Raw genomic sequence first — 57270 nt, 5'->3', positions numbered from 1 at the left:
GGAGGAGGATCCCGCGCTCAACTGTGATGGGGAAGTGGGCAAGTGAGGGAAAGTCAGAGAAGGGAGAACCGAATGGACCGGTGCGATCGTCCGTCCACGCATGAATGACAACACGGTAGTAGGACGACGAGGTCTGCTGAGGACGGCTGTCGCGGGGGCAGCCCTCCTCCCGATGGCCGGCGTCGGCGTCGGCGCGGGCTCCGCAGTGGCGGCCGCGGCCGAGACGGACGAGCCGGCACCGGCCGGTGGCGGTGGCGAGACCGTCTACCGGTGGCTCGGCAACAGCGGATGGCGGATCGAGGGCAACGGGAAGACCGTCCTGTTCGACCCGTACATCACCCGGTACCCGACGAAGGGCTTCGACCCGAAGACGGAACTGTCCGTCGCCCCCGACCTGATCGACCAGCACATCGGCACACCGGACCTGGTACTGGTCAGCCACTCCCACTGGGACCACTTCAACGACGTCCCGTACATCGCCAAGCAGCACGGCGTGCGCGTGGTCGGAACGGCCACCACCTGCTTCCTGCTCCGCGCGATGGGGGTGAAACCGGAGCAGCTGATCGTGGTGAAGGGCGGCGAGCACCTCGACTTCGGCAAGTTCACCGTCCAGGTGGTGTCCAGCCTGCACAGCCGCAACGCCAAGCACCAGTACTGGGTGCCCGGCACCCTCACCGGCCCGACCGACACCGTCCCGGAGACGATCGGCGACCTCCCGGAGGGCGACACCCCCGCCTTCCAGATCCGTCTCGGTGACGGCCCGTCAACCCTGCTGACCGGCGCCGCCGACTTCTCGGAACAGCACTACGCCGGACTGAAGCCGGACATCGCCATGCTGTCCGTGGAGAGTACCGCCCACAGCGTCCACCGCTACGTCCCGCGGCTCCTCAAGACCCTCGACTATCCCCGCACAGTGATCCCCGTCCACTGGGACGACTTCGAAACCCCGCTCACCGGCCCGGCCGTCCACGACACCACGATGGACCTGGACGGCTTCATCGACCAGACCCGCACACTCTCCCCGCAGACCCGCCTGATCCGCCCCGAACACCTGACCCCAATCCGCCTGCGCGCCTGACCCGCCCCACCCCCGCCGTGCCCGCCGGAGCCCCGGCCGGCACGGCGGGCCCCCTCGCCAACTATGGTGTGCGGACGCCACAGTGGCACCGCGGCGCCACACACCACCAGGGGGACCCATGACCGAGGTCGCGCACCACACCCGGGCCACCATCCCGGCCACCATCACCACCGAGCGGCTGATCCTGCGCCCGTTCACCGCCGCCGACGCCGACGACCGCTACGCCTACCAGCGCCTGCCCGAGGTCGTCCGCTACCTCTACCGCCCGGCGCACACCCGCGAGGGCAACGAGACGTCCATCGCCACCCGCGGCGTCCACGCCGGCTGGAGCGCCGACGGCGACGGCCTCCTGTGGGCCGTCTGCCGGGCCGACCAGCCGGGCATCCTCGGCGAGGTCGTCGTCACCCTCACCAACGCCCGTGCCCGTCAGGCCGAGATCGGCTGGGTCTTCAACCCGCAGTACGCGGGCCAGGGCTACGCCACCGAAGCAGCCCGCGCTCTCGCCTCAACGGCCTTCGAAACCCTGGGAGTTCACCGCCTCTTCGCCCGGCTCGACGCCCTGAACACCCCCTCCGTCCGGGTCTGTGAACGCCTCGGCATGCGCCGTGAGGCCCACCTGGTCGAGGCCGACCTCGACGGCGACCGCTGGGGCAGCGAATACGTCTACGCCGTCCTCGCCCGCGAGTGGAGCGCCTGACCCGCCACCCCTGACCGCCCGGCCGCCCCTCCGGCCGCCACCGCGTGAGGCGGTCGGGCGACCGATTCATGACGGATTCGCCTAGCCCCGCCGCTGCGTAACGTCGCCGGTGTCAGCCCGACCCCCGACTCCATGGGAGCGCCACGATGCCCGCCTACGCCCTGGCCCAGGTCCACTCCGTCGAGGTCTGCCCCGACACCGTCGCCTACCTGCGGCGCATCGACGCCACCCTCGACGCGTTCGGCGGACGCTTCCTCGTCCACCGCGGCAAGTTCGAGACGATGGAGGGCAGTTGGGGCCGACAGGGCCTGATCATGATCGAGTTCCCCGACTACCGGCAGGCCCACGCCTGGTACCACTCACCCGCCTACCAGGACATCCTGCACCTGCGCACCCGCCACATGACAGCCGACGTGATCATCGCCGAGGGCGTCCCCACCGACTACCGGGCCGAGCACCGCTTCGACGAACACTGAGCCACGGCGCCCTGACGGAGTGGCAGGTGTGGCTGTACCGGGGTGAGGTGGGGGACTACCTGCTCAAGGGTCATCTGACCGGCCCTGTCGGGCATCCGAGGAGTCAGGAGGAGTACCTGAAGCTGCGTGGCCTGGGCCGGGCCGAACTCGCCGTGAAGGGTACTGCCCAGTGAGTCCGGCCGACCCGAACCAGCCGAACGAGGCCGCCCGGTTGGCCCAGGAGTTGGTCGACCAGGGCTACACCAAGCGCCAGGTCGCCAAGATGCTGAACCGGGACGCCTCACTGGTGTCCCAGTTCTTCACCAAGGGCAAGGGCGCGAGCATGGTCGGCGCGCTGCGCCAGCTGGTCCGCGCGGTGCACGGCGGTGAACGCGACCCCGACACACTGGCCGGGATCGCGGAGGCGAACACGAGCCGCCGCCGCACCAGGACCGGGCAGAAAGCCCGGGTGCGTGGTAGGGACACCGTGGGCACTCCTGGCGGGTCGATGTCAGGGCGCGCCGGACGCCAGGCCATCCGTTCGGGCGCATCCCACCTCGCGCCTGTGGTGCACGCCACCGGCCGGGCCGGCGGCCGCCTGGCCTTCACCGTGAGGATGAAGGCCGACCAGTACGTGTACTCGGCCGGGTCGGCGCAGGACTCCGGCGGTGTGCGGCGTGGGTTCTTCCCGCGTACGGACGGCACCAAGGAACGCACCTACGGCTCCGCGAGCACCGGGGGCTTCGATGCCGCCGAGTGGTCCCAGCGGGTCGCCGACCACCACGGTGACGTCACCGAGGCGATGCGGGCCTGGCTGGTGGAGACCGGCCGCGCCGTCGAGGACGCAGACATCCGGTATCTGGAGGTCCGTGGCTGGATCTCCGGGTAGCCGGCGGGCAGCGTCCCGCTGAGCGGTGGATCGGCCTCGCCGCCGCCGCCAAGCAGTCGGAAGCAACGGCCATCACCGAGAGCACCAGCCGCAAGCAATGCGAAACGCTGCTCGGCCACATTGACGACCTCACACAGGGCATCGAGGAACTGGCACCTCTCCTGACCCACCACCACGTGGCGAAGTACTTGGCGGACCTCGCCGCAGGCACTTCGGGCGACAACCAGTACCGCATGCACCTGGAAGCCTACGTACTGGCGGCCCGGCTGGAGGAGGTGGCGAAGGCGGCCAACACCCGCCTGGAACGCATGTCCTCCGGCCGCTACGTGCTGTCCCACACCGACGCGCGCACCAGCGGCCGCGGCCGCTCCGGCCTCGGCCTGGAGATCCTCGACCAGTGGACCGGCCAGACCCGCGACACCACCACCCTCTCCGGCGGCGAATCCTTCTTCGCCTCCCTGGCCCTGGCCCTCGGCCTCGCCGACGTGGTCGCCCAGGAAGCCGGCGGCAGCCAGCTCGACACCCTGTTCATCGACGAGGGCTTCGGCAGCCTCGACGACGAGACACTGGAGGAGGTCCTCGAAGTACTCGACGAACTGCGCTCCCACAGCCGCACGGTCGGGGTCGTCAGCCACGTCGCCGACCTGCGACGGCGCATCCCCACCCAGATGCAGGTCCGCAAATGCCAAGACGGCTCGACCGTGAAGGCCATGGCCACCGCCCCGGCCTACTGACGTTTACAAGCCGAACCCCGACACGATCCCCCGCCATCAGGACCACCAAGACCCCTCAAGCTCCTTGGCGGGGCGCGGCAGGAGCCTGTCTCACCGAGCGAGAAAGGCCTCGCCTCAATCTGTAGTGAAACCAGCCCACCACCCTGAGTAGTAGCGGAAAGAGAGACAACGCTGTGGAGACCACTACCGTGGCCAGCGTCGAAACTCCCGTCCCGGCGCAGCCGTCCGGCACCACCGCCGTGGCGAATCCGTTGCCGTTGCACTGGTTCCAGAAGGACGCGGTGGCGGCGGCGGTGCGCGAGGTGAAGGACGGCGGCCGCGCCACCGTCGTGGCCGCGACCGGCTCCGGCAAGACCCTCATCGCCGCCGGCTGCGCACGGCGCCTGGCCGCCCGGGGCCGGGTGCTGGTGCTGGAGCCGACGATCGAGCTGCTGGAGCAGACCGCTGGCGCCTGGTCGCTGCGGGGCGGCCGCCGCGGGCTGGCGGTAGCGGCGTGTTCGCGGGAAGAGGCACTGGAGAGCGCGGAGGCCGGCGGCCGCGTCCACGCCCAGGTCACCACACAAGCGCCGCGGATCGCCGACCTGGTCAACGGCGCCCCCGACAACCAGCCGGTGACCGTGTACGCCACCTACGCGAGCCTGGAGCGGATCGTCCAGGCCCACCGCGACTTCGGCCTCCCGACCTGGGACCTGGTCGTCATCGACGAAGCCCACCGCACCGCCGGCCCGGAAGGCAAGGCGTGGGCGGCGATCCACGCCGACGCCCAGGTCCCCGCCCGCAGGCGCCTGTACTTCACCGCCACCCCGCGGATCGCCGACGACCGGCGCGCGAAGGACGTGCCTGGCCGACCTCACCGACACCGACGGCGCCGAGAAGCTGCCCGCGCTCTGCTCCATGGACGACGAGACGATCTACGGCAAGACCTGCTTCACCTGGACCCTCGGACAGGGCATCGAGCACGGCTACCTCGCCGACTACCGCGTGCTCGTACCGGTGGTGACGGACGAGGACCTGCGCGAACTCCTCAACCTCCCCGCCGTCGCCGACCTGCGCTCCCAGCGCACCAACGAGGAACTGCTGCGCCTGGCCCTGCAGATCGCGGTGCTGCGCGCGGTCGCCGACCTCGGGCTGCGCCGCGTGATCACCTTCCACTCCCGGGTCACGGCGGCGCGCGAGTTCGCCGGCAGCCTGCTGGACGCCTCCCAGCTGCTGGAGGACGCGGAGCGCCCGGAGCGGATCTGGGCGAAGGCGGTCGCCGGCACCGACCACCTCAAGGACCGCCGCGCCGCGTTCACCGAGTTCAAGGCACACCGGTGAGGACGGCGAGGAGTGCGGCATCCTCTGCAACAGCCGTCTCCTGACGGAAGGCATCGACGTCGCCGCCGTGGACGCCATCTGCTTCGCCGACCCGAAGTCGTCGGTCATCGACATCGTCCAGGCCGTCGGCCGGGCGCTGCGCCAGTCCTACCGGCAGGGCAAGGTGTCCTGGGTCATCATCCCGGTCTACCTGCCCACCCCCGAGGTCGGCGACGACACGGCGGCCGCGGACCCGGCCGAGGTCCACGACGCCGGGGAGGCCGTGAAGGCCGAGGCCGACGCCGAGATCGAAGCCAGCTCGTTCCGCACCATCTGGCGGGTGCTGCGGGCGCTGGCGGCCCACGACGCCCGGGTGGTCGGCCGGATCACCGAACTGCGCGCCGGCCGCTCGCAGGGCACCGCACACACCACCGCGGCCAAGCCCGCCGAGGGCGAGGCGGCCGAGGACGGGGAAGGCGAGCAGCAGCCGGCCCCGGTGGAGTCGCCGATCGAGTGGCTCAAGATCAACGCCCGCCATCACGCCGCCCGGATCCTGCAGACCGTCAAGCTGCGGGCGTTCAACCCGCGCGCGGTCGAGTGGCAGCGCATGCACGCCGTCGCGGCGGTCTTCCACCTCCAGCACGGCCACCTCGACCCCACCGACAAGACCAAGCACGCCGAGCTGATCTCCTGGCTCACCCGCCAGCGCCACCTGGGCGGCCAGCACCTGCTCGACGCCGCCCGCGTCAGCGAGCTGGACGCGCTCGGCATGATCTGGTCGAAGAACGCCAACGCCTGGGAACGCGGGGCCGCCTACGCCGCCGCGTTCCACCACCAGCACGGCCACCTGGCGATCCCGGCGACCGCGAAGCTGGACGACTACGCGGTGGGGGCAGCCGGCGCCAGGGCTGCCCCTTCCCCGCCTCACCCGCCGACTACAGCTCCGCCTACCCGCAGGGCCTTCGGTCCTCCTCGGCGAGGGGGTGCCAGATCGGGGAGACGGGCCCGTCTGGAGGAGGTCTTCGAGGCGGGCGGCGCCTGGCCGGGACGGCGGCGAGCATCTTGGCGAGGACGGGCTGCTCCTCGGCAGCCAGGCGCAGGTCCGCCACCGCAGCCGCACTCGTCATCTGGCTTCGCTCACGATCGCCAGGACACTGCCTAGTGCCTCGACCTCCCATTGGACGGGCCGGGCGGGGTCGAGGTGGTACTGGCGGGCCAGCGCGGGTCGCCGGCCTTTCCCTCGACCGGATGTTCTTCCTTTCGGCACCCTGCGGGGAAAGGCAGTTCAGCCGGCGCGCGGAGTCCACTCCGGTGGCGTCCACAACCGGGCCTTGGTGCTGCCGACCTGGATCAGCGTTCCGGTGTGTCGATCCTGACGGGCCGGGCGGAAGCCGTCGATCGCGAACACCTGCTGTCCGCTGGTGATGTCGACGGCCTGCAGACCGGTCTCGTCGGCGATCAGCAGGTGCTCTCCGTCGGTGAAGAAGAAGCCGAATTCGCCGACCGGCCAGGTGAACGTCGCGGCCGCCGTCGTGGACACGAGTCCCGTCAGGACTCGGCGACAGCGCGCCGTGGAAGTAATCGTGGGCGTACTCCGCATCGTCCTCATCCCTGTCCGGGCTGTCCCGTGCCGTAAGCACCTTGCCGGACGCGAGATCGGTGATATCCAACCGGTTCCAGTCGGGAACTGCCACGTCCACCGTGATCGCCGCCATACTGATCCCCCCGGTGCGCCCGTGTGACCCCCCGCGGCACCGTGAACAGCAGTGATACGGCACCGTATTGGCAAAGTCGGTGAGCGCCGCGAGGCCGGTCACGGCGGTGAGGTCGGCACGGATCTGGTCCATGCCGGGCTCATTCTCGCGCAGGTCCGCCCCGGTGCCGTCCAGCGAGAAGCCTGCTTCCGGTCGTCATGACCGGACCGACCTCACCGAGCACGGCCCCCGACAGACCCAGAAGCTCCGAACCGCTCGGCGAATATCCGGCCGGGCACGGCAAAGGCCCGGTTTCCACCCGCAGTGGAACCGGGCTCCCGCGCTTCCCCGCCGAGGCTGTGTGCCCAATCAGCGGAACGACTTCAACAAGACCGGCACTCCATCAACCCCGGAGAGACTCCCACCAGTCACTGCTGGGTGACCGCCCCAGCCGTTTCGTCTCTGGGTTCGCAGATGGTTTCGTCTCTGGTTTCGAACGATCTCGGCCGCTACCCCCGCCCGATTCCCTTACGGCCGTCGCGCCATCGGACCCGGGGACCGCACCACTGCGAGCGCCCAGCGCCTCTGCCCCACAACGCGGGAAGGCCGCCACCCGCAGGTGACGGCCTCCCAGTGCTTTCTCAGGGCCCAAGAAGCCCACCGCCAGGCAACTTGGCCACCCGGACCGGGGACGGCCCGCTACGCCCACTCCACACCGTGCTCGGCGAGCTGCGCGAGCCGGCCGGGCGTCAGCTTCGCCCGCCGAGCCTGCTGATTGTCGAGCCAGATGCCCAGTGGGAAGTGCGACACCACCACCTGCTCCTCACCCCGGGGCCGGCCTCCACGGTCTCCAGCGGTCCCTTGTGCAGGCGGGGCACCCGGGAATGCCGTTCCCGCTCGACAAAGGTCGCCAGCGCCGCCAGACCCTGGACGAACCGGTCTGCCCACGACACCTTCGACTTGGCCACAGTGGCGGCCTTCGCGGCCACCAGCCCGGCGTCGGCCTCGATCCCGATCGCGATGAGGAAGTCCCGCCGGTCCGCGTCCAGGCCCGGCCGGCCGACGCGCTGCGCCCACACCCACCGGCCGAGCTGCTCGCCCTCGTACACCTGTGTCCAGCGGCAGCACGGTCCAGTCGACCAGGCCGTCGGACTCGAGCCCCTGTCGCGCCCCGTGGCACTGCGAGGGTCTCGCGGGTGCGCAGAGTGGTGCGTACGACGACCGGCCGCGCCGACGTCGAGCAGCGCTTGGCGCAGCAGGCGTATGGGCGATGCCGGCTCCTCGCCGGCTCGCGTGGGGTGTTGCGACATACGAGGCTTCTCATCACAACCTCGCTGCCTCGAAGTGATCGGATCGGGGTATCTGCTGTGGTTTGTCATGATTTACCGTCAAGTGTCATGTCGCACTTCTGCGTTGTCGCGTGAGAGTGCGGCGCTTCGTTGTGAGGAGAGGTGAACCCGCGGATGAGTGCTCGTACGCGTGGACAGGGCGATCTGCCGTGGTACCGGATCAGCCGTCAGCGGCCCGCGGCCGTGTTCAACAGGGCCATGGCCGGTGGGACGATCCCGGCTGGTGCCGGCGGCGCGTCCGACCTGGTCGGCTCGGGTGGACGGCGTGGAGAGCGCGGTGTGGGGGTGGTGTCGGTGGGGGGCGCGCTGCTGTCCGGTATGGCACTGCTGGCGGCCGCGGCTCCACCGGTGGCCGCCGCGCCGGTGGAGGCCGTGCCGGTGCGGGCACAGGAGGCTGATCCGTCGCAGACCTTCACCTTCACCGGCGCTTCGCAGACCCTGACGGTTCCGGCGGCGGCGGTGGTGACGATCACCGCGGACGGCGCCGGCGGCGCCGACAACACCGGCACCCCCTGTTCCGTCACGGGGACCGGTGGGACGGGGGCACGGGTGGCGACCACCCTGCCGCAAACCACCGCCCCGACGACCTTCACCGTCAACGTCGGCGGTACCGGCGGCAAGGGCTGCAACGGCACCGGGACGGGGGGTGCCGGCGGGTTCAACGGCGGCGCCCCGGGAGGGAGTTTCCCGCTCACCGGTTTCCGGTTCGAAGGTCCGGGTGGGGGCGGGGCCTCCAGCGTCAGTGCGGGCGGCTCCCTGCTGGTGGTCGCCGGGGGCGGCGGTGCCTCCGGCGGCACCGGAGCGGGCTCCACGGGAGGCAACGGAGGCAACGGCGGGACGACGCCGGATGCCACCGGCGGTACCGCGGGAAGTGCCACCGGCCCCGGGGCTTCGCCCGGGCAGGGCGGGGGCGGCGGCAGCACCAGCACCAGCACCGGGGGCGCCGGCGGGGCCGCCGGCACCGCTCCACCCTGTGCCGCTACGCCGGGCGGGCCGGGAGGCGGGTTCCTGGGTACCACGGTCGGCACCGGCGGCACCGGCGGCACCATCGACGGCGGCTGCGCCGCCGCTGTCATCGGTACTGGCGGCGGCGGCGGGGGCGGGTACTTCGCCGGCGGGGGCGGCGGCAGCGGCGCCGTCAACAACACGGGAACCTCGGCGGGTGGGGGCGGTGGTGGTGGAGGCAGCAGCTTCGCCACCCCCACGGGTACCGGCACGAGCTACACGCCGTCGACGATCGGGACGGCGAACCACAACGGCCAGGTGACCATCTCCTACGTAGTCCCGTCCTTGACCATCACCAAGACCCACACCGGGCACTTCACCCAGGGACGGGACGGGACCTACACCATCACCGTCGGCAACGCCGCCGGGGCCGCCCCGACCGACGGCACCACGGTCACCATGCACGACACCCTCCCCGCAGGACTCAAGGCCGACAGCATCAGCGGTACGGGCTGGACCTGTGACCAGGGCACGCTCACCTGCACCCGCAGTGACGCCCTTCCCGCCGGGACCAGCTACCCGCCCATCACGCTGCAGGTCGATGTCTCCTGCAGTGCCGACGACGAGGTCACCAACGTCGCGGTTGTCACCGGGGGCGGCGACACCACCCCCCACACCGCCACCGACCCCACCAGGATCAAGCACCACAAGCACGACGCACACGACAAGCACGACATGCGCTGCGACCGCAACGAGCACTGGTAGACCAACCAACCCCGGGTCCGCCTCCACCGGCCCACGACCACCGCGCCGCCGTCCGGGCCACCGCGCCGCCGTCCGGGCCACCGCGACGACCGGGCGACCGCGACGACCCGTCCACCCGTCGGACCATCGCCAACACGATCGTCGGCCGCCGGTAGCTACCTCTCGAAGCACAACCTGGCCAACGGGCCCGCCACTACCTGGCTCACGGCGGAACACCGAGAGCGCCGGCCACCCAAGGTGGTCGGCGCCTTCGGCATGTCGTGTGGTGGGCCAGAGCTGCTTCGGAGCGGCCTCGGCGGTGGCGTCCAGGGTGAAGGCGTCGACCTCGACGGGCACGCCGCCGGCCGGGCTGCGGTCTGCTCGTCGCCGGTGCCGGGGCGGTGGCGCTCGATGAACGCGCGCAGGCGGTGTCGGGTGTCGCCTCGGCCCGCGGTGTACGCGAGGTGGGCGGCGGGCCGGTACACCTCGGCGCCGTCGGCGGGCAGGCCGCCGACCACCACCTGCCCAACCGTCCGGCGAAGGCCTCGCCGGACGGGGACAAGGGGCCCTGCGCCGCCTCCGTGGGCACCTCCGCCGACACCTCCACGCCCCCGTCGGTGGCCTGGCCCGTTTCCGCAGGCCGGCGGCCCCGCGTCAAGGGGCCCGGGGCGTGGCGACAACCCTCTTCGCTGTCCTTCGTCTTGGGCAGTGGAGGTGGCCGGTCGGTTCGGTTCGGGGTTCGCGCCTGCGGCGGGCCGGTGTTCTTTAGCGCGCCCGGTGAAGCCGTCCGCGCCGACCGGGGCCGGCCCGACCGACCGCTCCCGGTGCCGCGCCGACTCCACGTAGGCACCACCGCAGGTGAAACACCGTAGGCACCACCGCGGGTGCGCCCGCAGCCCGCCCCGCGGGGCGAGTAGTCGGTGCGAGGGAAGGTAGCCCACTGGCTGGTTGTCCCAGACTTCGCCCATCCGCCTTGTCACACAGGTAGCGGGCCGGGCGCGCGGTGGCCGGCCTTCACGGCACCTTCCATGCCCCGGCGGCCTGTCCCGGCAGCCAGGTCACCCGGCCCTGCCGCCAGGTCACCCGGCCCTGCCGCCAGGAGCACACCCAGCGCCTGGAATCAGGCGGCCCTGGCGCGGCTGGAGGCGGTCCGCGTGGCAAACGCGCAGCTGCGCCTGTGTTGGTCGTGTCGGGGTTCGATCGGCGGGAAGGCCGGTTCGGAGTTGGAGCTGACCGAGGAGGCCGGCCCGGACCGGTTGGAGTGCCCGTGGTGCGTCAGCGACCGGGAGACGGGCGAACTGGGCCCGCTGGCGCTGCCCGCTCCGGCCCCGCTGCCCAGGCAGCGGGGCCGTCCTGACTCCCCGCCTCGGCATCGCGATCACAGCGCTGAACCTGCGTCCTCCTTCGCGAAAAGTTCTGCCGCCCGCCCAGCTGATGATCTATTTTCCGTTCAGAGCTCGATCCGGTACCAGTGGGAGTTCTCCTCAGGGCTGTTGTCGTGGGCCCACGGCCCTGGTCCGGGTAGGTGGGTCAGTTCGGCTAGGCCGTGTCCTGCCGATCCTAGGGCGATCCCGTTCACCTCGTGTCCCTGGGACTCGAAGAACCGTCGGAACACGCCGCGCGGGTCGTTGGCGAGGTCATGGAGTGTCGCGTCGTCGGGTTCGAGGCGCACCTCGTAGATCGATGTGGCCGCCACCCGCACGCGTTCGACGCTGCCCCGCATCACGGCTTCGTTGGACATGGAAACTCCTCCTCACGTCCTCACGTCCTCAGGTCCTCACGGAAGGAGCCGGGTCCATGTCGAGGCGTACTTCCCGCTCAGGATGTGGACGAACTCCGGCCGGTACGGCTGACCCTCCACCGGAGCCGGCGCCGTGAGCCGGTTGACCGTGTACCCCTGGGCCTCTAGGAACTTTCTGACGGCCCCGCTGGGATCCTTCTCCAGCTGCCGCCGCACCAGGTCGTCCTCGACATCGATGGTGACGCGGACGACTTCGAACTCGCTGTCCTCGATCTTCCTCATGGTTCCCCGTGGTTCCACTGCGTCTGACATGGTGCTACCACCTCGCTCCCCCTCGGCATACGGTCCCGTGTCCCAGTCTGCGCTGACCCCCCGCACCCGCAACCGGCTGGAGTGCCCCGAGTGCGTACAGGCCCGCGCCGCAAAGGACTTGGGCCCGCTGGTGCTGCCTGTCCCGACCAAGCGCGAGCTGGTGGCTGCTCCGGTCTCCGCGCCGGCTGATCCGTGGTGGGAGAACCGAGTGCTGCACGCCAGGCTCTACCCGGCGAGAGGCCGCAGGGTGTGACCTGTTGGTTGCGGTGGGTGTGAAATGGCCCCACGCGCCATGTTGTCTGGACCTTTGGTTGTGCCTGTTGGGGGGTGTGGCGGGGTCGATGTTGGTGTGGGGTTTGGTGACTGTGTGTGGTGGTTGTGCCTCGTTGCCGTGCTTGTTGTTCGGGGCCGGGGCTGTTGCGCCTCGCCTTCCCGCTTGCCGCGCCGTCGGCCCGCCGGTCTGCGGCGCCGTTCTGGCGGCCGGGCGCGGGCCGTCGTCCCGGGCCCGACCCTGCCCGAGGCTCGCCCTGTCCGGGGCGGTGGCTAGTGACAGCCGGCGACGAACGAGTTGATGTGCCAGTACCATGACGAGGAGATTGACGGCGCAACCTACGTTCAGGCGATGATGGAGTTGACCGCCTCCGCGCAGGAGTGATGCCTGGTCCGCAACTGATCCTCTCGGCATACGTGCGCGGCTGACCCGTCTCACCGAAGGTGGACCGATGCGCGGTAGCGCTGGTCACGCCCGATCTATCGAGTACTCGGCCAAAGGCCTTGGTGTCAGCGCGAGGCTACGGTCGTCTCATCGGCAGGCGCCTCTCCGGTGCCGGGGGTCGGCGCACCATCGACGGTGAGCTCCGACTTCGGCTCCACTTTCGAACTGGTCGGGCGCCTGCTGCCCCCCTTCGATGAGACGGACCAGCATCTGTCCATCTTCAGTGAGACACGGCCCAACTCCGGTGAGACAGGTCATCGGCGGCCTGGTGGCGGGTGGGGGTGCGACGCGGTGTTGTGCTGGGGTGCAACACGGGGCCGTGTTGCGGGTCTGACCAGGTGTTAAGTGGCCTGGGGCGGGGGCGGGCGGGCGTGTTGCACCCCGTGTTGAACCGGCCGTCGTCCGGTTCGCCGGACTCGGCTGCTCCCCGCTGCCCCGCCCGCGCCGCCTGGTGCCGCGCTCCGCTGCCGGGCCCTGGCCGCCGAGCTGGTCGGCCGTCAGGCCGTCCCGCTGCACCGGTGTGCCTGTGTGCCGCTGTCGTGGGTTGCCGGGTGGCGTCGTCGTCCTGTCGCGCCTGCGCCGGCCTCGCTGTGTGCCGTTCTGGCCGGGTGCGCTCGCTTCTGTTGGTTTCGGCCGGGTGGGGATGCCTGGTGGGTCAGCGGCCGGCGAGGTGGCGGGCGGTGAGTTTGACGTCCTGGAGTTGGGCGGTGGTCAGGCGTCGGGCTTCCCAGATGACCGTGGCCAGGTCTGTGGCAAGGGAGTTGGGCGGTGGCAGGTCGTCGGGTAACTGGATGCCGCCGAGTGCTGCGAGGTCGGGGGCGGGGATGCCGAGCAGGCCGGCGAAGCCGGCTGTCAGCTCGGGGGTTGTTTCGACGGTCCCGCGGCCGATCCCGCCGATGGTGGACGCGGAGAGGTAGACCCGTCCGTCGGTGACCGCGTACAGGGCCATGGCCGTGGAGAGCCAGCTGAGGTTCCGGTTGTGTGCCAGGCCCAGGAGCACCGCGCCGAACCCCGGTTCGTACCGGTGGTACGGCCGGGAGACCCCGCCACGCCCCTCGCGCCGCACCAGGGGCTGCGCCCGGATCGCGTCCAGCAGCGGTCGCCGTTTCTCTGCGGGCATGACCATCGTGTTGTAGATGACGGCGTTGATCGACCAGTGCGGGTTGCGGGTGATCGGCGTCAGGTCGTCGGGCACCGGCTGTCCAGCGAAAAGGAACAGGTCAGCGGCGTGCAGACCAAGTACCGGTCCAAGGCCCCTGAGTAGCCGTCCGGTCGGCGGCTGCCCGTCGAGCACGTCTTGCAGCTCCGCCGGGTCGGCGCCGACCGCCGCCGTGAGCGTGGCGGAGTCGAGCGCCCGATGGCCCACAAGGTGCGCCAGCAGCGCGCCGAACCGCAGGAGGCCTGTCATCCCGTCAGCTTATCGACGGCCGAGGGCCCTTGGGTGTCGGCCGTCATGAGACACCGTAGCGACTCACCGCGCCCGACGGTGTCGTGCCGCTGCGCCTTGGCCGGCGTCCTGGTCGGCCGCCAGGCCGTCCTGCTGCGCCCGTCTCGGCCGTCCGGCCGCTGTGCCCGTGTCCGCCCTGGTCCGGTGTTCGGTTGGGTGTCGCCGTCCCGGCTGGTGCTGCATCAGGAGACCATCTACGGCGCCACCGGGCCCGCTGCCCGGTACGTTGCTGCGGTCCTTGGTGATCCGCGTGCCCGTGTCGAGGCGGACTGGGAGCACAGGGCGGGGCGCAGGCCGCTGTGCGCGGAACTTCTGGACTGGCTCGGCTGGTTCGCCGATACCGCGTCCTACCCGCCCGAGGACGGCCCTGGTGCGGCCGAGGACATCGTGGCGAGCCAGGCCGTGCGGCCCGCGGTCTACGCCGACGTTGCCGCGTTCTTCGACGACCCGGACCTGCGTGTGCGGGAGGCCGCCTTTGCGGCCGCCGGCCTTTTGTTGGCCGCGCCGGAGCTCGCGCACCACATCCCGCAGGTCGCACCGGCCGTGCGCCGGGTCCTGGCGGCCAGCGCCGACTCCCGCCACCGGTGGATCGCCCGGCACTGCCTGCAGACATGGGGTGAGGACGTCGGCGAACTGCTCGCCGAGGAGGAAGCGCATCGCCGCGCCGAACGAGAGGCAGCAGCCGTGCTGGAGGACCCCTGGGCGGACCCGCAAGCCTCGGCGGACGTCCACCGGTGGCTGGCCGAACGCCCCGAGGACACCGCGGACCGGGCCTGGCTCGCGCGCCAGTGGGTGGATGGATCGGAACCCGCCCAGGGGCCCGGGCTCGCCGGCCTGCAGGATCCGCAGCAGCCGAAGGCGGAGCAGCCCGCCTTCGGCGTGCGGCAGGAGCCGGCGGCGAATGGTTGGGCCGTCGCGAAGGACGAGGACCGCGCCCGATGGGTGTTCACCCCGTTCGTCGGCCTCGGGCCGCTGCACTTCGGCATGAGCCCGCAGGAGGGGGCAGCGGCTCTCGGCGTAGGGGCGACGACCAGCTGGTGGCAGCATCCGGATTGTGGTGAGCCCCGCCATGAGGAGGATCACTTCCCCGCCCTCGGCGTCTCGGTGTACTACGCGGGCAGCAGTGCGCGTCTGGCCTGCGTCGCCGGCGACGCGAGGCGCGGCCCACAAGTCACGCTGGAGGGCGCCCCGCTGGTCGGGCGGGTGCCCTCCGAACTGGAGCAGTGGCTCCTCGACCGCGGCGCACGGGAGGGCGGCGTGCTCTACCCGCATGCGGCCGATCCGGGCTCGCAGAAGCTGGGGCTCGTGCTGGGCGCGCGCAGCGGGTCGGCGACGCCGTCCTGACCCGGCCCTTGTTCATGCGGCACGACTGGGTGATCGCCACCTGGGATCACGTTCCGGGGACGGAGTGGTCCACGTTCTGAGGCTCCTGACTCGGACCGGCCCCCTTCGGTCCATCGGGCAGGGTCGGGCTCGCAGTCGTCGACATGGGGTTCAGAGGCTGTGGTGGGTGGCGTGCCCGGGCAGGGGACCGCGCACGGCGCAGAACTCGCAATCACAGCTGGTCATGGAGTTGGCCTGGCAGTGGGCGGTGGGCCAGTACGGCGATGCGCAGGGGCCGGGGTCGACCGGCGTTTCGCCGGAGAGGGTGCGCCGGCACCAGCCGCACCGGATGGCGGTTGGTATGCCGGCCTGGCGCAGGTGCTGCGCCGCGCGAGCGGCGGTGTCGAACGGGATGTCCGACCTGACGGTGGCGGGCGCGCTGTCCAACAGCTGCCGGCTACGCCACAGGCTCAGCCCGGTGACCGTCCGGACGGCTTTGAGCGCCGTCGGGTCGTGAGGGGAGTCGCCGGTCAGCAGGATTGTGAAATCCGGGTCCTCCACGGATCCCCCTTGTCGGTCGGTGTCGTGCCAGTACCAGTCAATCGCCCTTGCAGACCGCCAGGCCATGGGTTTTCGTTCGTCCGGTTCCGCCGGTGCGGCCTCCCCGGCCGGGGCCCCGTGCGCGGGTGAGTGTCTTCAACGTCAGGTCTGTTGCGGGCCAGGACCGAGGAGGGGGCGGAGGTGCTGGGTGAGGAACCCGATACATTGCTGACGAACCTCGCCAGCAGCTACCACGGCTTGGAGCAGCTCGCCCAGGCCATCTACGACGGCCGCAACGGCTTCCCGGTGCGGCGCCTCGAGCCCGGTGACTTGGCAACTGATCTCAGGACGCCGCCCACCGAGAACGAGACGATGACCTCGCCAGAGCTGAGACCATCGCGCTCGCCAAGGAGGAGGTGAAGGACGGCTCTGCCGCGTCCAAGCTCGACGTTGCTGGAGAGCACCTGCGCCACGACGTGCTGCAGGTGACCGAGCGGATTGCGGAGATGGCGCTTATCAAGGAGAAGGACGCGAGCGCCACCGTGATTGAGCAGCGCGGCTGGCGCGACCCCGAGGGCACCACCATCGGCGAGCTGGAGAACACCGTGAAGACCCTCAGCAAGTGGGCAATGCGGCACGAGATTCTTAAAACTTTCCAGGTGAGTTTCGCCAGATCTTTCGATGGCTCGGCCCCGTCCCGGACAGCCGTCACGCAGGCCCTCGCCTCCTGCAGGCTCGGGCGTGCATCGGAGGCGGCGCGCCCTGGCGGAGCGGACGGCTACCAGTTGCCCCAGGTGCCGGTGGACCAGCGGGCGGTGCCGTCGCTGCCGTAGAGCACGAAGTTGCCGTCGTCCTGCACCTTCGCCCAGTCGCCGGGCCGGCCCTTGGTCGAGAGCGACCAGGTGACTCCGGCGCCCTGGGCGTTGAGCCACAGGGCGCCGAAGGTCGGCGCGCCCGTCACGTTCGCGAAGCTGTTCGGGTGGCCGTAGGTGCCGGTGGACCACAGCGCCGCGCCGTCGCGCTTGCGGTAGAGGACCAGGTTTCCGTCGGGCTGCATGAGCAGCCAGACCGAGTTCGACTCGATCCAGCGGCCGTGCGGCATGGTGGGGAGGTTCGGGCCGAGCGTGTCGTTGGTGGCGCCGACGGCCGGGGTGACGCCGGTGTCGGTCTGCCAGTACAGCTGCTGGCCGCTGACGGCGAACCAGCCGTTCAGCAGCGAGGCCACCGTGCCCGGGTGGCCGTAGCTCCCGGTGCTCCACAGCGCGCCGCCGGAGTCCGGGCCGCCGCCCTGGCGGTAGACGACGAAGTTGCCGTCGGGCTGCATGTAGGCGTACGCGCCCTGGTTGCCGTAGGTGCCGCTGGACCACAGCACCGGGCCGCGGTGGCCGGTGTCGCCCACCAGGTAGAGCACCAGGTTGCCGTCGTACTGCATCACCAGCTCGGTCTCGCCGCTGACCATGCTCTGTCCTGACAGGAGCTTCTCGCCGCTGCGCAGGCTGGTGGCCTCGTTGGCCGGCGGCTTCGCCGCGGCAGTGCCGGCCGGAGCCGCGACGGCGATGACCGCGGCGCCGAGCAGGGCCGCGGCGGCGCGCTTGAAGACGTTCTTCCGCATCGAGCGGGAAACCCCCTTGTTCCAGGGCCCACGAATGGCGTGGGCCCTGGATTCATACACCCTCAGATGGGCGTTTGGGCAAGCGGGTTACCGAGGGGCGGGGTCCGGGGACGCGCGGATCAGTCCTCGTAGTAGTTGTTGACGACCACGTCCGGGGTGTCGTCGTCGCTGTGCCTGCTCGGCGAGGCGGCCGCCGGCGGCGGCGACCAGTTGCATGCCCTCGAGGACCGGTCCCAGCCGGCTGTCATCGTCCTGCCTCTCCGACGACAGCGGAAGGACACACAAGAGCGCTTGACGAGCGGGCCCCGTTGACCCAAGCCGCCCCAGACGCTTCTGCCACTGTTGGGCGCGGTGAGTGTTCCGACTCGGCCTCGATGAGTGCTCGGCCAGCCCGTCGATCGCGGCCTGCCAGTCGGTCAGCTGCTTGAGCAGGCCGCGCACCAGGTCGTCGGCGGTGCGGGCCGGATCGGCGCCGAAGACGCGGGCCTCGGCGGCGGTCTCGGCGAGGGCGTCCTCGTCCAGGTCCTCGAATTCCTCCCGCCACGGGGCTCGGCGGTTTGCTCGAACTCCTCCAGCACCGTGTGCAGGGCGGCCTCGACGGCGGCCGGCACCACGGCGGCGGAGTACGGGGAACCCGGATGGCTTCGGTCAGCGCCCTGGCGGCGCCGGGCCCGAGCGCCCGGCGCCCTGTCGTACGCACCTGACGGCTCGCCGGCTCGCGCACCGGCGCGGCCGCGGCCTCCTCTGCGGCGCGGCCCCGGTGGAGCGCGGCCGGCCGGACGGGGCCCAGCGCCCGGTCGGGATCCGGCGGGTCAGGGCGCTGCTGCGGCGGCCGGCTCCGGTGCTCGGGCTGCGCGACATCGGCCGGTTCACCGTGGCGGGATGCGGGTACCGGTGGACTTGCGGCAACTGGAAGACCCCCCGCAGGGGCGGTGGCGGGGTGTGCCCCGGGAGGCCGGGGCACACCTGCGGGAGTCCGGCGTCAGCAGGCCACCACGGTGGAGACGGTGGCGGTCGAGGTGGGCCAGCCGGGCTGGGCCACCGAGAAGGTGGTGCTGACGGTGGCGCCGCACGGGGCGCTGGAGAAGACGCTGCCGACCTGGTTCGAGCCGGCCTGGACGATGATGGCCGGGTGGACGGGGGCGAGGGGGGCGCTGCCGACGACCGTGCCGGAGACGGTGAAGCCGAGGGGCCGGGGCTGCCAGGACGGGTCGCCGGGCGTGGCCACCCCGTAGAAGCGGACCTGGTTGCCGGTCACCTCGACGCAGGCCTGGGTCAGCAGCGGGCCGGGTGCGCCAGGGGTGCCGCAGGTCACGACGGCGCCGACCGGGCCGCTCGGCGCGGCGGCGGCCCCCTGGGCGGTGGCCAGGGTGGTCAGGGCCGCCGCGGCGGCGACGGCGATGACGGTGGTCTTCATGGGTGTCTCTCCTAGGGGGCGGGGATGGGACGATGGGCGGAATGTGAAATGTCACATTCCTCTGATGTCAGCATGGCAGCCCCCGCACCCCGGGGTGCGGCATCCGCGAAAGAAGACGGTCCTCCGCGGATATCGGCCACCGAATGACCGAAACGGCCTGTCGGCGATCGCACAAACCCCTGGCCCGGCTTCGCCGCGACCTACGGCTTCGGCCCGACCGCCCGCCGCAGCGGGAGGCCGAGGCCGTCGATCCGGCCGAACTGCGCCAGCTGCTGGAGGCCGCCGTCGATCCGTACGTCGACCGGCGGGTCCTGGCTGCCGTGCTCGCCGAGGAACGCCGCCGGCGCGAGCGACTGGCCCGGTTCGTCGACCGCTGGCAGTCCGGCGACCAGGGGTCTTAAGTCACATTAACTATGGCTATCTAAGTTTCTTGAAGTTTTGAGGTTCTGATTGCTAGTCTCTCGCCATGACTTCTTATGGTGAGGACCTCGCGCGGGCGGAGAAGGAACTCGGCGAGGCGGAGCGGGAGTGGGACCTGCTGGGGGTGCGCATCGAGGGGCTGCGAGCCCAGCGGGACGCGCTGCGGAAGCTGGTCGAGGCGTCCACCGCGCCGGCGGTGGAGATCGGCGACCTGACGAAGGCGGACGCCATCGTGAAGATCCTCAGCGCCTCGGGCAAGCCGATGACGCTGGGTGAGATCGCCGAGGCCATGACCGCCGCCGGCAAGAAATCGATCAGCAGCGGGGTCTCGGTGTACATCGACGGCCTGCTCAAGGCCGGCCGGGTCGTACGGGTCCAGCGCGGCCAGTACACCGCGGCCTGAGACCGCCACCGTCAAGAAGGAAGGGAGGACGAATGGACAGCACCCCGGATGCGATCGACGCCCTGCTGGGTAATGGTCCGCGCCGCCAGACGCCGCTGCCGGCACCGGCCGAGCGGACCCGGCTGCGGGAGGAGTACGGCCTGACGAAGACTGAGACCGCGCGGGCGTTGGGCATCAGCGTGAGCACGTTCACCGCCTGGGAGTCGGGGCAGCGCGCGCCGCAGGGCGAGGGCCGTGCCGCCTACGCCCGGTTGCTGGAGGGCCTGGCGACTCGCCTCGCCCCCGCGGCCCAGGAGACGGAGCCGGCCACCACGTTGACGCCCGCCGCACCTCCGGCTCCGGCGCCGGCTCCGACGACGGCGGTCAACAGCGTCGACCAGGTCGTGGTCGAGCTCGACCGCACCGCGTCCGGGGACCTGTTCAGCACCGACCCCGCGCCGTGTGCGCGGTGCGGCCGTCCGACGCCGTTCCGGTCCGCCGGCCGTCCGGTCCACATGGGTATCTGGTGCGCCGCTGCCCCGGCCCCGGCGGCCGTGCCGGAGGAGCCGGCCCCGACCGCGCCCGCCGCCCCGGTCGTGGAACGGCAGGGCTGGTTGGAGGCGGCCGGACCGTCGCAGGCCGCTCTGGAGGCGCCCGCCCGACACCCGAACATCGCCGCCGCCCCGACCGCCCCCGTGTCCGCGACCGCCCCCGCGTCTGCGGCTGGCCCGGTGGCCGCGCCGCGCCGGGCCTCCGCGTCGCGCCCGGCCAGCACCTCGCGGTCGGCCGCCCTGTCCAGGACGAGGAAGCCGGCGGTGAAGAAGGCGGCCGCCGAGGCAGGCCCGGCCGACTGGGAGCAGGCCGCCGCGGCACGGTTCCCGTCCGGCCCGCTGGTGGTGGTGGACGTCGCCCCGTCTGGCAAGGCCCTGGCCGCCTACCTCGCCGACGGCACCGAGTCCGCCACCGCGCCGACCGGACGCACGCTCGCCGGTCTGGTGGAGTGGGCGCTCGGGGCGGGGCTCGGCTCGCCGCGCCTGCACCGGCACGGCAAGGACGGCGACCCGCTGGTCGTCCTCACCGACGCCGCGCTCGCCGAGCTCGGCCTGCCGCCGATGGGCCGCGACGAGAAGAAGGACTTCGTCCAGCGCCTGGGCCAGCTCCCGAAGACCCACAAGGCGGTGAAGGCACTGGAGAAGGCGGGGTGGCTGCTCACCCAGCGCGGCCTCGGCCCGTGGGCGCGGATCTACCGCACCCCGGAGGACGGCAAGCGCCAGTGCGTGCAACTGTGCGTCCCCGCCTGGGGCGCCCTCGCGACGGGCGGCTGGCAGATCCCCGACGGCCTCGACACCCCCGGCCTGGCCCGCCTGCTCGGCACCTACGCCACCCGTGTCCTCACCCCCCGCGGCTCCACCGCCGTCTCCGGCCTGGACCTCGTCACCGCGCTGCGCCCGCCCACGAAGGCGCAGCGCACCGAGTCCGGCTGGACGTCCGGCCCGGTGGAGGGCTCCCGGCCGAAGGAGGCGTTCGATCCGGCGCCGCCGGAGGTCCTGGACGTGCACCCGCTCGCGCAGGGCCGGGAGCCGGGCGGCGAGCTGGTCACCGAGGCGTGGGACTGGTACCGCCCCCTCACCGACCAGGAGAGGCGTTCCGCCTGGGCGGTGGGCCTGGACGTCAACATGGCCTTCCTCGCGGCCGCGGGCAGGCTGACGCTGCCGCTGGGCCCGCCGGTGCACGTGGTCAACCCGGTCTTCGACAAGCGCATCCCCGGTTCGTGGCTGGCCGACCTCTCCCACGTTGCGACCGACCCGCTGCTGCCCAGCCCGTTCACCGCGGACGGCTCCCGCCCGACCGGCCCGGCCTGGTACTCCACAGCGAAGCTCGCCTACGCCGTCGAACTCGGCGCGGACGTCCGCCCGCTGGAGGCCTGGCTGCGCCACGAGCACGGCCCGTACCTCGACCCCTGGCACAAGCGCCTGCGCCAGGCCTACCTGGACACGATGGCCGCCCTCGGCGTCCCCGCCGACCTCGCCGACCGCGACCCGATCGCGTTCCTCGACGCCATGGCCTACCTCAAGACCACCGGCGACCCGGCCGAGCTCGCGGTGCTCACCGCGATCAAGCAGACCGCCAAGGGCACCATCGGCAAAATGCGCGAACGCCCCCGCGGGCACGGCTACCGGCCGGGCGAGCGCTGGGCCGCCCTGGAACGCCCCACCTGGGACCCGCTGATGCGCGCCCTGATCATCGACACCGCCACCGTCAACCTCCACCGCAAGCTCCGCAAGATGGCCGCCGACACCGGCCTGCACGCCATCGCCGTGCTCTCCGACTGCGCCGTCTTCGCCGCCCCCGGCCCCGGCGCCCTCGACATCCTCACCAAGCCCGACGGCACCCTCACCACCTCGCTGCGCCTGGGCGTCAGCCCCGGCCTGGTGAAGTTCGAGGGCAGCAGGCCGATGGCCGAGATCGCCGAGCTGCTCGCCGACGACACCAACCCCGCCCGGCACATCAAGACCGGCGGCGTCGTCTCCGCCGACGAGTAGCACCCACCGGCCCGCCGGCGTCTGTCCGGCGGGCCGCCCCGTCCACGATCACCAGCACGGCCGTCGCCTGGGCGGCCGGGAAGGAGAACAGTTGAGCCAGGAGATCGACGAGGGACTGGGTCGTGCCGAGCGCACCCGCCCTCTTCCTCAGTCCGTCCCCGCCCGGATGCGGTTCCTGCTCAAGGGCGCGGGCGGCTCCACCCGGCGGCTCGCCGCCGACCTCGGCGTCTCCCAGCGCACCGTGCAGCGCTGGCTCAAGGGCCAGGGCACCCCGAAGCCGGCCGCCGCCAAGGCCATCGAGACCAAGGTCCGTGCCGCCTGGCAGCCGCGCGTGAAGCAGCGGGTCCGCCGAGCCGCCGAGGAGAACGGCTTCATGCTCCACATCAGCGCCACCATCGGCTACAGCGCGGCCGGCGGCTCCACCGACGACCCCCGCCCCCGCACGATCACCCAGAAGATGCCCGGCTCGGTCGCCCAACGGCTGTACGCCGCGCGCGACGCCGGAGCCGGCCAGGCCGAGCAGGAACGGATCCTCGCCGAAGGCCTGCGCGAGCACTACTTCCAGGACAACGGACGCCGCGCCGGCGGCCTCGACATCGAACTCAACGACATCGCCTGGATGGACGTCGAGGGAATCTGACCCACACCCTCCACCAGTGCTGCTTGCGTCGGCGACACACTCGACCCACTCCGAGAAAGCACCGACGTGGACAACACCCCCGAACCCCACCCCGGCGAGCTGCGCCGCCACCTGCCGATCGACCACGACGCGAGCACCGGGGAGATGGTCGTCCCCGCCGCCGACGTCTCCGGCCTGCTGCGCGCCGCCGTCGGCCAGCGGCTGACCTGGGAGAGGAACGGCGACTGCGAGCTGGCCCCGCAGACCGTCGCCCTGCTCGGCGGCGCCCTCGCAGGCCTCGCCGACCAGATCGACGTCGCCTGCATCGCCGCCGCGAGCTGACAAGCAGGCGACCCGCACGTCGTCCACCGATCCGTTCGCCGTCGGCCGAGCGACCTGCCCGTCACCGGCAGCCCTGACCAGTTGTTACACCCAAAGCGCATGAGCCATACGGGAGGCGTATATGGGCACGTCAACAGAGGAATTACTGCGAGACACGGTTGGGGCGCTGCTCCGCGCCACGGGGGAGTCGCAGGCCGACCTCACCCACGGACTCGGACTCAGCCAGGCGCAGGTCAGCCGCAAACTGTCCGGCCGGCACGGCTGGGCGGTGGCGGACCTGGACCGGCTCTCCGCGCACTACGGCATCGCCGTCGTCGACCTGGTCTCCGGTCCGACCCACGCGCTGAAGCTGCTGCCGGACAAGCGCCGCGCCGCAGTGATCGGCGGCACCCAGACCGTGATCACGGTATAGCGCCCGCGCCCGCGCGTCTCCCGGGCGGTGCCGCGCGGTCCAACCCGCAGCTGCTTCGGCCGGTATCGCCCGTGGCTCTACGTCGTTCAACGCGCCGTTCAGTACCTGTTTCTAAGCCCCGCGTCCTTGGTCAAGCCTGTGGGGGTGGTTCGCCGTCGGCGTCGGGACCGCCCCGTCCGAGGTGGAAGATCCGCGGCCGGCCTCGGTGCACGGTGGGCGTGCGGTGCAGGGCGATGAGGGCCGCGTCGTCCGCGAGGCGTCCGCCGACGTGGGCGAGGAGGTCGCGCCGGATGTGCTGCAGGAGTTCGTCGGGGCCGGTTCCTGTCCACTGGGCGGCGCGTTCCGCGAGCGGGTAGAAGTTGTCGGAGCGGTCGCGGGCTTCCGCCACGCCGTCGGTGTAAAGCAGCAGCGTGTCACCAGGTTCGAAGGTGCACACGTCCACGCTGCAGTCCGCCGGGGCGACCGCGCCGATCCGCAGCCAAAGACGCGCCGGGCGTGGAAAGCTGATCCGGAGCAGGGTGGCCGCCTTGGCGAACACCCCTGCCGTTTGGCGGGTTTCTGGATAACGGGCATGCCGCCCACGCAATCGCGTCATGATCCCCATCGCGCCGGCGCGGCAGCAGGAGGGACAGGAATGTTCGAAACGGGGGAGGCGTGACGATGCGAGACCAACTCCTCGGGGACCGTTACCGGTTGGTGCGGCAGCTCGGCGAGGGCGGCATGGGGCAAGTGTGGGAGGCGCAGGACGAGACGCTGGGCCGGAATGTCGCGGTCAAGGTGATCTCCCTACTTGCCGGTGGCGGAAGCCGCGGCGACGAGGCCCGCGCCAGGTTCCTGCGCGAGGCACGGATCACCGCCCAACTGCAGCACCCCAACATCGTGACCATCCACGACCTCGGCGAGACCGGCGCGGGAAACGAACGGGTCCCGTTCCTGGTGATGGAACTGGTCCGAGGCGAGGGCCTGGACACGATGCTGCGCCGAGGTGTCGTCACCCTGGCGGACGCGGCCTTATGGGGTGCGCTGATATCTGACGCGCTGGCTGTGGCGCACGCAGCCGGGATCATGCACCGGGACATCAAGCCGTCCAACATCCTCATCACGCCGTCCGGCACGGTGAAGGTCCTCGACTTCGGCATCGCGCGGGCAGCCGACCCCTACGCGACCGCGGACCGCCTCACCCAGACCGGCTTCATCGCCCCCCTACATGGCGCCCGAACAAGCACGCGGCTTCCCAGAACCGCGCAGCGACCTGTACGCCCTCGGCTGCCTCCTCTTCGAGCTGATCACAGGCCGGCTCCCCTTCCAGGCTCCCGACACCGTGGGATACCTCACGGCCCACCTCACACAGGAACCGCCCACACCCAGCTCGGTATCCACCGGCGTCCCCTCCGCGTGGGACGACCTCGTGCTGAGGCTGCTGCACAAGGACCCCGACCAGCGGTACCCGAACGCCACCGACCTCTGCCAGGCACTACGACACCTCGACCGCACACCCGAACCCGCCCAACGCCCCACGCCACCAGCAGGAGGGGCCACCCAACCCCCGTCCACGACAGCGACGACCCCGCTCCCGCCCGCGGCCCCCACCCGCAGAGCAAGTAGCCTCCCCCCACTGCCGGACACCGCATCCACGCACACCCTGTTCGGACTGACCGTCACCCCGGACGGCTGGCACGCCTGGCTCGACAACCCCGCCCAGTCGATCTGACAGCTGACAGGCCGGCCGACTGATCCGGTGCCGCGAGTGCACCTCGCGGTGCCGGATCATCTCCGAGCACGCCCGCCTCGATCGCGCCGATGACCCCTGTCCGACGTATTCGGGAGACGGCGCGTCGCGGGCGTTCGGCGGACAGGCCCTGGAACCGTTCGGAATGCGCCCGGCCAAGGTCTTCGAGTGACACGATGAGCCGGTGACGATTCTTCAGGAGCGGTCGCGGCGGTGGCAGGGTGTGGGCGGACCCGAGGAGTAGTAGGTGTCGGGGCGAAGCGTGGTACCGCTGGCCCTGCGGATGCTGCTTCAGAAGGACGACCACGTCGATCCGCACCTGGAGATCCTGCGCCTGGGCGCCGAGCACCAGGACGTCGACGCCCGCGATGTCACTGTCACCCTGGTGCTGGACGGTGCGTTGGTGACCGGAACAGTGATCTCCACCGACACGTGGGAGCGTCTGCACCTGCGCCGGCTCGGTGACCATGACGACGCCCTTCGCCGTGTCGTCCGGGATGCGGTCGGTCATCTCGACCAGGCCGCCGACGAAGGCCGCCGCCGACAGGACATCGACCGGCGTTTCCTGCACCTGCGCGACGTCACCCACCGCGCTGCCCGCACCCTCCACACCCTGCCGCTGTGGCGCGGTCCGATTACGGCGGTGAGTGGCTGGATGGTTGGGGAACCCGAAAAAGACTGAAAGCCGATCTACTAGGTACCGAGAGGGATGTCAGATGACACGTCAGCAGAACCTGGAGTGGGCAAAGCACTGTCAACGGCCAGCACTACATGGCCGTTGACAGCGGGGCACCCAGCGGATCGACCAACCCGGTCGTCGACTACCACATGGTCTATGCCCTCCTGTCGATCGTCCTCGCGGCCGCGCAGGCCGGTGACCGCTGGGGCCTGGGCCGCTGGTGGGCCACCCTGTCGGTGGTCAGGTCCCGCCGCTGGCTGCGCTGAGCAGCCCGCCGACGCCACCCGGCCCCATGCCAAGTCCTGCTGCGAAGAAGGACCTTGGGTCCGCGCGAGGGACCGTCGGGTCCTGTCGGGGCGGTCGCCGCGAGCAGCAGCATGGATCCCGGAGGCGGGACACCGGGTCACCGTCCGACAGAAGGGAACGGCCATGGCCCACGGAATCGTCACCGGGTTCGACGGATCGGCGCGGTCCGAAACCGCAGTCGGCTGGGCCGCCGCCGAGGCGGCCCGGCAGGGCGAACCGCTGCGGATCGTGCACGCCTGGCCCTGGCTCGGCTCGGCCTGGAGCGACGGGCCCGCGGCGGCTCCCCACCGCGGCGCCCTGCTGGAGTTGGAAGAGGTCGCTGACCGGCTGCGCGGCGTTCACCCCGCGCTGGACGTCGTCACCGAGGCGGTGGCCGACGACCCCGCCGACGCCCTGCTCGCCCGTGCCGCGGAGCACCGGCTCGTCGTGCTGGGCTCACGCGGCCTCGGCGGTTTCGCCGGCCTGGTGGTGGGCTCCGTCGGCCTGGCCGTGGCCGCCCGCAGCACCACCCCGGTGGTGCTGGTCCGCGACGGCGCGCCCGCAACTCCTGCCGACGCCGCCGACCGCCCCGAGATCGTCGTGGGCGTGCCCGGTGAGTCCTCCGCGGCGGTGCTGGAGTTCGCGTTCGCCGAGGCCGAGCGCCGGGGGGCGCGAGTGCGGGCAGTGCACGGATGGGAGGCGGTCCCGTTCTGGACCGCGGCAGGCTGGATGCCGCCGCAGGAGGACGTGGAACTCCGGGGCGCCGAGCTCATGGACGTGCTGGCCAAGGCGCTCGCGCCGGTCCGGGCGGCACATCCCGGCGTCGAGGCCTTCGCCGAGACCAGGACCGGCGGTGCCGCGCACGCGCTGGTCGCCGCCTCGGCCCAGGCCGACCTGGTCGTGGTGGGCCGCCGGCAGCACCGCCTCGGCACCCGGCTCGGCGCTGTCGCCCACGCGGCGATCCACCACTGCACCGCCCCGGTCGCCGTCGTCCCGCACGACTGAGATCGCCGCCTTCCGTGGGCGCAGCCTTCGTCCTCTCCGGCCGACATGCCGGCAACCCGGCAGCCGCTGACTGACTCGGGCCGGACACGGGTGGCGGCCCGGCCGCCGGGGGCGCAGGACGCGGAAGGCCTCCACAGCGAAGACAGTAAGGTCGCGGTTTTGATCGACTCCAACGATCAGCGTCGGGATACATCAAGCCATGCCCAGCCATGGGCTGGTGAACCTGCTCGCCGGGGCGTGGCGCACAGGCTCTCGCAGGCACCGATCCGTCGCAGCGGGAGCTCGACATGGCTCGCCGGCCCCGCCATGGCCAGTGCCGACCCGCACGTGACCCGCGCGCAGCAACCCCCTTTCCCAGAGGCTCGTGCGATGCCGTCGTGTCGCGCATGGCGCTGATGCTGATGTCCGACGTGGAGCACGTCGCCGCCGAGGCCGGCCCGGGGCAATCCCGCTCGGCGTCGGGACGACGTCGAGCTGCCGTTCGGACGGTTGACGTCCTCGGGGAACGGGGGGCGTGGCGTCGTGGGAACGGATGGGGTTCCGGGCGCTTCGGTGTCCGGGTCCTTGTCCCCGAGTTGCGGAGTTCCCATGCCGTTCGTGGCCGTGTCGCTGCGCTGGGGCCTCCACGTTGGCGAAGCCCCGGGTGTGCTGAACGACTCGCCTCAGTCGACCGTCGACCCGGACTGCACCGGCTTCCTGTCGGCCCCGCTGTTGCTGCGACGCGGCATTGGACTACTGCCCTTCTGCCCGTGGGACTGAATGTGGCAGGGCGGGGGAGGGCAGTCAGCCGGTGACGGCGACGGGGGCGTCCCAGGCGTTGCGGTCGACGGTCAAGGTGACGCCGCCGTAGGTCTCGCGCTGGTTGACTTGGTGTTGGTGGGCGCGGCGGTGACCGCTGAAGAGGCTGCTGCTGTACGGGAAGCTGGCGGCGGTGTCGGCGGTGCCGTCGTACTTGGCGTACCACAGGGCTTCGGGCAGGTCTGCGGCGCCAGCTTCGGCCGCCTTGGCGATGCCTGCGGCGCTGGAGGAGGCGAAGCCGTAGAAGCCGGGCCGGTAGGAGCGGGCTTTGACCGCGCGGTTGAAGGACTGGGTGTAGGCGAGTACGGCGTCCGCGCAGGCGGTGTCGGCAGTGTTGTAGCCTCCATTTCGAGGTAGAGCGTGCTGCCGGTGCGCATCCCCAGCGCCGATGCCTTGTCGACCGCGTCCGCGCCGTCCGCCGCGCCCAGTGAGACCGCAGTGGCGGCGGCTATTTTCTCGGGGCTGGCACCGGTTTGGCACGGCGGCTGGGCTCCCACGTACAGCGGCACCAGCTTCCAGCCCGAGCTGGCGACCGCACTGACCCAGGACGCGGTCAGCTGCGGTTGTGCGCAGCTGCGGTTCTTGCCTCCGACGTAGACGGCGATCGCCCCATAGGGGGAGGTGCCGTGCCAGGCGTTCATGGTGGCCAGTGACGGGGCGGTGCACGTGTCGAAGGCAAGACCGGTGAACAGAGACACCCGCCGGCGCTCCGCCCTCGGGGCCAGGGGCCTTGGAGACGCCCGGCGACGCTGAGGGGCCGGTGCGGTGGCTGGTCCCGAAGCCGTTGCGGGCGCGGAGCCCGACGCGGGTGCCGACGGTGCTGTGGAGGTGGAAGCTGATGCGGACGCCGACGGTGTGTCAACTGCGGATGGTGACACCGACGGTTGCCCGGCTGCTTCCACCGCTGCGCTGCGTGGATCGCCGGCCGGCTTCGCGCACCCTCCGAGCGCCAGGCCGATGGCGGAGATCAGGCAGGCAGTGGACAGCGCGGTGCGATGACCCGGACCCGGAGGGGGTCGTGCGGCACGGAGGTTCCTCACTGACGAAGTGTCCGCGAGTGATTGCCGATACGAATATCAACTGACGGATAGTCAGTTCCATGTGGCTCGGCACCCATCGGCCGGGATGTCCGCGGCCGCACTCTGTCATGGGAACGGAGTGTGGCGGAGAGTGTTTGACGGCGCGTTCCCGCAGGGGAGGCTCTTCGGTCACTGAGGCGGCAGCGATGACGCGGCTGGCGATGCCGACGGGCGGCGCGACCCGGTCAAGAGGTGATGACCCATGCGCCCGGGCCGGTTTGTTGGTTCAGTCGAGCTGACACGCCATGGCGAAAGGTGGACCGTGGACTCTTCTGGGAGAAACGAGTCAACCAACATCTAGAGCTTGGCACATGACGCCGAGTCACGCTTTGGTCACAAGCTGAACGCGCCAGGGGATCTTGTTGTCCCTATGTGGGGAGATCTTCATCCTTTCCGCCCGCTTTCCCCTCGCTTTAGCATCCGTGCACGCCCACCAGAGTGATGGGTCTATGACAAGGAGTAGATGTGCGCGAACGCATATCAAGGCACCACAGGCAGCTGATGCTGCCGGGTGCTCGGGGGGTGAGCGCCGTCCTGGCCATGGCTGTGACGGTGTCGCTGCTGGCCGGGACGGAGAGCGCATTTGCCGCGCCGAAGCCGGGCAAGTCCGGTGGGACGCAGGGCGCGAAGAACCCGCAGTGGGCCACGTCGGCGGCGGATGTGCCGTCGGCGCGGGTCGCGGCGCGGCTGTCGGGTCAGCGGGTGGAGGCGTTGTCCGAGCGGACCGAGACGTCGACGACGTGGGTGAACAAGAACGGTTCGCTGACCACGGAGCTGTTCGCCGGGCCGGTGCGGTTCCAGCGCGACGGCCAGTGGACCGACGTGGATCTGACGCTGCAGCAGCAGTCGGACGGCTCGGTCGCGCCGAAGGCACATCCGGGTGGGCTGAAGCTGGCCGCGTCGGGCGGCACCCGCGCGAAGTCCTTCGCGGACTCGCAGGCGGCCAAGGGCGAGGACCGTACCCTGGTGACCCTCGGCGAGGGCGACCAGCAGGTCGAACTCCAGTGGAAGGGCGGCCTGCCCAAGCCCGACCTCGACGGCACCAAGGCAACCTACAAGGACGCCATCGCGGACGGCGCGGCCGACCTGGTGGTCGAGGCCACCCGGACCGGCTTCGAGCAGTTCACCGTCCTCAAGCAGCGCCCCACGACAGCCGGTTACTCGTACACGATGCCGCTGAAGGCGAAGGGCCTGAAGGCTGAGGCGCAGGCGGACGGCAGTGTGCTGTTCACCGACCGGAAGACCGGCGAGAAGCGGGCCGTGCTGCCCGCGCCGGTGATGTGGGACTCCACCGCGGTGGCGGAAGGATCCCGTGAACACGCGAACAGGGCGACCGTCGACCTGGAGGTCGTCCAGCGCGGAGAGAACATCGACCTGGTGTTCACCCCGGACGCCAAGTTCCTCGCCGATCCGAAGACGCAGTACCCGGTGACCGTCGACCCGTCGACGATCGCGCTGGGCAGCGTGTTCGACACCCGGGTGCAGAAGGGAGAGACGGTCGACTGGTCGGCGGACACCGAGCTGTACTGGGGCAACCCGGGCAGCAAGAACGCGGACGGCTCCTCCCGCGAAGCCCGCGCGTTCATCAACTGGAACACCGCCCCGATCGCGGACGCGCTCGTGATGAACGCGACGCTGAGCCTGTGGAACTTCCACTCCGGCAACAGCGACTGCGCCGCCTACGCCTGGGACGTGTACGACACCGGCCTCGCCTCCACGGCCTCCCGGTGGGCCTCGCAGCCCGCCTGGTCGTCCAAGCTGGCCACGTCGAACGAGTCCGCGGGCCGTACGGGCTGTCAGGACGACGGCTGGATCAACGCGGACGTCACCAACCTGGTACAGACCTGGACGTCGGCGAAGAAGTCGACCGCGGGCATGGGCCTGCGCGCGCCGGACGAGGCCAGCACCAAGTACTGGAAGGAGGTCAACTCCTCCGAGGCAGGCTGGAACGTCCCGAAGCTGACGGTCACGTACAACTACCGTCCGCGGACCGGCACCGACCAGCAGGCCGGCTCGCCGTTCTACAAGGATGCGGGCGGTACCTGGTGGGTCAACTCCACCACCCCGACGCTGCGCGACACCTTCGTCGACCCGAACAACGACAAGGTCGACGGCACGTTCCAGATCTTCGACAACGACACCAACGCGCAGGTCGGCAACGTCCTGGTCTCCCCGTACGTCGCATCGGGACAGCCCGCCTCGGTGACCGTTCCGGCGGGGCTGCTGAGCAACGGCAAGACGTACCGGTTCCGCACCTCGCCGTACGACGGCATGCACTACAACAACACGTGGTCACCGTGGGCGTACTTCACCGTGGACACCTCCGCGCCGTCCGCGCCGTCCGCGATCGCCTCGACCGACTACCCGTCCGGGCAGTGGGTCAAGGGCGCAGGCCAGGCCGGCGTGTTCACCCTGACCCCGCCGTCCGGTGACCAGAGCGCACTGGAGTGGACGCTCGACGGCACCAACTGGACGAAGGTGCCCACCGGCGGCTCCACAGCCCCCGTCAACCTGACGGTCACCCCGGACAAGGCTGGCACCCAGACCCTCCAGGTCCGTGCCGTGGACAAGGCCGAGAACAAGTCCGAGGCGGTGTCGTACACCTTCCAGGTCGGCGCCGGCGGCGTGATCTCGCCCAACGACGGCACCCGCACCGCCGCCCGCCTCCCGCTGATCGCCGAGGCCGACGCCGCGAAGTACGACGCCGTCAGCTTCTCCTGGCGCCGCTCCGACGCCGACCCGTGGACCACCGTCCCGGCCGCCGACGTCACCAACGGCGGCAGCGCGGTGAGTTGGCCGGTCGCACTGAACAGCGGCAAGAGCCCGTCGCTGACCTGGAACGCCACCTCCACCGTCAACCCCGACGGCACCGTCCAGCTGCGCGCCGACTTCACCGGTCCGAACAACGCCGCCGTCTCCTCCGAGGGCATCAAGGCCGTCATCGACCGCAAAGCGACCGGCGCCGCGACCCAGCAGGTCGGCCCGGGCACGCTGAATCTGCTCACCGGTGACTTCACGGTCTCCGCGACCGACGCCTCGTTCTTCGGGCTGGCGGTCGGCCGTACCAACACTTCGCGCGACCCGAAGGCCGCGGCGAGCAAGGACGGCCAAGCCCCGATCTTCGGCCCGAACTGGGCCTCCGGCGTAGCGTCCGAGGTCTCCCAGTCCGGCTACACCGAGATCCGCAAGACCTCTAACAACTCGCTGGACGTGATCCTCGCTGGGGGCGACACCATCGGCTTCACCGCCAACGCGGCCGGCAACGGCTGGGTGCCCGAACCCGGCAGCGAGGCGCTGACCCTGCGCGGCTCCTTCGCCTCCGGCGACTTCACCCTCTCCGACACCGAAGGCACCGTCACCACCTTCGCCAAGGTCGACCCGGCCGCCGTCACTTGGACCGTGACATCCAGTCTGCTCGACGGCCTCGCCAACTCCACCACCACCGTCATCTCCGAGAAGACCGTGGCGGGCGGCAAGACCTTGGCCCGGCCGAAGTACATGATCGCGCCGACCTCCGCCGCCACCGCCGCCGCCTGCGCGGCCGACCCGGCCACCAGGGGCTGCCGCGTCCTGCAATTCGTCTACGCCAACACCACCACGGCAACCGGCAACACCACCAGCACCGAGTTCGGCGACTTCGCCGGCCAGGTCTCCACCATCAAGCTGTGGGCCACCGCCCCCGGCGCGGCCAACGCCTCCGCCACCGACGTCGCCACCTACCGCTACGACCTGGTCGGCCGACTGCGCCAGACCTGGGACCCGCGGCTGGGCGCCGGCACCAAGACCCAGTACTCGTACATCGAGGGCACCGCCTCCGACGGCGCGCTCTACGCCGTCCTGCCGCCAGGCATGAACGGCGGCTACCACATGGCCTACGGCAACATGGCGGCCAACCCGGCCGCCGGCGACGGCATGCTCACCAAGGTGTGGACCAACACCCTCGCCCCGGGCACCAACACCGTCAACGGCACCGCCAATACCACCATCGTGTACGGCGTCCCGACCAGCGGCAGCAAGGCGCCCGAGGACCTGTCGGTCACCGCTGGCGCGACCTGGGGCCAGACCGACCTGCCCACCGACGCCACCGCCGTGTTCCCCGCCGACCAGGTCCCCGCATCCAACAGCGGCACCGACCTGAACGCGGGCGACTACACCCGAGCCACCGTCAACTACCTGAACGCCTCCGGCCGCCAGGTCAACACCGCCACGCCCGGACACCGCATCACCACCACCGAGTACGACAAGTGGGGCAACAGCGTCCGCACGCTGACCGCAGCCAACCGCGAACTCGCCCTCGGCACCACCGACGCCGCCAAGGCCCAGCTGGCCGACCTCGGCATCAACACCCTCCCCAGCGGTGAACGCGCCCAACTGCTCTCCACCACCAGCGTGTACAGCGCAGACGGACAGCGTGAGACGGAGAACTCCGGCCCGTTGCACCGCATCACCCTGGCAGCTGACGTGGCATCCGGCGGCGCGACCGTCGCCAAGGCCGGCACCCAGACCGTCGCCCGCACCCGCACCGTGAAGACCTACGACGAGGGCCGCCCGACCGACGGCACCGCCAAGGTCAAGGACCAGGTCACCACCACCGTCACCGGCGGCGCCCTGCGCGCCTGGCCCGAGGTGTTCGCCGAAACCCGCACCGACAAGAGCGTCTTCGACTGGGCACTCGGCGTCGCCACCCAACAGATCCAGGACGCCGGCGGCCTGAATCTCACCACCGCCACCGGCTACGACACCCAGGGCCGAGAGGCCTCCAAGTCACTGCCCAAGTCGAACGGCTCCGACGCGGGCACCACCCGCACTACCTACTGGTCCGGCACCGGCACCGGCACCTGCGCCGGTCGCCCCGAGTGGGCGGACCTGCTCTGCCAGACCGGCCCGGCCGGCGACATCACCGGCGGCGGCTCCAACCCGGTCCAACTGCCCGTCAAGACCGTCCAGTACGGACTGTTCGGCCAGAACATTCAGACGGACGAGGCCGCGAACGGCGTCGCCCGCACCACGACCGTCACCCCCGACGCCGCAGGCCGCCCGGTGACCACCACCGTCAGCGGGGGCCTCGGCACCGCCGTACCGGCGGTTACCACCACCTACGACAGCGTCACCGGCAAGGTCACCAAGCAGACCTCCGCCACCGGCGGGACGATCACTAAGGCGTACGACGGACTCGGCCGCCCGACCTCCTACACCGACGCCGACGGGGCGGTCACCACCACCGAGTACGACGCGTTGAACCGGCCCACCAAGGTCACCGACAGCGCCCCCTCCACCACCACCTACACCTACGACACCGCCATCGACCCGCGCGGCCTGGCCACCTCGGTCACCGACTCGATCGCCGGCACCTTCACCGCGCGCTACGACGCCGACGGCACTGTGGTGACCCAGGGCATGCCTGGTGGCTACACCATGACTGACCGCCGCGACCCGTCCGGCACCGCTAGTAGCCGCAACTACACCCGCGACAGCGACGGCACGGTGCTGGTCTCTGACGGCATCACCGAGACCGTCCAGGGGCAGTGGGCCACCCACACTGGCACTCCCGGCGTGACTGCGGCCCAGACCTACGCCTACGACACGGCCGGCCGCCTTACCAGCGTCCAGGACACATCCCCGGACGCCGTCTGCACCACCCGCGGCTACGGATTCGACAACAACACCAACCGCACTGCCCTCGCCATCACCGTCGCGGCCCGCGGCAGCGACTGCACCACGAACGGAGCCACCACCCAGACCAACGCCTACGACAGCGCCGACCGCCTGGTGAACCCCGGCTATACGTACGACGCGTTCGGCCGCACCACCGCCCTGCCAGGCTCCACTGTCGCCTACTACAACAGCGACCTCGCCCAGCAGCAGACCACCGGCACGGACCGCCAGACCTGGACCCTCGACTCCAACCAGCGCCTGCGCGCCTGGACCGTCGAAACCAACAGCGGGGGTACCTGGACCACCAATCTCACGAAGACCAACCACTACGGCAACGACGGCGACAATCCGCGCTGGATCGGCGACAACCTCGCCAACAACACCCGCAACGTCACCGGCATCAGCGGCGACCTCGCCGCCACCACCACCAACACCGGGCTGATCACCCTCCAGTTCGCCAACCTCCACGGCGACGTAGCTCTGCAACTGCCCCTCAACGGCAGCGCCCCCACCGTCCTCGACTTCGACGAGTACGGCCAGCCGCGCGCAGGGCAGGCAGCCGCCCGGTACGGGTGGATCGGAACCAAGCAGCGCGCCAGCGACACCCCTGGCGGCCTCACACTCATGGGCGTCCGTCTCTACAACCCCGGCACCGGGCGCTTCCTGTCCGTCGACCCAGTCTATGGCGGCAACGCGAACGCCTACGAATACGTTCACGGCGATCCGCTCGACAAGTACGACCTTGATGGACGCAACTGGTTCTGGAACACCGTCAGCTTCTTCAGCTATCGATCCTGGATCAACGCCGGAATCGCGGGAGCGCAGGGGCACTACTCGCAGTCATGGCACTACGCTTCGGGTGGCACTGGGGCTCCGGCCGCATCTCACTTCAACAACGTGGTGCAGAACCGATGGGCTCCTGCCGCCGCCAGGCACGCCGCCCCTGGTCTGCTGAGGTTTGGCACGAGGCTTGTTGGACGGGCGCTCGGATGGCCAGTGAGCGCGGCTGCAACCGTACTGGACTACATCCACTCGCCGCCGAAGGTGCGTTTGACCTTCAAGTTCAAGCTGCAGGGAAAGATGTGGCACAACATTCCCTGAGTGATTACCGAACAATGTGTGGCGGCGTGTAAGTTCCGATAGAATCCCAGCCAGTCGGGGTTCGGGTGACTTCCTGAACCCCGACCGGCTGGGATCATCTTTTAGAAGGAGGGGATTGGAGAGTTGAGCTCGAAATTTCGGAAGAAGTACATCCTGCCCAACCCGGAGATGGAAAGGAAGGTTGCAATAGTACACATAATTATCTGGTCTGCGCTTGCAGCCCTGTCAGCCCTGACGCCCGTCTTCAATGCAGGGGCTCCGATTCAAATATGGCTCGTCGCTCTGATTTGCTCCATCACCTGCCTGGGACTCGGCATAGAAGCCGCCATCAGGAAAACGAGCAATGAGAAAAGTGGCTGATTGGGAGTTTTTGAAAAATGTGACGCGCTCCAGAGGGTACGTGCCAAGCTGGTGCGGCGGATGATGCAGCAGTTGTGGGACGGGCAGACCAGCCGCTACGGCAAGCGGCGCACGACCCGCAAGGAGACTCAGGCGGAGGCGGTGGCTGCGGTTCACCTTGCCGCTGTGCTGGTGCAGTACTTCTCGTCCGGCGCGATCCGCCAGGCGTAGCGAGCAGGCCCGGCCGCCCGGCACCAGCCTTCTGAGGCCGTGACGCTCGGTGGCGTTCCCACTACGGTGATGTGGGCCGGGCGGCCGCGCCCGGCCCACATCCGCGGCGAAGGGGAACCTCGTGTCCAACGCAGCACTGCTCCAGCCCCGCTACTGGCTCGCTCACGCCCTGGAATGGCCGCAGGCCGAGGGACCGTACCGCGAGTGCGCCCAGGCGCTCGCGCCGCCGCTGATTCCCCGGCAGATGGTGTCCCGGGACGTCGCGGACATCCTGGCCGTCGCCGATGCCTTCCAGAAGGCGCAGCCAGGCCGGCGGCTGGTGTTCTTCAGCGACCTGACCCTGTGGTTGGACGGGCAGGGAAGCGACTGGGGCCGGCGCGGCACGGACTGGGAAGCAGGCCTGCGCGAGTTGGAGAACGCCCCCGCGCTCACGCTGTTCCTGACGCTCAGCCAGTACCATCATGCGTTCCTCGCCGACGCCAGCAGGGAAGGGATGACGATCCGCTTCGCGGACGGCGCGGTCGAGAAGGTCACCCCGCAGGTCCGTGAGGCGGCCCGCACGTTCATGCAGCAGATCCTGGAGCGGGACTGGCCCGGCTACATCGGCCGCGTGATCGCTGACGGAAAGATCCGCAACGCCTGACCCTGACCCCTGACCCGGACGCTCTGCCGCTGGAAGTTCGACGACGATCCGGTCGTCCAGCTCCAGTTCGGCGCGCACCAGGGTGACGCCGAGCAGCCCGTGCCCGTCCTGTGCACGCGGTACGGCCTGTTCGCCGTGCCGGGCCGCGCGCTGTGCAGGACCAGGCTCTCCTGACAGGCCGGCACGCGTTCTGGCTGCCGGCTTGCCCGGCTGCAGCTCGAACGGGCCGGGCGAGAGGTCGACCTGGGCAACGCGCGGCCACAGGATCGTGCACCCGTGGTGGGTTCGGCGCTCATTGCAGCGGAAGGCTGTCGCGTCGGTTGGCGACCAGGGCGCGCCAGCGGGTGCGGATGGTCTGTTCGACGGTGTTCCATCGGACGGTTGACGGGCTGTTGGGGTTCTGGTCGGCCATGAAGTGGGCGATGTCTGATGGTCTGCAGCGGAGTGTCAGTTGGACTTCGTCATCTGAACGTCAGTGACACAGGGATGTTGACCTGGTGGTTGGCGCTGATAGGTGATGCTCATTCGGTGCTGACATGAGTGACGAAGGCCGATGCCATTCTGGCGCCGACCGCTATTGCGGGCGGGAAGCTTGCGCCTCGGCCTGGCGGAGCGGGACACCAGTGGTGGCCGCGATCCGCGGAAGGGCTGCTGCAGTTTCTCCACGATGTGCGCCTCATCCAGGATGCGCTGCTTGGCTGGAAGCCCCCAACTGCTCCAGTTGCCGATGAACGTTGCACCAGCTTGCCCAGGCCGCCAGCATCACGCCGTAGCCGCCACTGAGGCAGCACGAGAATCGGAGAGGTGGCCGCGTGGCCTTCATCGGGGATGGGAAGCCGCGCCGTCGGCCGACGGCGCGGCGCTCGGTCCCAAGACACTCCAGCGCTACGGCTGCTGAGTCCATTTGTGTTTGGCCAGCACTGAAGCCGCGCCGCTGGCCGACTTCAGGAAGTCGATCTCCGTCACTTTCTCGGCAAGCTCCACAACCAACCCGGCTGCCGTTGCGGTCGCCCCGGCAAGTGCCGCACTCGCGCCCTTGTACTGGCGGTTGTAGTACAGAGCTGCGCCGAGACCGAGGAGACCGATGCTCGTTCCGACCGCCGCAGCCAGGCTCCGGGCATCGAAAGCCCCGGGCACGGACGTAGGGCCGTCTCCGGCCGCCTCAATCTCAGACTCACGGACGGCGTGCCCGCTTTCGCGCCCGTGCCGTCGAAGCTCGTCAAGGTCGCTGCCCTGGTAGGAGCAGGACCCGCAGTGAAAGGTGGTCACCGGCCGATCCTCCCACCCGCCCCGGAACGGTCGTTACGATTCGGATAATTCGATAGAGGTCACCGCTGCCCGTTGGGCGATTGCGTGCCGAGCGATGGTGACCGGCGTTCGCGAGGAACAAGTGCTCGGCGTTGACGCGGACTCGCGGCACGGCCGGATCGACTCCTGATGCCAGCCGGCCGACCGCGATGTCGAACACCGCGGGATAGAAGAGGGGGAAGCACTCCGGTTCGGGATGCGTGGATCTCGTGGAGGTGTATCACGTATCCTCTCAGCCCGTGCCCTGTCGTGCACTGAGCGTATCGGGGTGGGATGGGGCGGCAAGGGCAGAGTAAGAGACCGGAGGCCGCCCGGAGCCCGGGACAGCATCGTTTCCTAGAAGAGCCGCCGTGGGGATGGGGGAGTAGCCGGTGCAACAGGAACTGGGCCAGGGGCTGCTGTTCGGAGAAGCGTACGGCCGGGTCACGGTCGCAGTGGAAGGTGTCCCTCCAGGACTGCGTGCGGTCACCATCCCGGTTCGCAGGGACGGACAGGAACATCTGCCCCGCAACCGGCGCGGGCGGCTGAGGGTGCACGAGGTAGACCTGGTTCCCACGGCGCCGGTCCCGTTGTTCGACCCTCCGGCTGGCATGACCGACGCGGACCTTCTGTGGGTGCTGGGCGCACATCGGCGGGAATGGCCATCGATCGTCAGGCGCTTTGGCCCGACCGCCACGCAGATCACGGCCGATCTGGCGCGCTGCGGTGCGGTCGTGCCACGACACGAGGTCGACGAACTGCTTTCCCTGGGCGCGCCGCTGCGCTGGCGGCTGTCCCAGTCCTGGTCCCAGCAGGCGCTGGAACGCAGTGCGGAACTGCGTGGTGACCGTGAACCGCAGCGCGCCCGTGCCATCCTGCTCGCGCTGATGGAGCCGGTGGACCAACTCGCCGGCGAACGTGAACTGCTGGCCCGTGTCGCACCCGAAGCAGGATTGGTGGTGCCCAACGCCAGCCGCACCGGCACCCGGGCGTGGTCGGTGTACGACGCCGCTGTCCGCACCGCCGCCACCTGGTGGGGCCTACGCACACAGGGCGAGACCGAGATCTCCCTCAAGCAGCTCGCTGCAACGGCACTGAACGACTCCAAGGGGTGGACGACTCAACAGCAGGCAGCCTTCGCGAACCTGATCGGAACGGAGCTCGAGGACGCGGTACGCGAGGAGGACACCGACCTCAGGGTGAAGGGACCGCTGTCGTGGCGGATCGGGGACGTCGCCGCTGACGCCCGCATAGCCCAGCCCTGGGTGGGCGTCCCCTCCCAAGGACTGCGTCTGGTCGGGGAAGCCGTCTGCGACGCCCGAGGGGTCCTGGTGATCGAGAACTCCGACACCTTCGGGCAGGTGTGCCGACGACTGCCTGAGCTGACCTCGCGCTGGCTGTGCGTGTGGGGAAGCGGCTACGCCCGCGACCAACTCGTGGCACTGCTGGACTGGCTCGCACCGCGCCCCATCGCCGCCTGGTGCGACCTGGACGCCGACGGCATCGCGATCGTCGACAACCTCGCCCGCAGGCTCGGCACACCCGTGCACGCGGTCGCCATGGATGCCGCGCACTGGCGCCAAGGCCCCTACCGCAGACGCGACAACCCGGAAAAGGACAAGGCCCGGGACCGGAAACTGGCCGCGGAGCTCGCCGAACGGGTCGCCCCGGACCTGCGAGACCTGGCACTCGCGATCAGCCACAGCGGCGAATCCCGGGAACAGGAGACCATGTACACCGACGCGCTCCCGCAACTGCCCGCACTTCTCGAACCACTTCTGCGCGAGGCCACCATCGGTGCAAGGGCGTCGCTGTGAGCGCCGTCCAACTGTCCTGGGACGACGCCGGACAGGAGGATCTGCTGGCCCCGGCCGAGCGGCTGACGAACTGGCGTGCGTTCATGGCACCACTGGCGGCCCAGCGCGATGCCGTCGTCAAGGACCCGGAACTGGTGCGGCTGTCCGCGGACGTGGTGGCGGTGTTCGCCGAACATGCCGCCCTGAGCGGCCTCACCCGCGCCCGGCTCGCGGAACTGCTCGGCCCATCGGGGCGCGGCTGGCCGGCCACCGTGGTCGACAACCGCCTCGGCCTGCTGATCGACATGAGATTTCTGGAGCCCTACGTCCTCAAAGCCCACCAGGACCGCTACGTGATGCGCCCGGCCGGACTGGCCGGGGCGATCGCGGCCGAACGGCTGGCCCTGCACGGCGGCGTCGACGAACTCATCGCCCTGCTGGACCGCACCCGCGAATTCCTGGAGAAAGGAAAGGACCTCGACCCCGGCACCGTCCTGCAGGAACTGCGCACCTGCCGACACGGGCTGACGGTATTCGCCCTCGACCTCCAACGGCAGGTCGCCACCGCCACCCCCGCAGAACTGATCCTCGCCCAGCGCCGCCACGATCACACCGACTTCATGCGCCAAGTGAAGGCACTGAACGAACTGGTCACCCGCCACTTCTCCGGACACCTCCTCCTGGAGGACGCCGCCACCGAATTGATCGAGGCGGCACAGTTCCACCACCAGGAACTTCTTGCGGCGATCGGGAAGATCCTCGAACACGGGGGCGGCAGTCTGAACCTGGACGTCCTGACCGCAGCCGAGTACCTGCACATCGCACGGACCGCAGGAACCGCACAACTCGCGCACTTCGGCGAACACCTGATCGCGGATGCGCCACCACCATGGATGGACGGCCAGACAGTGGTCGACATCGCCGCCTCCTACGCCCCCGCACGCCCCCACCGGAGCCGCCCAGCCCCGCCCGCGACAGAGCCGGGACAAACGCCAGACCCCTTCGCCGGCCTGGACGAAGCGGACGGCATCGAAACGATCCGGCGGACCGTCCTGGCCGAGGACCTGCTCGACGGACGCGAACACGCAGACATCACCGCGGTCCTGGAAGAACGGGGATGGCCGGCCGCAGCCCGGCTGTTGGTCGACCTCATCGATATCGACCGCGACCCCGATCTGCCCCACCGCATCGACATCGCCGTCCCCGTCCGCATCGACTCGCAGGCGAACGTCACCTACCTCCATCAGATCACCTTCGGCCTCGACACCCCCACGGTGGACACCGATGACTGACGGGACCGACTTCCGAGCCGCGCTCCTGCTCGCCGCCATTCGCGCCACAGGACAGATGGCCCCGCCACGCGACACCACCGTCACCGCCCGAGCTGCCCAGGCCGCCGTCCAGGCAGGACGGACCCTGCTGGAGCTGCGCGGCCCCGCCGGTACCCTGCCGACGTTGCGCCTCGGCTGGCCGACCGGTTCCGCGCCGAACGACGAGCACCTGGCCGACCAGCTCCCGCCAGCCCTGCCGCCCGTCGTGACCCTGGTGTGGGCACTGTGCGTCAAAGCGGCCTGGCCAGACCCCTCCGTACCGCTCTACCCCGGGCTCCCGTTCTCCGCGGCCCGGATAGAAGAAGCCTGCAGCAACCTGGGAGCCGACCCGAAGCGGGTAACCTCCGCCCTGGAGCGCGTCCTGCCCGAGCACGCCCTGATCGTGCGCGCAGGCCGACTCCTGCACCTCGGCCCCGCAGTGGCGACCCTGCCCGACCCGGTCGTCGCCGCGCTCCGCAGGGGCCACCACCGCCTGCCAGCGGTTCCCCCTGAAGCACCACCGCCGACACAAGCCTCCGATGCCCCCATGCCGCCACTGGACCTGGGCCCGGCGGACACCGACCCGGCACCAGGGACAGGGACCGACCAGATCGCGCGCAGCACGGTCACAGCCCTGGAAGCCGCCCGCGGACCACTGCCGCCGCGACACGTGACAGCCCTCGCCGACCCGCACACCAAGGCCAGGATCGAACAGATCCTGCAAGGAACAGGCCGCAACCTGCTCCACACCCCCAGCGGCAGCTGGACCACCGGCTACCCCGACCGGGTCGCCGATGCCCTCGCCACCGCCGGAATCGGTACCCTCCCGCCGACCGAACGCGCCGTCCTCGCCCTGGTGCTCATCCACACCGTCGCGCTGCCCCGCGCCCGCGGCCGCCACACCCACCCGCACTGGAACACCACCGCCCACCCGGTCACGGCGAACGAACTGGCACGCAACCGGGCGCTGTCCCGGACCGAGATCGACAAGGCACTGCGCACCCTGCGGGGCACCGGAATGGTGGACATTGCCGGCGGACAGGGCCAGTACGTCCCCGGTCCCGCTCTGCAACGCCTCAGCCCAGCCCGCGCGGCTGCCCTGTGGGAGGACCTGATCCTCGCCGGACGCCCCGGCGGCCACCTGGCCAGGGCGATCACCGAACGCCGAGCCACCCACCACGACACCTTGATACCGGGGGAGAGCCAGTGAAGTCCGACACCAACTTCGGCACCACCACCGGGATCATCGGATCCCGCCCGCTCGCCGCAGTACAGACCTTCGGCATCGCCCGGCTCACCAGCGACCCGGTCGCGCTGATCCCCGGCACCTTCGTTGCCGTCACCGGCCGAGGCCCCAAAGACTCCAACGAGTCCGGGAAGACCAGCTTCCTGGCCGCCACCGCCCTGCTCCTGGGCGACCCCGAGTGGCAGATCACCGGCAACGGAACCGCCAACGCCACCAGCCTGCTCTTCGAACCCGTTATCGCAGGAGCCTCAGCTCACCTCGCGGGCGCCGCCGAACGCGGCTACATCGTCGGCATGTTCACCGACCCGCGGGGCGAGCGGCCCCACACGGTCTGGCTGCAGATCAGCAACGACAAACCCCACGTCCAAGTCCGCCACCGGCCCGGCGTCCACCTGCTCACCGAAGGAACCGACGAAGAACGACACAAGGCAGCACCCGAGTTCTACAAGAAATTGGGAGGTGATCCGCTCGGATCCAGCGAATACGCCCACCGCCTCTACGGCCGCGCCCCGAAAGTCCTGGCCTACGTCGCCTCCCGAGGCCAGGTCCGTTCCCGGCCGTCCCTACTCAAACTCGAAGCGGCCGCCTACACCCCCGACCGCATCGGAGAGGCCCTGATCGCCCTGTCCGGCAGGTCAGGCCTTCTGGAACACGACCGGCAACAACGCCAGGACCTCGCGCAGAAACAGCGCGAGTTCGCCGAAGCGCTCGCCAAACACGAGAAGGACCTCACCCGCGAGGAAGAGATTCTGCGTGCCGTCGCCATCCGCACCGACCTCCGCAACAAGACCCGAAGCGCCGAAACAGACCGCCGTGCCGCATTCGCCAGAACCGTTCTCGACAGGGTAGCCCTCACCCACAGCGCCTGCACCTTGCTCCCGCACCTCGAACAGCAACTGAACAGCGCCAACACCGCCTGCCGCACCCTGAAGGACGACCAGCGCCGCTACAGCGACACCAAAGCGCTGCAGCAAACCGCAGAACAAGCAGAGAAGCAGGCCCGCCTCCTTCACAAGGCACTGCTCAACGCAGGCATCGAAGAAGCGAAGGCAGTAGAGGAGCTGAAGGAGGCGAAGAGACAGTTCGACGAACTGAAAGCTTCGGCCGCCCAGCACACAGGCGAGGCAGCCGCAGTCGTAACCGACCGGCTCAACGACCTCACCGAAGCCCGCGCCGACACGGACGCGCGCCGCCGTATGGCCGAGCAGGACGAGAAGCACTGCGAGGAACAACTATGCGAGGCCGAGCGCGGCCAAGCCGGAATCGCAGGCCGGATCCTCGCCGTCCTGCGAGCCGCCGGCATCCAGGCCGAAGGACTTCACGACCGGATCGAACTCGACGATGAGCAGCGCGATATCTGGGAAGCCGCCCTGCACCCCTGGCGCGAGGCCGTGTGCGTGCCGGGCCCCGTCCTCGCCGAAGCCCTCGAAGCACTGACAGACACCCCCGGCACCGTCCTCATCTCCTCCCCTCAGACCGGCACCACTGTCAGGGAAGGCGAACCCACGAGCCTGCCGCCCGGCATCCGATCGGCCCCCGACGCTGCCCACGGCTTCCTCCATGCCCTCGCCGAACAGAGCACCTGGACCCCGCAACCCCCACACGCCACGATGCCCGGCCTCGGTGTCCACATCACCGGCGCGTTCCCCACCCCCGTAGTCGGACGCGAAGCCCTGTCCGCACACTGGCGCGCCCGCAAAGAAGCAGCCCGCAACAGTGTCCAGGCCCACCAGGACCAACTTCGCAAGCTCGACACCCGGATCGCCCTCGCCCACAAGCAACTCGAATTCGCTCAGGCCGCCGAGGCGCTCCCCGCAGCAGACCACCGGCACACCGAGGCCACCGGAAAACTTGCCGCCGTGCGTCTGACCCTGCCCGTACAGCAAACCCAATCCGAGCAGGCGAACACAGCCTGGGCCGATGCGAAAGCGGCACTGAGCAGCCGCACGGACCGCCTCGGCCAGCTCAACCGCGAGATCACCCGGGCCGAACAGCTCATCACCGACCTCACCGCCCGCCGCACCGCGCTCACCACCGCAGCGAGCGAGGAGCCCCTCACCGAGGCCGCCACTGCATTCGGCGGCGACCAGGATGTTGCCCGCACCCTCCTCGGCTGGCCCGCCGACTGGCTGCCCGAAGACCCCGGAGAACTCCTCGAAACCGCCCCGCCACCGCCGGCATCCACCCTCGACGGCGCCCCCACCGAGCGCCGTACCGCAGACCAGTTGCGCGCGGACGCCACCAGCACCACTGACGCCTGCCGCGTCCTCCTCCAACTGGAGGCCCGCACGCAGGGCTACCCCACTGACGCACTCGCCCGCGCCGCACAAATGGACAGTGCCGACCCCGAGACCCGGACCACCGCGACCCTGCGAGCCCTGACCGACTGGCTCGCACACAACGAGGCCACCGACGCATCAGCGCAGACGGAAGTCGAGAACGTCCGCCGAAAGCGCCAGGAGGAGCACCACTTCATCACCACCCGCATCGACACACTGACCGAAGACCTTCGCAACACCCAGACCGTCATCATCCAGCGGGTCGAAAGCGCCCTCGACAACATCACCACCGCACTCGACCGCCTGGACCACAAGGCCGGAGGCTTCGGTGCCGACCTGCTCCACCAGATCGCCCCACCCTCCGACGACAACCACGGCTGGCGCTGCTCCGTCACCCCCCGCTGGCGCCGTAACCCGGGCGGACCGCTCCTGCCCTACGACACCGCGACCAACACCGCCCAAGAGAAGCTCTTCTCCATTAACCTCGTCCTCGCCGCGCTCCTCGCCGCTCCGCACGCACAAGGACGCGTCCTCATCCTCGACGAACTCGGCGACTCCCTCGGCCAGGAACACCGTAGGGAAGTCCTTGCAGCGATCAGCACCGTCGCCGCCGAACACGGCATCACCGTCCTCGGCACCTGCCAGGACACAATCATGAAAGACGTCGCCGGAGTCTGCGGCGAGATCCTCTACTTCCACTACCCCTCGAAATCCGAATACCTCAACCTGCCCACACGCATGTTCGGGTACGACGGTGACGCCAGGCGTGTGGAACTGACTGCAGAAGAACTCCTGCGGCCTGATGAGACAACGAGTGAGCGCTGATCGACTTATCGCCCCAGGAACCCCTCACAACCTTCCTGGGGTCCGACGACTTCTCTGGCACCATCCTTGACGTTCAGGTATCTGAGACGGGACTACGACACGGAGCCGAAGACGAGGAACGCAGCACGGGCCTGGAGCCGGTGAAGCAGGAGGGTGTCCCCGAAAGGGGCCGCGCCCACGACAGGCCGTCATGCCCACTCCGGTGAAGCCCTGGCCTGTTCAAGAAGCCGTTCGGCGTGTGCGCGCAGGTGCCGTGTCCCAGCGCCCATCACTGGATCGAACAGACTGTCTTCGATACGGCGACCGGTCAGACGGTGGTGGGCGCGGGTACCGGCAAGAAGCGGGAGCGCCCATGCCGGCACTGTGTGCAGGATGCACCGGCGGTGGCCGGGGCCGTGGGTTTTGATCGTGGAGATGTCGCCGGTGATGTCGATGTCGCGTACGGACCGCAGGCAGACCATGGTGCTGCGGGTGAGTGCGAGGACGGTCAAGGCGCCGGCGATGAGGGGGTGGGCGAGGACGGCCAAGGCCGTGGCGGCTTCGGGTGTGACCCCGAACGCGGGCGTGGGCCGGGTCCGTTGTGCGCTGGCGGTGGCCCCGGGGCAGTGGGTGCGGGTGCGGGGCGTGATCGGGGACGGCCAAGCGGACCATGGTTGTGGGAACGGCCCGTCCGAGGCTGGTGCGGCAGTGCCGATCGAAGCGGCGGCTGGCCGAAGGAGGCGCGGGTGTGTGGAGAGTGGGCCCGGTTCGGCGAGCAGCGCGGCGAGTTGGTGCAGGCTGGCTTTATCCACGAGTTGTGACGTCAGTTGTTCACGAGTTTGGGAGGCACCCCGAACCACGGATGGGTGATGTTCACGAGTTTTGACGTCACCTGGGTACTTGCCAGGCCAGCATCGGGAGTGCTCCTGGTGAAAGGCCCTGGTCATGCCGAAGATGTCGAAGGTCGAGCTGTACGCCGCGATCCGGCGTGACCACCGGGACGGCATGAAGCTGCGGGAGATCGAGCGCAAGCACAACGTGTCGTGGCGGACGGTCAGGAAGGCCGTGGACTCGGTCTGGCCGGAGCCGCGGAAGAAGCTCCCGCCCAGATCGAGCGCGATGGACCCGTACAAGGCAGTGGTCGACGGGATCCTGCGGGCCGATCTGGACGCGCCTCGCAAGCAGCGGCACACGGTCACCCGGATCTTCCACCGCCTGGTCGCCGAGCACGGCGCCGAGGTCTCCTACCCGCAGGTCCGGCGCTACGTCGCGGACCGCAAGCCGCAGATCCTGGTGGAGTCGGGGAAGGTCCCGCTGGAGGCGTTCGTCCCGCAGACACACCAGCCCGGGATGGAGGCCGAGGTCGACTTCGGCGACGTGACGGTGAAGCTGGCCGGCGAGTTGGTGACCTGCTACCTGTTCTCCTTTCGGCTGTCCTACTCGGGCAAGGCGGTGCACCGTGTGTTCGCCTCGGCCGGGCAGGAGGCGTTCTTCGAGGGCCACGTCCACGCGCTGCGGGTGCTGGGCGGGGTTCCGCGGAGCAAGGTCCGCTACGACAACCTGAAGGCCGCCGTCGCCCAGGTGCTGGGGCTGAGCCGGGCCCGGATTGAGGCCGATCGGTGGATCGCCTTCAAGTCGCACTTCGGGATCGAGAGCTTCTACTGCCGGCCCGGCATCGACGGCGCCCACGAGAAGGGTGGCGTCGAGGGCCAGATCGGCTACTTCCGGCGCAACCACTTCGTCCCGGTGCCGGAGGTCGAGTCGCTGGCGGACCTGAACGAGCTGGTCGAACAGTGGGACCGGCACGACGGGCGGCGCCGGATCGGCTCCAGGGCCCGGACGGTCGACGAGTACTTCGAGGACGAGCGGCCGCGGCTGCTGCCGCTGCCCGAGGACCCGTTCGAGACCGGGCGGGTGTTCACCCCGCGCGTCGACCGCTACGGGCAGATCCCGGTTCGCACCAACCGCTACTCGGTGCCGGTCCGCCTGATCGGCAAGCGGGTCCGGGTGCTGCTGCACGCCTCCCACCTGGTGGTCTACGACAGGAACGTCGAGGTGGCCCGGCACGAGCGGCTGATCGCCAAGGGCGCCTGCCGGCTGGACCTGGACCACTACCTGGAGGCCCTGGTCCGCAAGCCCGGCGCCTTCCCCGGCGCGACCGCACTCGACCAGGCCCGCTCCGCCGGGAAGTTCACCCCGGTCCACGACGCCTGGTGGGCCGCGGCGGTCAGGGCGCACGGCGACGCCGAGGGTACCCGGGCGCTGATCGACGTACTGCTGCTGGGCCGTCATCTCCCGCACGAGCACATCGTCGCAGGCCTGGCCACCGCGCTGCGGGCGGGGGCGCTGACCGCGGACGCGGTCGCCCTGGAGGCCCGCAAGGCCGCCCAGGTCGAGGACGAGCCCGTCGTCGAGGTCCCGCCCCCGAGGCCGGTTGCCGGGCCGGGGACCGGGACGGTGACGTTCCTGCACGAGTGGAAGCTCAACCACCTTCCGCAGGACACCAGGCCGCTGCCGTCGGTCAGCCACTACGACCAGTTGCTCCGACACCGTCGCGCCGGCGGCGTTGACCTGCGAGAGGGAGAAGCCCCATGACCGTCATGCTGCCCCGCCAGCGGAACCTGACCGAACAGGCCGCGACCACGGCCATCGACACGGCCTGCCGACTGCTGCGGCTGCCGTCGATCCGCAACGAGTTCGCCGACATCGCCGACCGAGCGGTCAAGGACCAGATGACCTACCGCGGCTTCCTCGCCGAGCTGCTGATGGCCGAGTGCGACGACCGCGCCCGCCGCCGCTCGGAGCGGCGGATCAAGGCCGCCGGTTTCCCCCGCGACAAGTCGCTGCGGACCTTCGACTTCGACGCCAACCCCAACATCGACCCCGCCGTGATCAACACCCTCGCCAGCTGCGAGTGGATCAAGAAGAGCCAGCCGCTCTGCCTGATCGGCGACTCCGGCACGGGTAAGTCCCACATGCTCATCGCCCTGGGCACCGAGGCCGCCATGCAGGGCTACCGCGTCCGCTACACGCTGGCCACCAAGCTGGTGAACGAGCTGGTGGAGGCCGCCGACGAGAAGCAGCTGAACAAAACGATCGCCCGCTACGGCCGCGTCGACCTGCTCTGCATCGACGAACTCGGCTACATGGAACTCGACCGCCACGGAGCCGAACTGCTCTTCCAGGTCCTCACCGAACGCGAGGAGAAGAACAGCGTCGCCATCGCCTCCAACGAGTCCTTCGGCAAAGCGCACATGTTCCGCTCAACCTGTGCGAGGCAGCGCCGATGGTCAATGGGTTCGGGGGGGCAGGCTGCCGGGTCGGACCGGTGCGTGCGCCAGAGCGACCTGAGGGCTTCGAGCTCGGTGCGGGGGAAGTGTTCGCCCCACTTGCCGCGATATCCGCTCTCGCCGTACTTCGTGGCGACTTCGTCGAAGCAGCGGATCACCGCTCGCGCCACGGCGTCGACGCTCTGCTGGGTCGACCAGATCTCGGTGCCGGCGTTGTCGTGCTTGGCGCCGTCGGGTAGTTGAAGGAGGCGGATCCACACATCGTTGCCTGCGCGGTAGAAGATCCACCGGAAAGCGGTGGGCTCTGCCTCGAACTGAACACGCGTCTCGGCTTCACCGCTGACCAGTCGGGCGACCGCCGTCAGGAGGTCCTCGGGGGCGCTGGTGATGTACGAGGCTGTGACTTCGGCATCGGCTTGACCGTCAGCGATACTGCAGGCCGCCCACCCGTGTCCGTTGAGAGTCCGGACGAGCCGCAGATCAGCCACGGCCACCGTCCTGCTGTGTGAGGAAGCGTCGGACATCGACCGCGAGGGCAGACATCTGCTCGCCGGCGTCGAGCCAGGTCGTGACGGATGCCTCCCAACCACCGGCCGCACTTCGCCATGGGTGAAGAGTCCAGGTCAGCCCGACGTGACCGCCGGAGCGGAAGACCGCGCTGATGGTGAGATCGCGGTCGTTGGTCTGCCAGACCCGCTGCCCGTCCCAGCCGCGGAAGTCGGCCGCCAGTCCCTCCAGGAAGGGCGCCAGGTCGGCGCCCCAGTTCCAGGCGACCACCTCGTCAACGCGCATGGTCAGCCCCGGCGCGGACGCCTCGACGGCGTACTGCACGCGGTCCTCGTCGGGCCGGGAGGAGTCGCAGAGCCGCACGCTGACGGAGCGGTTGTTCTGGCAGCGGACGGTCACGGCGGTCGGCGTGTCGAGGTCGGTGTCGTGGGAGCTCATCGGTTGAACGGTAGATCACGGAGGCCTCACCCGTCGCGGAGATTACGCGTCGGGGAGGCGTCCTGCATCGACGTGATCGGCGAGGTAGATCATGACGCCCTCGGGATCCATGCCGAGGGCTGCGGCGACGAGTTTGGGGTCCAGGGTGTTCACGAGGTCGGCAAGGCGGGTGCATCGCAGAGTCCGAGGCGCAACGCCGCAGGGGTCCAGGAGGTGGCTGACATAGGCGGTCGACGCCGGTGCCCGACCGCTCTTGGTGATCTTGGTGACGATCACGTGGGGGTTGTCGGTGCGCTGGTCCGTGTGGTGCGCCAGGCAGCGTTGGAGTGCCGACCAGCTGATCGGGTCCATAGGCACCGGATGGGGGCGTTTGCCCAGGCGGATGGTGCGGTTGGTGGGATCGAGGTCGTCCACGCGCAGGAGCCGGACCTCGCTGCTGGAGGCCGCGTGGAGGAGAGCCAGGATTCCGAGCAGTGCCTCGTGCGGGTGCGCGTCGGTGCCGGTGGTCCAGCGGCGGAACAACTGCCGTTGCTGGTCGACGGCGACGGTGGTGCCGCTGAACCCTGACGGGCCTTTGGCCTTCACTCCCCGGGTGGGGTCGATGAGCACGACCTTGCGGGAGCGGGCGAAGCGGAAGTACTGCCGCAGCACGGTCAGCCGACGTTGCCGGGCCTTGGGCATGGTCGCCAGGAAGGCCTCGACGTCGTGCACGTCGGTCAGGGCCCAGTCCTGCTTGTTGCGCGTGCCGGTCAGGAAGCGGGCGAGGTCACGGACGATGGCCAGGGCCGCCTCGATGGTGCTGTCCGTGCGAGGCAGGGTGCCGGCTTTGAGGGCGCGCTCGCGTGCTCGCAGCATGGACTCGGCGAACGCCTGCACCTGCGGCCGCAGCGGGAGCGGGGTGGCCCTCGATGCGGCGTCGGCGGCGTCCAGCGGCAAGCCGTTGCGCCTGGTCGGTGGGAAGGGCAAGGCCGCGCTGAGTAAAGAAGCCTTCGAGCGCCCGGGCGAGGGAGCCCATCGACCGGCCGGGGCGGCGGGCACGGTCCAGCAGGGCCTGGGGGTGGTTGGGCTGTTCGTCCACCAGCAGCCTGCCCAGAGTGCTGATCATGCTGCAGGCGTGACTCGCGCAGTGCCGTTCGGCGAGATGGCCGGCGAAGTCACCCAGCCAGGGCACCGGCTCGGCGAGCCGCGCAGCCAGATTCTCGGAGGCGATGAAGGGTCGGTCGGGGTGCTTCTGCCAGCAGGCCGAACAGAGTCCGAGCCCGGCATGGCGCCGCACCTCGCCGCAGCCGACGCACTGCCGCGGTGGCTGCTTGGTCTGCCGCTGGCGCGAGCAGTGGCCGCACCATCCGGTGCCGGTCTGCAGGAAGCCGGGCCGCCGGCAGCGAGGACAGACCTGCTTCGAGGCCTGCCTGTCCGCTTCTCGTCGGCAGATCCCGCAGTGGCTGGCGATCGGTGACCGGACCGGGCGGCCGCAGCCCGCGCAGGTCCGCGAGCAGGTGATGCACCGTCCGGTCTCGGCCTGCAGGACGCGTGACCTCCCGCAGGCAGGACAGGACGCGCGGGTGGCCTCGTCCTTCATCCGGGCCATGCAGCGGCAGCAGTGCTGCCGCTCGATGAACCCGACCGGCGCCCCGCACCCGACACAGTCCCGCTGCCTCGTGCCCATACCTCGCCCGCACTCCCTTCCGTCAGATCGGCGGCATCGACCGGCCCCGGGCCGAGGCGACCCTCGGCAGATCGGCTGCCGGTCGAGGAGGAGCCACAGGGCGTTCGACGGGGGTGGTGTCGACCTCGATCAGGTCGTTGGGGGTGCACTCCAGCGCGGTGCACAACGCCGCAAGCGTGGACATCTTCACCTGCGAGGGTTCCTTGGTGAACAGGGCCGACACCGACGCGGAGGACAGTTCCAGGCCCGCCTTCTCGGCCAGGAGCCGCCTCAACTGGGCTCCGGTCCAGACCTCGCGCTGGGCGGCGGCCATCCGCAGCTTCCACCTGATGTTCACGGCGTGGGTTCCTCTCCGGTGAGCTCGCCGAGCGTGCTGGTCACGGCGCGTCGATACGCGTCCTCGATGAACGTGGCCGAGGGGCGGACGTATCTCATGGTCGAACTGACTGTCCAGTGACCGAGTAGCTGCTGGATGGCCACCAGGTCCACTCCGCGCTCGTAGTTGTGGGTCGCACAAGCTCTCCGCAGGGCATGCGGGCTGAAACGGTCGGCGGCCGGACGGCCCTCCAGCTCCATCAGATAGCGCAGGCGATTGCGGACGGTGCCCTGGTGCAGGTGGCCGCCCGACTCGTCGGCGAACAGCGCGGGCGAGTCGGGGAACTTGCCGCGGACGTCGTCGAGGAACCAGCGCAGGACCAGGTCCAGCTGGTCGAGCATGGGCACCCAACGCGGACGGGGCCCTGAGGTGTGGGCGCCCTTGCCGAAGCGCACGTGCAGTTTGCCGAACGGGCCGCGGCCGAAGTGGACATCCGGGCGGTCCAGGAGCGAGGCCTCCTCCTAGCGCAGGCCGGCGTGATACAGCGTCCGGAACAGCGCGTAGTCGCGGGCGGCGGGCGCGTACTTGCGGGCGGTGGCGATCCGCGCCTTGAGGAAGTCGAAGAACTCCTCGACCCGTTCGGGGGTCGGCGGCGGCAGCAGGGCTGGGGAGTCGTCGCCGACATGCCGCGAGGCGTTGAACTCGTCCACGGGGCAGACCAGCCGGACCCCGAACGCGGCCTCGATCTCAACGGCCTTGCGTGCCTGGAGGAACCGGTGGAAGCCCTTGAAGATCTGGACGTATCCGCGGCGGGTGGACGGAGCCCGCCCCTCTATGGCCAGGCCACCGACCACGCGGTCGATGTCCTCGGGCGTGACATCCCATGCCGGCCGCCCCAGCGCCTTCAATGTCCGCTCCAGCAGGCCGATGTCGTTGTCGACTGTCACCGGGCTGAACCCACGGGCCCGCCAGGACGCCACGAACGCCTCCACACACAGGGCCTGGAACTCCCACGGATCCCAGGCAACGGGTATCTCGGGCACCGTCCGGCCCTCGATCACCCGCAGACGCGACTCCACCATCCAGCACACCTTCCTCGCACCTGACGAATGAAGGTAGCGCCTACAAAACAGCGCTGTCAGCAAGACAATCAAAGAGCCGCCCAGGACCCAGATACGGGCACGTCGCAGGGCAGATGCGATCCAACGAACAAGTGCCAGCCCCAGTTGGCTGGACCAAGACCTTCACCGACCCCCGCCTCTGCGCGGCCATCGTCGACCGCCTCACCTTCAACGGCACCATCATCGAAACCGGCACCGACTCCTACCGTCTCGCCTCGACCCGCGCGCGGACCGAAGCGCCCGCCAAGGCCGGCTGACCGCCACAGGCACCTACTCGACGGCTCTCCGCCCTCCGGGCGGAGAGCCGTCACCGCCTTCCGCTATGTTTTCCGGACTCGCGCTGGCGAGCCAGACATGCATTTGAGGGGAAACGTGCCAGCTGAGCGGCTTGACGCAGAGTGGGTCCGATCCTGGCGGGAGCGGGTCGAGGCGGCGCTGACGAAGCTGATGCAGTCGTTTCTCCCGACGCACGGCTTCCCACCCGGAAACAACGTCGTGGCACTCGCGACCGACGACAGCCACCAAGCAACGAGCGCGCTCGTGGACCTGACACCGATCCCCTCCGACCTGACCACGCTCTACTGGGTGATCAGCGAAGCCTCCCTGCCCGATGTCGACAGCGGGTACTTCATCCACTCACCCGCGATGGTGGCGGAGCACTTCCGCGAGTACGGCCCCGCACCGATCGACGGCGAGTGGATCGCACTGGTATTCGCCAGCGACGGGGGCGGCCACCTGTTCGCGATCGGCGACAGCGGACAGATCTGGAAGTCCACCACCGCTTCCTGGTTCGACGACTTCACCGTCGCCGCAACGAGCTTGCAGGAGTTCCTCGAACAGCTCGGCGGACGGATCATCAACCAGTTCTGATCACCACCGAAGCGCAGACCGCTCTGTCCGCCGTCGGGTGACGTTACTTCTGGTGAACATCTGCAGCACTCAAGATCGCCAACTGCTGCCCAAACTGCTGACCAATCGCTGCTACTTCACATGAACGAAGCCACAGGCTTCTATGCATCCGACTGAGGAACTTCCCTCGGTTCTGGTGAAACTTCTTCAGAGAACTTTGCGAAGCCCTGTTCCGACCCCGGTGGCGCGACTCTTTGAAGCCGCCGAACAGCGGCTGCGGCGGCCGGACCTACTACGAGTCGCGCCCCGGCGACCCAGGTCTGTTGGACAGGGGCGACACCCCATAGAGGTCCGGGTTGGTGAACCCGTCCCGGACACTGGCCCTGCCCGCCGGGCCCCGGCTGGCGCGCGGATACGATCGGCCGGTGACCCCGATCGAGCTGCAGCAGGTGCTGGTTGACCACCTTCCGAACGTGCCTGGGATCGAGGCGGCCGAGTCCTGGCCCGGCCGCCCGTACGGCCTCGCCGTCACCGCGGAGGACGCCGGCACCGTGTTCTGGATGCTCACCGGCGCCAACAACACCGCCCCCGCCGCAGCCGACGACGAGCGCCTGGCCGACCAGCCGATGCCCGACCTGCCCGGCGGCGGGAAGGCCGCGACGGCGGAGGTCGAGCAGGCCCTGCTGACCGCGCTTGCCGCCAGCGCGGAGAAGGACAACGCCGTCCGCGCCGAGCGCTACAGCACCCGCCCTACCCCGCCCGGCTTCCGCTACGGCATGGCCGCCGACTTCACCGACGGCTGGCGGCTGTTCGCCACGTGCGTCGGCACCGCCAGGCGCGGCGAGAAGCTTGCCGACCACCGGCACTACAAGCCCGACGAGACGGTGTAGGCGCCGATGCGCCGGCCCGACGGCCCGGGCCGAGAAACGGGACGGGACCGTCGGCAACGGGGCCGACTCGCGCCATATCGCCCTGACCCGGCGCGAGGGAGCAACCTCCTCTGGGAGAATGACTCATGACTGCCGATCACCCCCGCCGCCGACTCGGCCACGGCGTCGACCCCGACCACCATGACGCCGCCGACACCGCCCCGCCGCGCAGGCCGGGCCGGACCGTCGCCGAACTGGCCGCCCTGCTCGCGGTCCCGCCGGCCGCCCCGGCGGCTCCTCGATCGACGGGGCGCCGCCCGCTCACCACACCTGCCGCCGAGGAGGACTGATGGACCGGCGCACCGACATCGGGCGGGCGACGGCCGAACTGAGCGAGCGCGGCCACTCCGAGCTGGAGAACATCACGGCGACACCGTAGAGGACCGGAGGAGCACAATTGCCTTCCGGTACAAGGAGGTTCACGGTGGACACTGATCTGAGTTTCGCGAACGGAACCCGGCTTCGACTCAAGGAGCCGACGACCCACACGGTGGCGGCGCTGCTGCCCGGGGTCGGCTGCCACCGCCTCGCGCTGCGGGTCGAGATCGCCCCGACCAGGCTCGCCGACGGGTGCACCCTGGTCCAACTGGGCGGCGAGATCCACGCGGAGCACGGCGTCGGCATGCGCTGGCTCGGCTCGCTGATCCCCGCGGCCGTGGGCCTGAGCGACAACGGGGTGCCCCGCAGCGCCGACCTGTCGGTGCCGCTGACCAACGAGCAGGTCCTCGCACTGGAGAAGGAGCGCAACGGCCAGGACCTGCAGCTGCGGATCGACATCACCGCGGTCCTCCCGCAGAGCACCCAGTACCCGACGGCGACCGCCCAGGACACCGTGAGGGTGCCGGCCAGCACCTGGGAGAAGCAGGTCGAGGCGGTCAACCGAGGCATCTTCTTCACGGTCACCGTGCCGCTGCTGTTGGACGAGGGCCCGCTCGCCAAGGCCGCCGCCCACCTGCGTACGGCCGACCGGCAGATCACCGCCGGCGAGTACGCCGACGCCATCCGCGAGACCCGCCTGGCCATCATCGACATGCGCGACATGAAGGTCTGGCCCAAGGACGTCGCCAAGAAGCGCGACGACCAGGACCAGGCCGACCGCTACGGAGTGATGCTCGACCGGCTCGACGAAATGGCCGACGGCTACGCCAAGGTGATCCAGGGCGTGTTCAACCAGGCCAGCGGGGTTCAGCACCAGGACGGCGCGCTCGCCCGGGCGACCTGGGTGCGGGCAGACGCCGTCGCGCTCAACGGCATGGCCGTCTCCCTCCTGCACCGCGTCGCCGAAGAACTCCACGTCCGCTGACCGCCCGGAGCGCCCCCACCCGCTGGGTGAGGTCCTACCGCCCCCGGACAACCTGACCCGAAGTCAGCACCACCCGGCCCCGGCTCGCCACAACGGCGGCCGGGGCAGTTCCGTTCCCCGCCCGGACACCATCTGCCGGATGGTGCACATCGAACGCGCAGACCACGAAGGAAGTCTGACGATCCATCTGATTTGCCCGGGGGTTCGGAGGTCTGGTACCACTGTTTCCGGTGCCGGCTCGCCCGCCACCACACGCAAGATCAGGAATAGGAAAAGGAAGACTCCGCGACTCTGGGGCCGCGGAGACCACCCCGCCGGAGAGTTCAGCGGCGAGGCGTTGAGCCTAGCTCCGCCCGTCAGCCGGTCCGGCTTACCAGAGGGCCATGCCCTCCCCCCCCGCACGGAACCCTGGTTCCGGACGCGGGAGATGGACCGGACACTCTTGCTGCCCCAGACAAGCGTCCCGGACCGACCGCCCAGGCGCAGCCGCGCCTGGACCTGCGGTTGGACCGGGCGCACGCTGACCGATCAGTCGCTCTCGGCCAACCACCTCAACCATGTGGAGAAGACCATGATTGTGCCGAGGGCTGCCGAACACCTGGCGAGCCCGTATGACCCTGCCACGCTGGCCAAGTTCGTTGAACTTGCGACCGCGCACGAACCTGCCGTCGTGTGGACGGTGGGGATCTCCGTCGGCGTGGCCGCTCTGGCCAGGACGGTGAATGGGATCGACCACACCCTCATGAAGACCCCGCAGGTGCTCACGCACCTGCGGGAAGCGATCGAGGCCATGGCCGGCTTCGCCCGGTGGGCGAGGGGCAGGTGGAGCCGCCGCTGACCGGTAGCCCGGAGGCGGTCACCCCCGTACGGGGGTGACCG

General features: G+C 70.2%; 52 protein-coding genes and 7 pseudogenes. 42 read left to right on the top strand and 17 right to left on the bottom strand.

Annotation, left to right across the window (positions count from 1 at the left end):
- Positions 1-172 precede the first annotated feature (172 nt).
- From ACFV18_RS30315 to ACFV18_RS30275, 9 genes and pseudogenes are all read left to right on the top strand, one after another.
- Complete coding sequence (locus ACFV18_RS30315) at positions 173-1078, top strand: MBL fold metallo-hydrolase (protein ID WP_380488445.1); 906 nt, start codon at positions 173-175, stop codon at positions 1076-1078.
- Positions 1079-1196: 118 nt separating this feature from the next.
- Positions 1197-1775 carry a GNAT family N-acetyltransferase gene (locus tag ACFV18_RS30310; RefSeq protein WP_380488444.1) on the top strand — a complete coding sequence of 193 codons (579 nt, stop codon included), beginning with the start codon at positions 1197-1199 and terminating at the stop codon, positions 1773-1775.
- Between the two features lie 146 nt (positions 1776-1921).
- Complete coding sequence (locus ACFV18_RS30305; RefSeq protein ID WP_380488442.1) at positions 1922-2251, top strand: DUF1330 domain-containing protein; 330 nt, start codon at positions 1922-1924, stop codon at positions 2249-2251.
- A gap of 26 nt (positions 2252-2277) precedes the next feature.
- Positions 2278-2424, top strand: a complete 147-nt coding sequence (locus ACFV18_RS30300; protein WP_380488441.1) for a hypothetical protein — start codon at positions 2278-2280, stop codon at positions 2422-2424.
- Positions 2421-3119, top strand: coding sequence for a helix-turn-helix domain containing protein (locus ACFV18_RS30295; protein ID WP_380488439.1), 699 nt, complete (start codon positions 2421-2423; stop codon positions 3117-3119). The genes ACFV18_RS30300 and ACFV18_RS30295 overlap by 4 nt, the downstream gene beginning before the upstream one ends.
- A gap of 35 nt (positions 3120-3154) precedes the next feature.
- A pseudogene (locus tag ACFV18_RS30290) lies at positions 3155-3853 on the top strand (SbcC/MukB-like Walker B domain-containing protein); the annotation flags it as partial.
- Between the two features lie 173 nt (positions 3854-4026).
- Positions 4027-4650 (top strand): annotated as a pseudogene (locus tag ACFV18_RS30285) (DEAD/DEAH box helicase); the annotation flags it as partial.
- A 97-nt stretch (positions 4651-4747) separates the two neighbouring features.
- Positions 4748-5170, top strand: coding sequence for a hypothetical protein (locus ACFV18_RS30280; protein ID WP_380488438.1), 423 nt, complete (start codon positions 4748-4750; stop codon positions 5168-5170).
- 19 nt (positions 5171-5189) lie between these two features.
- On the top strand, positions 5190-6311 hold the full coding sequence (locus ACFV18_RS30275; RefSeq protein WP_380488455.1) for a Helicase associated domain protein: 1122 nt from the start codon (positions 5190-5192) through the stop codon (positions 6309-6311).
- Between the two features lie 123 nt (positions 6312-6434).
- Here the strand turns inward: ACFV18_RS30275 and ACFV18_RS30270 are convergent, their stop codons facing one another.
- On the bottom strand, positions 6435-6689 hold the full coding sequence (locus tag ACFV18_RS30270) for a hypothetical protein (protein WP_380488437.1): 255 nt from the start codon (positions 6687-6689) through the stop codon (positions 6435-6437).
- A 1617-nt stretch (positions 6690-8306) separates the two neighbouring features.
- Here ACFV18_RS30270 and ACFV18_RS30265 point away from each other — a divergent pair.
- A complete protein-coding gene (locus ACFV18_RS30265) occupies positions 8307-9902 on the top strand; it encodes a hypothetical protein (RefSeq protein WP_380488435.1) in 1596 nt (531 codons plus the stop codon).
- A gap of 1429 nt (positions 9903-11331) precedes the next feature.
- Here ACFV18_RS30265 and ACFV18_RS30260 read toward each other — a convergent pair.
- From ACFV18_RS30260 to ACFV18_RS30250, 3 genes are all read right to left on the bottom strand, one after another.
- Positions 11332-11622, bottom strand: coding sequence for a hypothetical protein (locus ACFV18_RS30260; protein ID WP_380488434.1), 291 nt, complete (start codon positions 11620-11622; stop codon positions 11332-11334).
- Positions 11623-11658: 36 nt separating this feature from the next.
- Positions 11659-11904, bottom strand: a complete 246-nt coding sequence (locus tag ACFV18_RS30255) for a hypothetical protein (protein WP_380488432.1) — start codon at positions 11902-11904, stop codon at positions 11659-11661.
- A 1400-nt stretch (positions 11905-13304) separates the two neighbouring features.
- Positions 13305-14057 carry a hypothetical protein gene (locus ACFV18_RS30250; protein WP_380488431.1) on the bottom strand — a complete coding sequence of 251 codons (753 nt, stop codon included), beginning with the start codon at positions 14055-14057 and terminating at the stop codon, positions 13305-13307.
- A 183-nt stretch (positions 14058-14240) separates the two neighbouring features.
- Between ACFV18_RS30250 and ACFV18_RS30245 the strand changes: the two genes are divergently transcribed.
- Positions 14241-15440, top strand: coding sequence for a hypothetical protein (locus tag ACFV18_RS30245; RefSeq protein WP_380488429.1), 1200 nt, complete (start codon positions 14241-14243; stop codon positions 15438-15440).
- 150 nt (positions 15441-15590) lie between these two features.
- Here ACFV18_RS30245 and ACFV18_RS30240 read toward each other — a convergent pair whose 3' ends face one another.
- Positions 15591-15980, bottom strand: a complete 390-nt coding sequence (locus tag ACFV18_RS30240) for a ribosomal protein L7/L12 (protein WP_380488427.1) — start codon at positions 15978-15980, stop codon at positions 15591-15593.
- Positions 15981-16160: 180 nt separating this feature from the next.
- On the opposite strand from ACFV18_RS30240, the gene ACFV18_RS30235 reads away from it, so the two are divergent.
- Positions 16161-16379 (top strand): hypothetical protein, encoded by a 219-nt coding sequence (locus tag ACFV18_RS30235; protein ID WP_380488426.1) that lies wholly within the window; start codon positions 16161-16163, stop codon positions 16377-16379.
- Positions 16376-16792 carry a hypothetical protein gene (locus ACFV18_RS30230; protein ID WP_380488425.1) on the top strand — a complete coding sequence of 139 codons (417 nt, stop codon included), beginning with the start codon at positions 16376-16378 and terminating at the stop codon, positions 16790-16792. The genes ACFV18_RS30235 and ACFV18_RS30230 overlap by 4 nt, the downstream gene beginning before the upstream one ends.
- On the opposite strand, the gene ACFV18_RS30225 is transcribed toward ACFV18_RS30230, so the two are convergent.
- The 3 genes from ACFV18_RS30225 to ACFV18_RS30215 form a co-directional block, all read right to left on the bottom strand.
- Positions 16738-17571: a hypothetical protein gene (locus ACFV18_RS30225; RefSeq protein WP_380488424.1), complete on the bottom strand. Its 834-nt coding sequence runs from the start codon at positions 17569-17571 to the stop codon at positions 16738-16740. The two genes, ACFV18_RS30230 and ACFV18_RS30225, sit on opposite strands and share 55 nt — an antisense overlap.
- 119 nt (positions 17572-17690) lie before the next feature.
- Positions 17691-17819, bottom strand: coding sequence for a hypothetical protein (locus ACFV18_RS30220; RefSeq protein WP_380488423.1), 129 nt, complete (start codon positions 17817-17819; stop codon positions 17691-17693).
- 734 nt (positions 17820-18553) lie between these two features.
- On the bottom strand, positions 18554-18988 hold the full coding sequence (locus tag ACFV18_RS30215) for a hypothetical protein (protein ID WP_380488422.1): 435 nt from the start codon (positions 18986-18988) through the stop codon (positions 18554-18556).
- A gap of 143 nt (positions 18989-19131) precedes the next feature.
- Between ACFV18_RS30215 and ACFV18_RS30210 the strand changes: the two genes are divergently transcribed.
- The 6 genes from ACFV18_RS30210 (at position 19132) to ACFV18_RS30185 (ending at position 23706) form a co-directional block, all read left to right on the top strand.
- Positions 19132-19389 carry a hypothetical protein gene (locus ACFV18_RS30210; RefSeq protein WP_380488421.1) on the top strand — a complete coding sequence of 86 codons (258 nt, stop codon included), beginning with the start codon at positions 19132-19134 and terminating at the stop codon, positions 19387-19389.
- A 65-nt stretch (positions 19390-19454) separates the two neighbouring features.
- Positions 19455-19811: a hypothetical protein gene (locus tag ACFV18_RS30205; RefSeq protein WP_380488420.1), complete on the top strand. Its 357-nt coding sequence runs from the start codon at positions 19455-19457 to the stop codon at positions 19809-19811.
- A 32-nt stretch (positions 19812-19843) separates the two neighbouring features.
- A complete protein-coding gene (gene tap / locus ACFV18_RS30200) occupies positions 19844-22333 on the top strand; it encodes a telomere-associated protein Tap (protein ID WP_380488419.1) in 2490 nt (829 codons plus the stop codon).
- A gap of 91 nt (positions 22334-22424) precedes the next feature.
- The gene (gene tpg / locus ACFV18_RS30195; RefSeq protein WP_380488418.1) at positions 22425-22973 is read left to right on the top strand and encodes a telomere-protecting terminal protein Tpg; all 549 of its coding nucleotides are present in this window, start codon (positions 22425-22427) and stop codon (positions 22971-22973) included.
- A gap of 66 nt (positions 22974-23039) precedes the next feature.
- Positions 23040-23294 (top strand): DUF6213 family protein, encoded by a 255-nt coding sequence (locus tag ACFV18_RS30190; RefSeq protein ID WP_380488417.1) that lies wholly within the window; start codon positions 23040-23042, stop codon positions 23292-23294.
- A 121-nt stretch (positions 23295-23415) separates the two neighbouring features.
- Positions 23416-23706, top strand: a complete 291-nt coding sequence (locus ACFV18_RS30185) for a helix-turn-helix domain-containing protein (RefSeq protein WP_380488416.1) — start codon at positions 23416-23418, stop codon at positions 23704-23706.
- A gap of 130 nt (positions 23707-23836) precedes the next feature.
- On the opposite strand, the gene ACFV18_RS30180 is transcribed toward ACFV18_RS30185, so the two are convergent.
- Complete coding sequence (locus ACFV18_RS30180) at positions 23837-24244, bottom strand: PP2C family protein-serine/threonine phosphatase (RefSeq protein ID WP_380488415.1); 408 nt, start codon at positions 24242-24244, stop codon at positions 23837-23839.
- 122 nt (positions 24245-24366) lie between these two features.
- On the opposite strand from ACFV18_RS30180, the pseudogene ACFV18_RS30175 reads away from it, so the two are divergent.
- The 7 genes and pseudogenes from ACFV18_RS30175 to ACFV18_RS30145 all read left to right on the top strand — a co-directional run.
- Positions 24367-24849, top strand: a pseudogene (locus ACFV18_RS30175) (serine/threonine-protein kinase); the annotation flags it as partial.
- Between the two features lie 64 nt (positions 24850-24913).
- Positions 24914-25114, top strand: a pseudogene (locus tag ACFV18_RS30170) (serine/threonine protein kinase); the annotation flags it as partial.
- Positions 25115-25417: a hypothetical protein gene (locus tag ACFV18_RS30165; RefSeq protein ID WP_380488456.1), complete on the top strand. Its 303-nt coding sequence runs from the start codon at positions 25115-25117 to the stop codon at positions 25415-25417. It abuts the pseudogene before it with no gap.
- A 280-nt stretch (positions 25418-25697) separates the two neighbouring features.
- Positions 25698-26117, top strand: coding sequence for a hypothetical protein (locus ACFV18_RS30160; RefSeq protein ID WP_380488414.1), 420 nt, complete (start codon positions 25698-25700; stop codon positions 26115-26117).
- Between the two features lie 89 nt (positions 26118-26206).
- Entirely contained in the window at positions 26207-26380 is a 174-nt protein-coding gene (locus ACFV18_RS30155) for a hypothetical protein (protein WP_380488413.1), read from the top strand.
- Positions 26381-26543: 163 nt separating this feature from the next.
- Complete coding sequence (locus ACFV18_RS30150) at positions 26544-27404, top strand: universal stress protein (RefSeq protein WP_380488412.1); 861 nt, start codon at positions 26544-26546, stop codon at positions 27402-27404.
- Between the two features lie 257 nt (positions 27405-27661).
- A pseudogene (locus ACFV18_RS30145) lies at positions 27662-28198 on the top strand (hypothetical protein); the annotation flags it as partial.
- On the opposite strand, the pseudogene ACFV18_RS30140 reads toward ACFV18_RS30145, so the two are convergent.
- Positions 28188-28927: pseudogene (locus ACFV18_RS30140) on the bottom strand (glycoside hydrolase domain-containing protein). The pseudogenes ACFV18_RS30145 and ACFV18_RS30140 overlap by 11 nt on opposite strands.
- Positions 28928-29821: 894 nt before the next feature.
- On the opposite strand from ACFV18_RS30140, the gene ACFV18_RS30135 reads away from it, so the two are divergent.
- The 3 genes from ACFV18_RS30135 (at position 29822) to ACFV18_RS30125 (ending at position 37250) form a co-directional block, all read left to right on the top strand.
- Entirely contained in the window at positions 29822-36037 is a 6216-nt protein-coding gene (locus ACFV18_RS30135; protein ID WP_380488454.1) for a DNRLRE domain-containing protein, read from the top strand.
- A gap of 420 nt (positions 36038-36457) precedes the next feature.
- Positions 36458-36607 (top strand): hypothetical protein, encoded by a 150-nt coding sequence (locus ACFV18_RS30130; protein WP_380488411.1) that lies wholly within the window; start codon positions 36458-36460, stop codon positions 36605-36607.
- Between the two features lie 121 nt (positions 36608-36728).
- Positions 36729-37250, top strand: coding sequence for a hypothetical protein (locus tag ACFV18_RS30125; RefSeq protein WP_380488410.1), 522 nt, complete (start codon positions 36729-36731; stop codon positions 37248-37250).
- Between the two features lie 885 nt (positions 37251-38135).
- Here ACFV18_RS30125 and ACFV18_RS30120 read toward each other — a convergent pair.
- Positions 38136-38519: a hypothetical protein gene (locus ACFV18_RS30120; RefSeq protein WP_380488409.1), complete on the bottom strand. Its 384-nt coding sequence runs from the start codon at positions 38517-38519 to the stop codon at positions 38136-38138.
- Between the two features lie 410 nt (positions 38520-38929).
- Between ACFV18_RS30120 and ACFV18_RS30115 the strand changes: the two genes are divergently transcribed.
- From ACFV18_RS30115 to ACFV18_RS30100, 4 genes are read left to right on the top strand one after another with little or no spacing between them, the layout of a single operon-like run.
- Positions 38930-40354, top strand: a complete 1425-nt coding sequence (locus tag ACFV18_RS30115; RefSeq protein ID WP_380488408.1) for a Wadjet anti-phage system protein JetD domain-containing protein — start codon at positions 38930-38932, stop codon at positions 40352-40354.
- Positions 40351-41625: a hypothetical protein gene (locus ACFV18_RS30110; RefSeq protein WP_380488407.1), complete on the top strand. Its 1275-nt coding sequence runs from the start codon at positions 40351-40353 to the stop codon at positions 41623-41625. Before ACFV18_RS30115 ends, ACFV18_RS30110 begins: the two co-directional genes overlap by 4 nt.
- Positions 41618-42853: a hypothetical protein gene (locus ACFV18_RS30105; protein ID WP_380488406.1), complete on the top strand. Its 1236-nt coding sequence runs from the start codon at positions 41618-41620 to the stop codon at positions 42851-42853. The genes ACFV18_RS30110 and ACFV18_RS30105 overlap by 8 nt, the downstream gene beginning before the upstream one ends.
- On the top strand, positions 42850-45993 hold the full coding sequence (locus tag ACFV18_RS30100; protein ID WP_380488405.1) for a hypothetical protein: 3144 nt from the start codon (positions 42850-42852) through the stop codon (positions 45991-45993). Before ACFV18_RS30105 ends, ACFV18_RS30100 begins: the two co-directional genes overlap by 4 nt.
- 188 nt (positions 45994-46181) lie before the next feature.
- Here ACFV18_RS30100 and ACFV18_RS30095 read toward each other — a convergent pair whose 3' ends face one another.
- Entirely contained in the window at positions 46182-46520 is a 339-nt protein-coding gene (locus ACFV18_RS30095) for a hypothetical protein (RefSeq protein ID WP_380488404.1), read from the bottom strand.
- A 406-nt stretch (positions 46521-46926) separates the two neighbouring features.
- Here ACFV18_RS30095 and istA point away from each other — a divergent pair, with 406 nt between their 5' ends.
- Positions 46927-48567 carry an IS21 family transposase gene (gene istA / locus ACFV18_RS30090; protein WP_380488452.1) on the top strand — a complete coding sequence of 547 codons (1641 nt, stop codon included), beginning with the start codon at positions 46927-46929 and terminating at the stop codon, positions 48565-48567.
- Complete coding sequence (gene istB / locus ACFV18_RS30085) at positions 48564-49505, top strand: IS21-like element helper ATPase IstB (protein ID WP_380488403.1); 942 nt, start codon at positions 48564-48566, stop codon at positions 49503-49505. The genes istA and istB overlap by 4 nt, the downstream gene beginning before the upstream one ends.
- 237 nt (positions 49506-49742) lie before the next feature.
- Here the strand turns inward: istB and ACFV18_RS30080 are convergent, their stop codons facing one another.
- Positions 49743-50207, bottom strand: a complete 465-nt coding sequence (locus ACFV18_RS30080) for a DUF6228 family protein (protein ID WP_380488402.1) — start codon at positions 50205-50207, stop codon at positions 49743-49745.
- Between the two features lie 42 nt (positions 50208-50249).
- Positions 50250-51083, bottom strand: coding sequence for a tyrosine-type recombinase/integrase (locus tag ACFV18_RS30075; protein WP_380488401.1), 834 nt, complete (start codon positions 51081-51083; stop codon positions 50250-50252).
- Between the two features lie 22 nt (positions 51084-51105).
- Here ACFV18_RS30075 and ACFV18_RS30070 point away from each other — a divergent pair, with 22 nt between their 5' ends.
- Positions 51106-51663, top strand: a complete 558-nt coding sequence (locus tag ACFV18_RS30070) for a hypothetical protein (RefSeq protein WP_380488400.1) — start codon at positions 51106-51108, stop codon at positions 51661-51663.
- A gap of 232 nt (positions 51664-51895) precedes the next feature.
- Here the strand turns inward: ACFV18_RS30070 and ACFV18_RS30065 are convergent, their stop codons facing one another.
- From ACFV18_RS30065 to ACFV18_RS30055, 3 genes are all read right to left on the bottom strand, one after another.
- A complete protein-coding gene (locus ACFV18_RS30065) occupies positions 51896-52210 on the bottom strand; it encodes a helix-turn-helix domain-containing protein (RefSeq protein ID WP_380488399.1) in 315 nt (104 codons plus the stop codon).
- Positions 52207-52644 (bottom strand): tyrosine-type recombinase/integrase, encoded by a 438-nt coding sequence (locus ACFV18_RS30060; RefSeq protein ID WP_380488398.1) that lies wholly within the window; start codon positions 52642-52644, stop codon positions 52207-52209. The genes ACFV18_RS30065 and ACFV18_RS30060 overlap by 4 nt, the downstream gene beginning before the upstream one ends.
- 66 nt (positions 52645-52710) lie before the next feature.
- A complete protein-coding gene (locus tag ACFV18_RS30055; RefSeq protein WP_380488397.1) occupies positions 52711-53271 on the bottom strand; it encodes a hypothetical protein in 561 nt (186 codons plus the stop codon).
- 146 nt (positions 53272-53417) lie between these two features.
- On the opposite strand from ACFV18_RS30055, the pseudogene ACFV18_RS30050 reads away from it, so the two are divergent.
- The 6 genes and pseudogenes from ACFV18_RS30050 to ACFV18_RS30025 all read left to right on the top strand — a co-directional run.
- Positions 53418-53567: pseudogene (locus tag ACFV18_RS30050) on the top strand (ATP-binding protein); the annotation flags it as partial.
- 115 nt (positions 53568-53682) lie between these two features.
- Positions 53683-54180 (top strand): hypothetical protein, encoded by a 498-nt coding sequence (locus tag ACFV18_RS30045; RefSeq protein WP_380488396.1) that lies wholly within the window; start codon positions 53683-53685, stop codon positions 54178-54180.
- A 404-nt stretch (positions 54181-54584) separates the two neighbouring features.
- Positions 54585-55049 carry a hypothetical protein gene (locus ACFV18_RS30040; RefSeq protein ID WP_380488395.1) on the top strand — a complete coding sequence of 155 codons (465 nt, stop codon included), beginning with the start codon at positions 54585-54587 and terminating at the stop codon, positions 55047-55049.
- 125 nt (positions 55050-55174) lie between these two features.
- Positions 55175-55378 (top strand): hypothetical protein, encoded by a 204-nt coding sequence (locus tag ACFV18_RS30035; RefSeq protein WP_380488394.1) that lies wholly within the window; start codon positions 55175-55177, stop codon positions 55376-55378.
- 134 nt (positions 55379-55512) lie between these two features.
- A complete protein-coding gene (locus ACFV18_RS30030) occupies positions 55513-56391 on the top strand; it encodes a hypothetical protein (RefSeq protein WP_380488393.1) in 879 nt (292 codons plus the stop codon).
- A 559-nt stretch (positions 56392-56950) separates the two neighbouring features.
- Complete coding sequence (locus tag ACFV18_RS30025) at positions 56951-57229, top strand: hypothetical protein (protein ID WP_380488392.1); 279 nt, start codon at positions 56951-56953, stop codon at positions 57227-57229.
- The last annotated feature ends 41 nt before the right edge of the window (positions 57230-57270 follow it).

It is taken from the genome of Kitasatospora sp. NPDC059673 (genome assembly GCF_042734215.1).
Classification (GTDB): Bacteria; Actinomycetota; Actinomycetes; order Streptomycetales; family Streptomycetaceae; genus Kitasatospora.
The sequence above is the reverse complement of the archived record's forward strand: the minus strand, read 5'-3'. Positions and strand labels throughout refer to the sequence as shown.

Coding starts and splice junctions, on each gene's coding strand:
- ACFV18_RS30135 (WP_380488454.1), top strand. CDS start 29,822: ATGGCTGTGACGGTGTCGCTGCTGGCCGGGACGGAGAGCGCATTTGCC.
- ACFV18_RS30280 (WP_380488438.1), top strand. CDS start 4,748: ATGGACGACGAGACGATCTACGGCAAGACCTGCTTCACCTGGACCCTC.
- ACFV18_RS30205 (WP_380488420.1), top strand. CDS start 19,455: ATGACTTCTTATGGTGAGGACCTCGCGCGGGCGGAGAAGGAACTCGGC.
- ACFV18_RS30265 (WP_380488435.1), top strand. CDS start 8,307: ATGAGTGCTCGTACGCGTGGACAGGGCGATCTGCCGTGGTACCGGATC.
- ACFV18_RS30310 (WP_380488444.1), top strand. CDS start 1,197: ATGACCGAGGTCGCGCACCACACCCGGGCCACCATCCCGGCCACCATC.
- istB (WP_380488403.1), top strand. CDS start 48,564: ATGACCGTCATGCTGCCCCGCCAGCGGAACCTGACCGAACAGGCCGCG.
- ACFV18_RS30185 (WP_380488416.1), top strand. CDS start 23,416: ATGGGCACGTCAACAGAGGAATTACTGCGAGACACGGTTGGGGCGCTG.
- ACFV18_RS30080 (WP_380488402.1), bottom strand. CDS start 50,207: ATGAGCTCCCACGACACCGACCTCGACACGCCGACCGCCGTGACCGTC.
- ACFV18_RS30215 (WP_380488422.1), bottom strand. CDS start 18,988: ATGAAGACCACCGTCATCGCCGTCGCCGCCGCGGCGGCCCTGACCACC.
- ACFV18_RS30315 (WP_380488445.1), top strand. CDS start 173: ATGGCCGGCGTCGGCGTCGGCGCGGGCTCCGCAGTGGCGGCCGCGGCC.
- ACFV18_RS30255 (WP_380488432.1), bottom strand. CDS start 11,904: ATGAGGAAGATCGAGGACAGCGAGTTCGAAGTCGTCCGCGTCACCATC.
- tap (WP_380488419.1), top strand. CDS start 19,844: ATGGACAGCACCCCGGATGCGATCGACGCCCTGCTGGGTAATGGTCCG.
- istA (WP_380488452.1), top strand. CDS start 46,927: ATGTCGAAGGTCGAGCTGTACGCCGCGATCCGGCGTGACCACCGGGAC.
- ACFV18_RS30250 (WP_380488431.1), bottom strand. CDS start 14,057: ATGACAGGCCTCCTGCGGTTCGGCGCGCTGCTGGCGCACCTTGTGGGC.
- ACFV18_RS30260 (WP_380488434.1), bottom strand. CDS start 11,622: ATGTCCAACGAAGCCGTGATGCGGGGCAGCGTCGAACGCGTGCGGGTG.
- ACFV18_RS30220 (WP_380488423.1), bottom strand. CDS start 17,819: ATGACAGCCGGCTGGGACCGGTCCTCGAGGGCATGCAACTGGTCGCCG.
- ACFV18_RS30305 (WP_380488442.1), top strand. CDS start 1,922: ATGCCCGCCTACGCCCTGGCCCAGGTCCACTCCGTCGAGGTCTGCCCC.
- ACFV18_RS30130 (WP_380488411.1), top strand. CDS start 36,458: ATGATGCAGCAGTTGTGGGACGGGCAGACCAGCCGCTACGGCAAGCGG.
- ACFV18_RS30225 (WP_380488424.1), bottom strand. CDS start 17,571: ATGCGGAAGAACGTCTTCAAGCGCGCCGCCGCGGCCCTGCTCGGCGCC.
- ACFV18_RS30210 (WP_380488421.1), top strand. CDS start 19,132: ATGACCGAAACGGCCTGTCGGCGATCGCACAAACCCCTGGCCCGGCTT.
- ACFV18_RS30105 (WP_380488406.1), top strand. CDS start 41,618: ATGACTGACGGGACCGACTTCCGAGCCGCGCTCCTGCTCGCCGCCATT.
- ACFV18_RS30055 (WP_380488397.1), bottom strand. CDS start 53,271: ATGGTGGAGTCGCGTCTGCGGGTGATCGAGGGCCGGACGGTGCCCGAG.
- ACFV18_RS30150 (WP_380488412.1), top strand. CDS start 26,544: ATGGCCCACGGAATCGTCACCGGGTTCGACGGATCGGCGCGGTCCGAA.
- ACFV18_RS30155 (WP_380488413.1), top strand. CDS start 26,207: ATGGCCGTTGACAGCGGGGCACCCAGCGGATCGACCAACCCGGTCGTC.
- ACFV18_RS30035 (WP_380488394.1), top strand. CDS start 55,175: ATGACTGCCGATCACCCCCGCCGCCGACTCGGCCACGGCGTCGACCCC.